This window comes from Streptomyces sp. NPDC018045 (assembly GCF_044327445.1).
Classification (GTDB): domain Bacteria; phylum Actinomycetota; class Actinomycetes; order Streptomycetales; family Streptomycetaceae; genus Streptomyces.
Map to the genome: position 1 here is coordinate 1 of NZ_JBIRFL010000014.1, position 57,671 is coordinate 57,671.

Below are 57,671 nucleotides of genomic sequence, written 5' to 3' on the forward strand. Positions count from 1 at the left end.
GCAGGTTGAACGCCTGGAAGATGAAGCCGATCTTGTCGCGGCGGAGCTGGGTGAGCTTCTTGTCCTTCAGGCCGGTCAGCTCGGTGTCCCCGATCCGCGCGGAGCCGGACGATATGGAGTCCAGGCCCGCCATGCAGTGCATCAGTGTGGACTTGCCGGAACCGGACGGGCCCATGATGGCGGTGAAGCGGGCCCGGCCGAACTCGACGGACACCTGGTCCAGCGCGACCACACGGGTCTCGCCCTCGCCGTAGACCTTGCTCAGGTCCGTGGCACGGGCGGCGACGGCCGCGGTGGCTCGGGCGGGGGCGGGGAAAGCGGCCGCGTGGGACACGGGTGAACTCCTGAGATGGGGACGGACGGGGCCGCCGGGGCACCCGGGCCCCGGCGGGACACCGGTCAGCGCGGGGCCGCAAGAGCCCCGTGAGCCGGGTGTGTGGTGCTGTTCCATTCTCGGCCGTACGGGGGCCGCGGCGCCTCAGCCCGAAGTGGGGAAAGCCGTACCGGCCGGAAGTCCGACCCATGGTGGTTCCGTCATCCCGTGGAGGGACGGGCGTCCGACTTATGGCCGACGTAAGGGCCCGCGTCCGCGCTCCGGGCGGACGGACCCGCGAGCGGGCCCCGGTGTCCGGTCAGGGACCGAAGTCCGGTTCGGCGGGGGCCGGCCGGCGCAGTTCGTGGAAGCCCGGTACGGAAGCCATCTTCAGGGCACCGTCCCACAGCCGCCCGGCCGTCTCGCCCCGGGGCGCGGGCGAGACCACCGGCCCGAAGAAGGCGACGCCGCCCACCGCGACGACCGGCGTACCGACGTCCTCGCCGACCAGGGCGACGGCCCGCGCGTGCGAGGCCCGGATCACCGCGTCGTACTCCGTGGTCCACGCCGCCGCGGCCACCGCACGCGGCAGCCCCGCGTCGGACAGCGCGCCCTCGATGCCGTCCCACTCGCCCCGGTGGTGCAGCCGGACGCCGAGCGCCCGGTGGAAGCGGTCCAGCGCCTGGGGCCCGTACCGCTGTTCCACCGCGGCGCAGGCCCGCACCGGCGCCCACAGGTACGCGCCCCACGCACCGTCGGGGTCCTCGGGATCGGCCGCGCGGCCCTCGTTGAGCACCTGCAGACTCATCAGCCGCAGACGCACCCGGACCGGGCGGACCCGGGTCACTTCCCGGATCCACTGCGCGGCGATCCAGGTGTACGGGCAGACGGGGTCGCCCCAGAAGTCCGCCGTGACGCCGTGCCCGGCAGCCGCCGCGGGCGCCGTCCCGTCCATCCGTGCCTCCCCGCCGTCGAGGCCGGACGCGGTCAGCCGCCGCCGGCGCGCGCCCAGAACGTCTCCAGGATGCCATCGAGGAACGCCTGCCCGGCCCGCCCCGACTCGTCGGCGCTCCCGCCGCCGCCCCAGTTCAGCGAGGCGGTCATCAGCCCCTGGTAATCGCCGTGCAGCCCCTGGAGGGCGGCCTGTACGCGCGGTTTCGGCAGCGGCACCAGCTTGCCGACCGGCCGGACGTACGCCTGCCAGCGGGTGGTCGCGGCACCGCGCAGCAGCCCGGCCAGCTTCCCGTCCCGGCCGGTCAGCCGGACCAGCGCACGGCACGGCAGCCGCAGCGCCTCGGCCAGCGCGGCCGCCTGCCGGTCGGTGCCGGTCCAGGTCCCGGCCGCCTCCATCCGCGCGTACGCGGCGGGCTCCATCCCGATGCGCAGCGCCAGGCCGTCCGCCGTCAGGCCGCGTGCGAGCCGGTGTTCGCGCAAGGTCCGGGGCGCCGCGAGCAGTTCGCCCGGCGCGCACCACAGGGCTCCGGCCAGCGCGGTCAGCTCGTCCTCCGAAGGGGACGCCTCGCCCCGCTCCCAGGCGGCCACGGCCGCGGGCAGGACCCGGAGCCCGAACGCCGCCCGGATCCCGTACGCGACGTGTGCGTGCGTCATGCCGAGCGCCGCGCGCAGCCGCCGCGCCGCCGCGGCGTCGAACGGCGGTCCGGGCGGGCCGCCGGTGGGGTGCGTGGTCACCGGCACACGGTAGGGGTGGCGGTACCGGCGTACCCATGGTGCGGAGGTACAGGACGCGAAGTCGTAGGAAGCTACGGGAGCTTCCGGGTGGCCGGCCCGGTACATCCGGTAAGCCCGGTACGCCGGGGGCGCGGCGCGTGGCCACGCCGTACCCCCCCGTGCGCCCCCCGACGGCGCTGGAACCACGGCGGCGCGGCGCCGTGGAGTTGTCCGAAAGTGCGGCTCGTACGGGACCGGCAGGCCGGACAATGGGGAATCGGGCCGCGGGGGCGGCCCCGGCGCAGGGAAGAAGGTGGCGGGGATCGCAGGGGGAGGGCAGCACAAGCCCCGGCTGGGACGGCCCGAACGGCCGGTGGACCCGCAGGCCGGGCCGGTGGAGCGGCTGGCCTGGGAACTGCGGCAGTTGCGGCAGCGGGCCGGCACGCCGAGCTACCGCACGCTGGCCAAGACGGCGCACTATTCGGCCAGTACGCTCGCGGAGGCGGCCAAAGGGGAGCGGCTGGCGACGCTGGACGTCGTCCTGGCCTACGCCCAGGCGTGCGGCGGGGACCGTGCCGAGTGGGAGGCGCGGTGGCGGGCCGCCGCCGGGGCCGGCGACGACGCGCCGGTCACACCCCGGTGCCCGTACCCGGGGCTGGCCGCCTTCGAGGCGGCGAACGCCGCGGAGTACTTCGGCCGCGCGACCCTCACCAAGGAGCTGTCCGGGCGCGTCGAACAGCACCCGCTCACCGTCGTCTTCGGCGCCTCGGGAAGCGGCAAGTCCTCCCTGTTGCGGGCCGGGCTGCTGCCCCACCTCGGCGCGCCCTGGCGCCCGGTGCTGCTGACCCCCGGGGCACGCCCGCTCGGCGCCCTCGCGGAGGCGGTGGCCCGCCTGGTGGCGGAACCGGACCCGCCGGACGGCGGCACGCGGGTCCCCGACACGGTCCCGACGGCGGGGGAGCCGGCCACGGCCCCGGCAGCCGCGGACGAGGACCCGGGCACCACCGCCCCGGCCGGCCCCGCCTCCGAACCCCCGGCCCGCACCGAAGCCCGTACCGAACCCCGCACCCCCGAACCCCGCCCCCGCACCCCCGAAGACCACGCCGCCACCCTCCGCCGCCGTATGGACCAGGACCCCGCCGCCCTCGACCTCGCCCTGCGCACCTGGCTCGCCGCGCGGCCCGCCACCGCCCGCGTGCTGTTGGTCATCGACCAGTTCGAGGAGGCCTTCACCCTCTGCGCCGACGAGGCCGAACGCACCGCCTTCCTCGGCGCCGTGGCCGGCCTGGCCCGCTCCGACGACCGGCGGATCCGGCTGGCCGTCGGCATCCGGGCCGACTTCTACGCACGCTGCTTCGTCCACCCGGGGCTGGTCGCCGCCCTGCGTACGGCCGCCCAGCTTCCCGTCGGGCCGCCCAGCCGGGCCGAGTTGCGGGACATCATCGCCGAGCCCGCCGTCCGGGCCGGCGTCCAGGTGGACGCGGACCTGGTGGAGGCGGTGCTCGCCGAGGCGGCCGGCCAGCCGGGCGCGCTGCCGCTGGTCGGGCACGCGATGCGCGAGGCGTGGCACCGGCGCCGCGGCGACACCCTGCGGCTGGCCGACTACCGCGCCACCGGCGGGATGCGCGGCGCCGTGGCGCAGACCGCCGAGCGGATGTACGACGAGGCCGCGCCCCGGCAGCGGGACGTGATGCGGGCGGTGTTCCTGCGGCTGACCGCGCTCGGCGAGGGGACGGAGGACACCCGGCGCCGGCTGGCCCGTCGCGAGCTGGACGGCCTGGCCGGCCCGCAGGAGATCGACGGGCTGCTGCGCCAACTGGCCGCCGCCCGGCTGGTCGTGCTGTCCGAGGGCACGGTCGAGGTGGCCCACGAGGCCGTCATCCGGGCCTGGCCCCGGCTGCGGCACTGGCTCGACGAGGACCGGGAGGCGCTGCGCACCCACCGCAGGCTCACCGCCGCCGCCGAGGCGTGGCACGAACTGGACCGGGACGCGGGCGCGCTGTACCGGGGCGCGCAACTGGCCGGCGCGCAGACCTGGGCACGCCGGCACGGCTTCGCGCTCAACGCCCTGGAGCGCGACTTCCTGCGCAGCGCCACCGGCGCCGACCGGCGGCGGGGCCGCCGCGCGCGCTGGCTCACCGCGTCGCTCAGCGCCCTTCTCGTGCTCGCCCTGATCGCGGCGGGCGTCGCCTTCCAGCAGCGGGCCGATGCCGAGCGGCAGCGCCGGATCGCGGTGTCCCGCCAGTACGCGGCGGAGGCGGCCGAACTGCGCCGGGAGCAGCCCCAGGCGGCGGCGCTGACCGCGCTGTACGGCTACCGGCAGGCGGCGACGGTCGAGGCGCGGGGCAGTCTGCTCAGCGCCTACGCCGCCTACCGCGCCAACCAGTTCACCGGGCACACCGGCGTCGTGAACGCGGTGGCCTTCAGCCCGGACGGCCGTACCCTGGCCACCGGTTCGGTGGACCGCACGGTCAAGCTGTGGGACACCGCCACGGACCGCATGCTCGCCACCCTCATCGGCCACGTCGGCTCGGTGTACGCGCTCGCCTTCAGCCCGGACGGCCGGGTCCTGGCGACCGCCGGGGACGACGGCACCGTCCGTCTGTGGGACGTCGCCGGCCGCCGCCTGCTCGGCGTGCTGACCGGTCCCTCGGGCCGCGTGATGTCGCTGTCCTTCTCCCACGACGGCCGCACCCTCGCCTCCGGCAGCACCGGCAAGGCGGTCCGGCTGTGGGACGTGGCCTCGCGGCGTCCGGTCGCCGACCTCACCGGGCACACCGGCAACGTGTCGGCGGTGGCCTTCTCGCCGGACGGGAAGGTGCTGGCGTCGGCCGGTGACGACCGTACGGTCCGGCTGTGGGACGCGCGCACCCACCGGCCGCTGGCCGTGCTCACCGGCCACCTGCAGCAGGTGCTCGCGCTGGCCTTCAGCCGCGACGGCCGCACTCTCGCCAGCGGTGGCGGGGACCGCACGGTGCGGCTCTGGGACGTCGCCGGGCGCCGCGAGACCGGCCAGCTCGCCGGTACCGCCGACCGGATCACGGCCCTGGCCTGGTCGCCGGACCGCCGCACCCTGGCCGTGTCCAGCTACGACGGCATCGTCCGGCTGTGGGACGTCGAGGCCCGGCGCGCCCGCGAGAAGTTCACCGCCCGCGCGGAGTCGGCGAGCGCGCTGTCGTGGGCACGGGACGGCTCCGCCCTGGCCGCGCCCTCGGACGACGACACGGGGACGGTGCGGCTGTGGCGCGTCGCCGGCCAGGGCCCGGAACGGCTCGGCGGCCGGCAGAGCGCGATCACCGCGGTCGCGGTATCCCCGGACGGCCGGATCATCGCGGCGGCGGGCAGCGAACTGACGCTGTGGTCGGCCGACCGGCCGCGGCCGCTGCGGACGCTCGGCACGCCGCCCGGGGTGATCACGAGCCTGGTCTTCTCGCCGAGGAACGACGTGTTCGCCTCCGTGCACGCCGACCGCGCGGTCCGGCTGTGGGACGCGCGCACCGGCCGGCTGCTCGCCACGTTGCGCGGGCACACCAACACCGTCCGGCAGGTGGCCTTCTCGCCGGACGGCAGCAGCCTGGCCACCGTCGGGGACGACCGCAACCTGTTCCTGTGGGGCGTGGCCGGGCACCGCCGGACGGCCGCGCGCAAGCTGGCGGGCAGCGGGTCCGCCGTCGCCTTCGCGCCGGACGGCAGGACTCTGGCGATCACCGAGAACGCCGACAACCGGGGCACCGTACGGCTGCGGGACACGGCCACCCTCGACGAGACCGCCCGTTTCACCGGCCGTTCCTACCCCATCTTCGCCGCCGCCTTCGCGCCGGACGGCAGGACCCTGGCCACGTCCGGCACGGACCACGACATCCTGCTGTGGGACGTGCCGGGGCGCCGGCCGGCCGGCCGGCTGCGCGGCCATGCCAGCAGCATCGCCTCCCTGGCGTTCAGCCGGGACGGCCGCACGCTGGCCTCGGGCGGGGACGACGACACCGTACGCCTGTGGGACGTGGCCGCCCGCCGCACGTCGGCCGTGCTGTCCGGGCACACCGGCAGTGTGCTGTCCCTGTCGTTCTGGCCCGACGGTCAGGCCCTGATCAGCGGCAGCGCGGACGGCACGGTCCGCGAGTGGTACATCGTGGTGGCCGACGCGGCCGAGACGATCTGCCGGCTGAGCCGCGAGGGCCACTGGGCGCAGACGGCGCGGGGCGTGCCGTCCGACTGGAACTGCGCGTGAGCCCCGCGCCCGCGGTGGCGGGCGCGGGGCTGGTGCAGGGTCAGGCCGTACGCCTGGAGTGCCGGGACGACCGGTTGGAGGTACGTGGTGCCACCGGACGCGCAGGTGCCGCTGCCGCCCGTGACGAGGCCGAGCGCGGTGCTGCCGGAGACGGCGGGGCGGCCCGCCGCCGTACCCGGCTCGGCACAGGCCGACGTGCGGACGAGCCCGGACACCGTGCCCTCCGGGTAGGTCACGCTCACGTTCACCGCGTCCACCCGCCCGCAGTGCTGCCCGGCCGTGGGCCCGGCCAGGCACACCGACTGGCCGACGACGGGCCGGGCGGCGCCGGTGATGTCGAGGTACCGGCCGCCGAGGTCCACCTCGCCCGGGTAGGAGACGGCCGGGTTGGTGTAGCGGACGAGGGCGTGGTCCTCGCCGGGGAACCGTACGGCTTCGGTGACCCCGACGTGGACGGTACGGGCCGCGTCGGCGTACCAGTCCCGGGCGCCGCCCACACACCGGCCCGCCATGATCGCGTAATGGGTGTTCCCCTTGGTGGCGTTGAAGCCGACGGTGCAGCGGCCGGACGCGCTGTACAGGACGTCGCCCCCGCGGACCGCCGTCGCGGCGGCCGTACGGGACGGGCCGGTACCCGGGGCGGCGCCGGCCGGGAGCGCGGCGGCCAGGACCGCCGACGCGGCGGTGGCCAGGGCGGCCACGGTGCACGGTATCGCGGTGGGTCTCGGTCTCACGGTTCCTCCTCCGGGAGGGAACGGGTCAGCCCTTCACCGCGCCGCCCAGCGCGAACCCGCCGCCCAGCCGGCGCGAGATCAGCACGTACAGCAGGACGACCGGCGTCGAGTACAGGATCGAGAACGCGGCGAGCGGGCCGAAGGCGATGGCGCCGTAGTTGCCGAAGAAGGTGAAGATGCTGACCGAGGCGGGCAGTTGCTCGGGGGACAGGAGCAGCAGGAAGGGCACGAAGAAGTTGCCCCACATGATGGCGAAGGTGTAGATCGTCACGACCGTGACGCCCGGTCCCATCAGCGGCAGGATCACCCGCCACAGCGTCTGGAACCACGACGCGCCGTCCGTCCAGGCGGCCTCTTCGAGGACCCGGGGGATGCCGTCCATGAAGTTCTTCATCAGCCAGATGGCGAACGGGAGCTGGGAGGCCGCGAGGAACAGCGCGGTGCCGTACACCGTGTCGATCAGGTTGACCTGGACGTACAGCGCGTACACCGGGACCATGATCGCGGTGATGGGCAGACAGGTCGAGAACAGGATCGTCAGCAGGTACGGGCGGCTGAACCGGGAGCGGTGGCGGGACAGCGGGTAGGCCGCCAGCGCCGCGCAGGCGACCGTCAGGGCGGTGGCGCTGCCGCACAGCACCAGGCTGTTGAGCATCGGCGTGAAGGTGATCTCGTCCGTCAGGACCGCCGAGAAGTTGTCCAGCGAGGGCGCCCCGGGCACCCGCACCCGCAGTGTCGCCTCGGTGTCGAGCGAGGAGAGCACCAGCCAGGCGAGCGGTACGGCGAAGGCGACGGCCACGACGAGCAGCGCCGCGTCGGCGGCGAGGCGGCGCCGGGCGCGGCGGGTCAGCAGGGGCCTGGCGCGCGAGGCGGGCACCGCGTCACACCTCCTCGCGCAGCAGACGCAGGTAGACGGCGGAGAACAGGGCGCCCACCACCAGGAGCAGCAGGGCGACGGCGGTGCCGTACCCGATCAGCGACTTCAGGAACGCCTGGTCGTACATGAACACCGGCAGTGTCTGGCTCCGGTTGCCGGGACCGCCGCGGGTCATGACCCAGATCAGCCCGAAGACGGAGAGCGTCTGGAGGGTGTTGAGCATCAGGTTGGTGCCGATGGAGCGGCGGATCATCGGCAGCGTCACATGCCACAGCCGCTGCCGGCCGCTCGCCCCGTCCACCTCGGCGGACTCGGTGACCTCCTGGGGGATCCCGGAGAGCGCGGCCGAGTAGATCAGCATCGAGAAGGCCGTGCCGCGCCAGACGTTGGCGAACGACACGGCCAGGATCGGCAGCGTGAACAGCCAGTTCTGGGCCGGCAGGTGCAGCCACTCCAGGAGCGCGTTGAGCGTGCCGCGCCGCTCGAAGAACGTGTAGAGCAGAAAGCCCGCGACGATCTCCGGCAGGACCCAGGCGGTCAGGACGACCGCGCCGGTGACCGTGCGGACGGTCCTGGAGGCACGCCGCATCAGCGCGGCGAGCGCCAGGCCCAGGGTGTTCTGGCCCAGGACCGAGGAGATCAGGGTGAAGACCAGGGTCAGCACGACGGCGTTGCGGAAGGCCGGGTCGCCGAAGGCGTGCCGGAAGTTGTCCAGGCCCACGAAGGAGGTGGACTCCTGGCCGGTGAGCTGCATGTCGGTGAAGGCGAGGTAGCCGCAGTAGCCGATGGGACCGGCGAGGAAGAGCAGCAGCAGGACGGTCGCGGGCGCGAGCGGTGACCAGCGCAGCAGGTCCCGGCGGCGGGACCGGGCACCGCGGCCCGCCGTACCGTACGCGGTGCCCGTCGGGGCGGCGCGGCTCATGGCTTGGCGACGACCTGTCCGTCCACGATGGACCCGAGCTGCTCGTCGTAGGCCGCCGCGGCCTCCGCCGGCGTCGCGGCACCGGAGGTGACCGCCTCCATCGCCTCGCCGATCGCCGCCGACACCTTGGGGTAGACGGGCAGCGCCGGCCGGTATCGGGCGATCTCCACCAGGCCGGTGAAGAAGTCGATACCGGGCAGCGACTTCAGGTACGCGGGGTCGGCCGCCACGTCCTTGCGTACCGCGATCTGCGCGCCGCGTACGCACCACTCCACCGCGTTGCGCCGCGTCTGGAGCGTCTCGATCAGCTTCCAGGCGAGGTCGGGCCGCTGGGAGTGCCGCGGTACGGACCAGGTCCAGCCGCCCGCCAGGCTGACCCGGCCCGGCGCCGCGCCGTGCTGGGTGGGGAACGCCGCCCGGCCGAGCGTCGTCGGCCACTCGGGCCACGGGTTGCCGCCGCCCTTCGGCTGCCACTGCTGGCCCAGCCACGAGCCGTCGAGGTTGATGGCGAGCTTCTCCTCGGGCATCAGCTCGGTGGCGACGTTGGTCTGGATGGTGGGGCTGAGCGCGTCGGACACGTCGGGGCCCAGCTTCTCGCCGTAGACGGTGCGCAGGAACTCCAGGCTGTCCCGGAAGCCCTTGCTCCCGGTGACCCACTTCCCGGTCGCCGGGTCGTAGAGCGGGTCCTTGCCGGTGCCGTACAGCAGCATCTCGAAGCCCTGCATCACGGCGGCCTCGCCCGCGCCCTTGCCGGTGAAGACGTTCAGCGGGATGACGCCGGAGACCTCGCGCTTGATGGTGCGGGCCGCGTCCAGGACCTCGTCCCAGGTCCTCGGCTGCCAGTTCTGCGGCAGCCCCGCCTTCTTGAAGATCTTCTTGTTGAACCACAGGCCGCGGGTGTCCGTGCCGTCCGGTACGCCGTACGTCCTGCCGTCCCGCGCCCGCGCGGCGGCCTTCGCGGCCGGCTCGTACTGTTTCCAGTCCGCCCAGGTGGCGAGGTGATCGTCCAGCGGGCGCAGCAGTCCGGCGGTGATGTCCGAGTTGATCAGAAAGGTGTCCTCGTAGACCAGGTCGGGGGCGGTCTTCGGGGAGCGCATCATCTGCTGGATCTTGGCGTAGTAGTCGTTCTCGGACGCCTGGATGGGGATCAGCCGGACCTTCTTGCCGGGGTGGGCCTTCTCGAACGCGCGGGCCACCATCTCGATGTAGTCGTCCCGGACCGTCACCTTGTTGTTGGTGTCCTTGATGAACGCGACCTTCACAGTGTTCTTGTCACCCGCTGAACCGCCGCCGCAGGCGGCGAGCGTGCCGGCGGCCAGCACGGCGGCGGTGAGCAGAGCCATCGGAGCGGTGCGGCGCACGGCATACCTCCAACCAGCCACGGCAGGCTGCCCGGTGACCGTAAGTCAGGGATAAGGGGAGGTCAATGCCCCGACCAGCGGTAGCGCAATTCGGGGCGGCCCACCTGACCGTACTGCGGGGCGCGGGCCGCGCGTCCCGTGTCGACGAGGTGTTCGAGGTAACGGCGGGCCGTGATGCGGGAGATGCCGATCTCCTCGGCGGCCGCGGTGGCGCCGAGTCCGCCGGGGGCGGCACGCAGCGCGTCGGTCACCGCTCGCAGGGTCGCCGCGGTCAGTCCCTTGGGCAGGGCCGCGGGCTGCGGCGAGCGCAGGGCCGCGAGCGCCCGGTCCACCTCCTCCTGCCCGTCGGCCTCGCCGGCGGCCGCGCGGAAGGCGGCGTACCGCAGCAGGCGGTCGCGCAGGGTGGCGAAGGTGAACGGCTTCAGCACGTACTGCACGACCCCGAGCGAGACACCCTCCCGGACGACGGCCAGGTCGCGGGCGGAGGTGACGGCGATGACGTCGGCGCCGTGCCCGGCCGCCCGCAGCGACCGGACGAACACCAGGCCGTGCCCGTCCGGCAGGAACAGGTCCAGCAGGATCAGATCGACGCCGTGCCGGTCCAGGTGCCGCCGGGCGCCGGCGGCCGAACGCACCGTGCCCGACACGGTGAAGCCCGGCACCCGGCCCACGTACAGGGCGTGGGCGTCCGCCGCCACCGGGTCGTCCTCGACGACGAGCACCCGCAGCGGCGGCGTCCCGGCGTCGGTGTGCGACGCGCTCATCCCGCCCCGCCCGCTCCGGCCGCGCCTGCTCCGGCCTCGCGCGCTCCGGCCGCGGTGCCCTCCGTCGCCGTGTCCCCGGCCGCGATGCCACCGGCCCGCAGCGGCAGGCGCACCGTGAACTCGGCGCCGCCCTCGGCCGCCTCGCCCACCCGTACGCTCCCGCCGTGCCGGCGCACGGCCTGCCGTACGAGCGCCAGCCCGAGCCCGCGGCCCGCGCCGCCCTTCGTGCTCCACCCCCACCGGAACACGTCCTCGGCGTCCGCCACGCCCCGGACACCACCGCCGCTGTCCGCCACCCGCAGCAGCAGTTCCCCGCCGTCGGCCAGCGCGGTGACCCGCACCCGCGCGCCCTCGGGCGCCGCCTCGATCGCGTTGTCCAGCAGGTTGCCGAGCACCGTGACCAGGTCACGCGGCGGCAGGGACACGGGCAGCACGCCGTCGTCGATGCGGCTGTCGGGGGTGAGGACGAGTTCGACGCCGTGTTCGTTGGCCTGGGCCGCCTTGCCGAGGAGGAGGGCGGCGAGCACGGGTTCGGCGACCGCGCCGACGACCTGGTCGGTGAGGGCCTGGGCCAGCTCCAGCTCGGCGGTGGCGAAGTCCACGGCCTCGTCGGTGCGGCCCAGTTCGACGAGGGAGACGACGGTGTGCAGCCGGTTGGCGGCCTCGTGCGCCTGCGAGCGCAGCGCCCGGGTGGCCCCGCGTACCGAGTCCAGTTCGCCCAGGAGCGCCTGGAGTTCGGTGTGGTCGCGGAGGGTCACGACGGTGCCGCGCCGTTCGCCGCCGGAGACCGGGGAGGTGTTGACGATCAGCACCCGGTCGTCGGTGAGGTGGAGTTCGTCCGTGTGCGGAGCGGGGGAGCGGAGGGCCCCGGTGAGGCCGGCCGGCAGGCCCAGTTCGGCGACCGGCCGGCCGACCGGATCGCCGCGCAGGCCGAGCAGCTCGCGCGCTCCGTCGTTGAGGAGCGCCACCCGCCGCTCCCCGTCCAGCATCAGCAGCCCCTCGCGCACCGCGTGCAGCGCCGCCTCGTGGTAGTCGTGCAGACGGCTCAGTTCGGCGGCGTTCATGCCGTGGGTGTGCCGGCGCAGTCGCGCGTTGACGAGGTACGTACCGAGCCCGCCCAGCGCCAGCACCCCGGCCGCGACGGCGGCCGGGGCCATGGCCTCCCGGCGCAGCCCGTCGCCGATCGTCGCGACGGTGATGCCGGAGCTGACCAGGGCGACGACGCGTCCGCCGCGCTCCTGGTCCCGGACCGGCGTGATGACCCGTACGGACGGGCCGAGCCTGCCCCGGTACGTCTCGGTGTGGGTGCGGCCGGCCCGGGCCTGGGCGGTCCGGCCGAGGTAGGTACGGCCGATGGCGGACGGTTCGGGGTGCGTCCATCGCTTGCCTGTCGTGTCCATGATCACGATGAAGTCGACCCCGGCGTCCCGCCGCAGCCGCTCGGTGTACGGCTGGAGCTCCGCCGTGGGATCGGCCGAGCGCACCGCCCGCGCCACCGCCGGCGCGTCCGCGACCGCGGCCGCCACCGCCGTCGTCTGCCGCCGTGCGGTCTCCTCCGCCTGCCGCCCGGCACTGACGTACGCGAAACCGGCGTACCCCGCCACCACCACGCCGACCAGCACCACCTGCACGGCGAAAAGCTGCCCGGCCAGGCTGCGCGGCCACCGGACGCGCGGCCGGGGCGCGGGGGACGCGCCACGGGCGGGCTGTGCGGGACGCGGCGGATCCCCCTGTTGGGAACGTGGCATGGGCGACAGTCTGCCCGTTCCTTCAGCCGTGAACGAAACGCACGCAAGGGTGACGGGCGCCACGGCCGCCGTGCATAGTCACCGGGACCGTCCTGCGTACGGGCCGCGTACCGGCACGACACGGGCCGCGTACGGGTTGCAGAGCCGCAGACCGGCGCAGGACCACATACCGAGGAGTCAGCCGTGGCCGCACAGACCCCACCGCCCGGGGGGACGACCGAGCAGACCGCACCGCAGCGCACGCGGGACCGGACGCATTACCTCTACATCGCCGTGATCGTCGCCGTGCTCGCCGGCATCGCCGTGGGTTTCGCGGCCCCCGGTTTCGCCGTCGGGCTGAAGCCGCTGGGCACCGGCTTCGTGAACCTGATCAAGATGATGATCTCGCCGGTGATCTTCTGCACGATCGTGCTGGGCGTCGGCTCGGTCCGCAAGGCTGCCAAGGTCGGCGCGGTCGGCGGCCTGGCGCTCGGCTACTTCATGGTGATGTCCACGGTCGCGCTGGGCATCGGCCTGGTGGTGGGCAACGTCCTCGAACCGGGCTCCGGCCTGCACCTGACCGAGTCGCTGCGGCACGCGGGGCAGGCGCAGACGAAGGGCGGCGCCGAGTCGACCGCGGACTTCCTGCTCGGCATCATCCCGGACACGCTGGTCTCCGCGCTCACCCACGGCGAGGTGCTCCAGACACTGCTGGTGGCGCTGCTCGTCGGCTTCGGCCTCCAGGCGATGGGCGCCTCCGGCGAGCCGGTGCTGCGCGGTATCGGGCACCTCCAGCGCCTGGTCTTCCGCGTGCTCTCCATGATCATGTGGGCCGCGCCGGTGGGCGCGTTCGGCGCGATGGCCGCGGTGGTCGGCGCGACCGGCGTGGACGCGCTGAAATCGCTCGCCGTCATCATGGTCGGCTTCTACCTGACCTGCCTGCTGTTCGTCCTGGTCGTGCTCGGCGCGCTGCTGCGTCTGATCGCCGGGGTGAACATCTTCTCCCTCCTGAAGTACCTGGGCCGGGAGTTCCTGCTGATCCTGTCCACCTCCTCCTCCGAATCCGCGCTGCCGCGGCTGATCGCGAAGATGGAGCACCTGGGCGTCAGCAAGCCGGTCGTCGGCATCACCGTGCCGACCGGCTACAGCTTCAACCTCGACGGCACCGCCATCTACCTGACGATGTCCTCGCTGTTCATCGCGGAGGCGATGGGCAGTCCGCTGACCATCGGCCAGCAGGTCTCGCTGCTCGTCTTCATGATCATCGCGTCCAAGGGCGCGGCGGGCGTGACCGGCGCCGGTCTGGCGACGCTGGCCGGCGGCCTCCAGTCGCACCGCCCCGAACTGGTCGACGGTGTCGGTCTGATCGTCGGCATCGACCGCTTCATGAGCGAGGCCCGCGCGCTCACCAACTTCGCGGGCAACGCGGTGGCCACCGTCCTCGTCGGCACCTGGACCAAGGAGATCGACAAGGCCCGGGCGGGCGAGGTGCTCGCCGGCAAGCTGCCGTTCGACGAGCGCACCCTCAGCCCGGACGGCCACACCGCGGACTCCGACGCGGCGCCGGACGGCGCACCGGAGCCGCACGCGGCCGGGCCGAAGGCGCCGGCGAAGGTCTGAACCATCTGCCGCGCCTTGCGGGTTCGGGGTGGTTCGCGGCCGGTACGGGGCCGATGCGGGGTCGGCATGGGGCCGGTACGGGGCCGGCGCGGGGCCGGTTTGCGGCGGCGCCGCGCCGGTCGCCCCCGTCAGCCGGCCGCTCCGCCGGCCGGCCGGTCGCTCCCGCCGTCACCCCTGCGGCCCGGCCGCCCGGCCGTCCGGCGTCTCCGGCGCCGCCCCCGTCTCCCGCGCCGCCCCCGTCACCGGTGACGCCTCCGCCTCCCGTACCGCTTCCGCAACCCGCTCGGCCGGTACGCCCGCTGCCGCCAGCACCGTCTCCGCCGCCGCGGGCCCGGCCGCCACGGCGCTCAGGTCGCCGTCGTTGACCGCCTGCATCAGCCCGAACAGCATGTGTTCGTGTACGTGGGCGAGTGCGCGCGGAGTGAGCGGTGAGCGGAACAGCCCCGCCCCCAGGCCGCGCGTCAGGATGGTCGTGGCGCGGCGCCGTACGGGCTCCAGGCGGGCCCGGATGCCCGCGTCGGTGACGTTGCTCTGGGCGAGCGAGACCAGCAGCCGGTAGCGGTCGGCGCACTCCCACGCGGCGAGCGTGGCCCGGGCCAGCGCCACGTCGGCGGGTTCGGACGGGTCGGCCGTGCCGTCGGCGAAGGCGGTCGTCACATCGTCGACGGCGGCGTCCGTCAGTGCGGTGATCAGCGCCTCCCGGCTCGGGAAGTGCCCGTAGACGGTGCGCCGCACCACGCCGGCGGCGCGGGCGATCTGGTCCATGGTCGCGTCCGGGTGCCGGAGCAGTTCGGTCAGCGCGATGTCCATGATCCGGCGGCGGTTGGCGTGGGCGCGGCTGGTGAGTGCGGTCATGGCGCGGCGGCTCCTCGGTCGGCGGACGCGTGCGGTCACGGTCCCGCTCCCGTCTCATTTTGCACATGGCTGTGCAGCGACGTAAATTGCACACCGCTGTGTAATTGCACAGCGGTGTGCAAGATCGTGCACGCACTGTGCTCGACCACGAGAACGTTCGAGGAGTCAGGGGTGAATCGGGTGCCTCCGAAGGAGACCCGGCCGGTCCACGAGACGGACCGGCCCTATGCGAAGCGCTGGTGGGCCCTGGGCGTACTGTGCCTGAGCCTGCTGATCATCGTGATGGCGAACACCTCGCTCACCGTCGCGGCCCCCGACATGACCGCCGACCTGGGCCTGAGCAGCTCCGACCTGCAGTGGGTCATCGACGCCTACACCGTCCCGTACGCCGCGCTGATGCTGATGCTCGGCGCCGTCGGCGACAAGTACAGCCGCCGCGGGGCCCTCGTCCTCGGCCTGCTGGTCTTCGCCGGCGGTTCGGTCGCGGGCGCCCTGGTGGACAGCTCCGGCGGCGTGATCACGGCACGTGCCGTGATGGGCGTGGGCGCGGCCATGATCATGCCCGCGACGCTGTCCCTGCTGGCCGCCGCCTTCCCGCGCGGCGAACGCGCACTGGCCATCACCATCTGGACCGCGACCGCCGGACTGGCCATCGCCGTCGGCCCGCTGGTGGCCGGCGCGCTCCTGGAGAACCACGGCTGGGCCTCGTCCTTCCTGATCAACGTGCCGGTCGCCGCGCTCGGCATCGTGGGCGCGCTGCTGGTCGTTCCGGCGTCCAAGGCGGGCCACAGCGACCGGCTCGACTACGTCGGCGGCCTGCTGTCCGTCGTCTGGGTCGGCTCGCTGATCTACATGCTCATCCAGGGACCGCACTTCGGCTGGGACGCCCGCGCCGTCGGCGCCGCGGTGGCCGCCGGTGTCGGCCTGGTGCTGTTCGTCGTCTGGGAGCTGCGCCACCCGCGCCCGGTGCTGAACGTACGCCGCTTCGTCCACCGCGGCTTCGCCGGCGCCAACCTCGCCGTGGCCCTCTTCTTCCTCGCGGTCTTCGGCGCGTTCTACTACCTCACCCAGCACCTCCAGTTCGTCCTGGGCTACTCCCCGCTGGACACCGGCATACGGATGCTGCCGCTGGCCGGCGCGGTCTTCGTGGGCGCCGCGCTGACCGGCTTCCTGACGCCGCGGCTGGGCATGAAGGTCACCGTCACCACCGGCATGGTCGGCGGCACGGTCGCCCTGGCCCTGCTCACCCGCGTGGACGCCGGTTCCTCGTACGGGGACTTCCTCGCCCCGCTCATCGTCCTGGGCCTGGCCATCGGCCTGTCCCTGTCACCGTGCACCGACGCCATCATGGGCGCCTTCCCCGAGGACCAGCTCGGTGTCGGCGGCGCGGTCAACGACACCTCCATCGAGCTGGGCGGCTCGCTCGGCATCGCCATCCTGGGCTCCGTCCTGGCGAGCACCTACTCCACCAAGCTGTCCGACGCGGCGGCCTCGGCGGCGGCGCACGGCGGCCCGAAGCTGCCCGGCGACGCCCTGTCCACCGCGCAGGATTCGGTGGGCGCCGGGCTGGCGGTGGCCAAGGAGGTCGGCAAGCAGGTCGCGAGCGGCGCCGCGCCGAAGGTCGGCCCGGAGCAGGCCCAGGCGCTCGGCCTCCAGCAGGCCCAGGCGGTCGCGGACGCGGTGCGCGGGGCGTTCTCCGACGCGGTGGCGCACACCAGCCTGATCGGCGCGGTCGTCCTCGGGGCGGGGACGGTGCTGGTCGCCGTACTGCTGCCCCGTCGCCGCCGTACGCAGGAGCCGGACGCCGGGCCGGAGGCCGCCCGGGAGCCGGTCGCGGCGGGCAGCGGCAGCGCGGCGCCGCGCGCCTGAGCCGGATCCGCGCGATCCCGCACTCCACCGCGGGGGCGATTGTCAGTGGCAGGTGCCACGATGCAATCGGCCCGGTGGTGGAGTGCGGGCGTTTCGGGGTGGGAGCGAGTGAGGGGTGCAAGCCGATGGGGACCTGGGGCATGGGGCCGTTCGACCACGACGCGGCGGCGGATCTGCTGGACGACCTGGCCGCCATGCCGGCGGACCGGCGGCTCGGCGCGATACGGGGCGTGCTCTCCACCGCCGCCGCCGAACGGGACTACCTCGAAGCACCGGAAGGCGCCATGGCCGTGGCCGCCGCGGCTCTGACGGCCGCCGCCCGCGCCGCGAGCGCCTCCCCGCCCGGCTCCGCGTACGCCCCGGACCTCACGATCCCCGCGCCGCCGCCCCAGCTCGCCGTGCTCGCGGTGCACGCCCTGGACCGGGTGTGCGCGCCGGACTCGGAGCTGGCCGAGCTGTGGGACGCGGCGGACGGCGGCAGGGAGTGGCGGGCGGGTATGGCCCGGCTGCGCGCGGAACTGACGGCCCGGCCCGACTGACCAGCCCGCAGGCCGCTGCCCGCAGTCCGTCGAACGCCGCCTGCCGCCCACAGCCTGCCACCCGCCGTCTGTGCCTTCCGCCCGCTGCCACGCCCGGCCACGCTCGGCCCCGCCCGGCCACCGGCCCGCGGCGGACCGCCGCGAGGGCACCCCCACGCCCGCCCCCGCCGCCCTGCGAGGGACCGCCGTCAGGCCGGCCGCAGCCAGACCGTGGCCAGCGGCGGCAGCACGGGAGTGACGGACGCCGGCCGCCCGTGCCACGGCACGGCCGCGTCGGGCACCAGCGGCTCGGGGTTGGCCACCCCGCTCCCGCCGTACCGCGCCTCGTCCGTGTTCAGGACCTCCCGCCATGCCGTCACGTCCTCCGGCACCCCGAGCGGGTACGCGTGCCGTACCACCGGCGAGAAGTTGGAGACCGCCAGCAGCGGGGTGCCGTCCCTGCCGTAGCGCAGGAACGCGAAGACGTTGTCCTCACCGGCGTCGCCGACGACCCAGGAGAAGCCCTCCGGCACGGTGTCCCGCTCCCACAGCGCGGGCGTGTCCGTGTAGCGGCGGTTCAGGTCGCGCACCAGGTCCCGTACGCCCCGGTGGTCGGGCTCGGCCGAGTACGACGGGTCCAGCAGCCACCAGTCGGGGCCGTGCCCCTCGGCCCACTCCGCCCCCTGCGCGAACTCCTGCCCCATGAACAGGAGCTGCTTGCCCGGGTGCGCCCACATGAACCCCAGGTACGCCCGCTGCGTGGCCCGCTGCTGCCACCAGTCACCGGGCATCTTGGAGACCAGCGACCGCTTGCCGTGCACCACCTCGTCGTGCGAGATCGGCAGCACGTAGTTCTCCGAGTACGCGTACACCATCGAGAACGTCATCTCGTTGTGGTGGTACTTGCGGTGCACCGGTTCCTTGCTGACGTAGCCCAGCGAATCGTGCATCCAGCCCATGTTCCACTTCAGCCCGAAGCCCAGCCCGCCGAAGCCGCCGGGCCCCACGTGGTGGGTGGCGCGGGTGACGCCGTCCCAGGCGGTGGACTCCTCGGCGACGGTGACGACACCGGGGCAGCGCCGGTAGACGGTGGCGTTCATCTCCTGGAGGAAGGCCACCGCGTCCAGGTTCTCCCGCCCGCCGTGCGCGTTGGGCGTCCACTCGCCGCTCTCCCGGGAGTAGTCGAGGTAGAGCATCGAGGCGACCGCGTCCACCCGCAGCCCGTCGATGTGGAACTCCTCGCACCAGTACACCGCGTTGGCCACCAGGAAGTTGCGTACCTCGGCGCGGCCGTAGTCGAACTCCAGGGTGCCCCAGTCGGGGTGCGCGGCCCGCGCCGGGTCCTCGTGCTCGTACAGCGTCCGCCCGTCGAACTCCGCCAGCGCCCAGGCGTCGCGCGGGAAGTGCGCCGGCACCCAGTCCATCAGCACCCCGATCCCGGCCCGGTGCAACGCGTCGACCAGGTACTTGAAGTCGTCGGGGGTGCCCATCCGGGCGGTCGGCGCGTAGAAGCCGGTGACCTGGTAGCCCCACGAGCCGCCGAAGGGGTGCTCGGCGACCGGCATCAGCTCGACGTGGGTGAAGCCCAGGTCCTTGACGTAGGCGGGCAACTGCTGGGCGAGCTGCCGGTACGTGAGCCCGGGGCGCCAGGACGCCAGGTGGACCTCGTAGACGGAGAACGGCGCCTCGTGCACCGGGCGCTCGGCACGCCGCTCCATCCAGGCGGCATCCTGCCACCGGTGGTGCGAGGCGTGCACGACGGAGGCGTTGGCGGGCGGGCACTCCGTACGGCGGGCCATCGGGTCGGCGCGCAGCGTCTTCGAGCCGTCCGGCCGGGTGATCTCGAACTTGTACAGCTCGCCCTCGCCCACCCCGGGCAGGAACAGCTCCCAGACACCGGACGAGCCGAGCGAGCGCATCGGGAACCCGGTGCCGTCCCAGTAGTTGAAGTCGCCGACCACGCGCACACCCCGGGCGTTCGGCGCCCAGACGGTGAAGCGGGTGCCGGTCACCCCCTGGTGCACCATCGGCCACGCGCCCATCGCCCGCCACAGCTCCTCGTGGCGGCCCTCACCGAACAGGTGCAGATCCAGCTCACCGACGGCGGGCAGGAAGCGGTACGGGTCGTGCACGCTCACGTCGTTGTCCTCGTACGAGACCAGCAGCTCGTACTCGGGGACCGCGGACAGCGGCAGGACACCGCCGAACAGCCCGTCGCCCTCGTCGTGCAGATCGGCGCGCAGGCCCTTGGCGAGGACGGTGACGGCCTTCGCGTACGGGCGCAGCACCCGGAAGAGCACACCGCCGCGCACCGGGTGGGCGCCGAGCAGACCGTGCGGGTCGTGGTGCGCGCCGGACAGCAGCCGGTCACGGTCCCCGGGGTCGGGCGGCGGTGCGGTCCGCACTCCGTGGCTCCCGCCGCTGGGCTCCGGCGCGGCCTCGGCCGCGCCGCCGTCGGGCCGGGCGCGTCCGGGCCGCTCCGGCAGCGGCTCGCCGTGGTCCCGCTGGTGCGGCGGCCGCTCCGCGGACGACGGGGCGTCGGCGGGGGCGGACGCGGAGGGCGTGGAGGGAGCGGTGGGCGAGGCGGCCCCGCCGGGCCCGGCAGGCTCATCACGCCCCGGCAGGAAGGTCGCCGGGACACCGGGCCGGCCGGCGGCCGCCTCCGGGGACGCGCCCCGGACGGCCGGGCCGCGGGCGGACGCGGGTTCTTGCGATGGGCGGCGGGACGACGAACGGGCGGTCACGAGAGGAGCCTCCTCGGCCAGATGTCAGGGTTGTCTGAGGTACTGGGGTCTGGTACGTGCCGGGCGCGGCGCGGGCGCGGCCGGGGCCCGCGGCGCGGTGCCCGCCGCGCGGGCCGCGGTGACGGCCACGGGCCCCGGACGCCCGGCTCCGGCGAGCCGCGCCCGGCCCGGTGCTCCGTACCGCTGCGGGTGGCCCGCTCCCGCCGTTTCATGCACGCCCATCGGCCCCGCCCGGGTCCGGTCCGGCACAGGGGTCGGAGCCCGCGGCGCCCCGGGACGTCTGCGCCCCGGCCAGCCGCCGCACCGCGGCCATCGGTACGGGCAGCCAGTTCGGCCGGTGGCGGGCCTCGTACAGCACCTCGTAGACGGCCTTGTCGGTCTCGTAGGCCCGCATCAGCTCGGGCGCCGAGCGCGGGTCGAGCCCGCCGGCCTCCGCGTAGCCGAGGCAGTAGGCGGCCCGGGTGCGCCGGGCCCACTCCAGCGACCACGGGTCGCCGCCCGAAGGGCCGCTGCGCGCCGCGTAGTCGAATGAGCGCAGCATGGCCGCCACGTCGCGCACCGCCGGCTGCGGACGCCGCCGCTCGGCCAGCGGCCGGGACGGCTCGCCCTCGAAGTCGATCAGTGACCAGCGGCCCTCGTCGGCGGTCCGCAGCGTCTGGCCCAGGTGCAGGTCGCCGTGGATGCGCTGCGCGGACCAGGCGCGGCCGTCGTGCCCGAGCGCCGCGAGGTCGTCGAAGGCGGTGCGCAGCCGCGCGCAGTACGGCCGCAGCGCGGGCACCACGCGCGCGGTGGCCACCAGCCGCTCGTTCATCTGCGCGGCGACCGCGTCCAGTTGGGGGCGGCGCAGCTCGGTGGTGGGCAGTGTCTCGGCCAGCGCGGTGTGCACCTCGGCGGTGGCGTGCCCGAGCGCCCGCGCCGAGCTGGTGAAGTCGGCCTGTACGGCGAGCGCGTTGAGGGCGAGCTGCCACCCGTCGGCGGAGCCGCTCAGATACGGCTGGAGCACCCCGAGCGTGACCGGCTCGCCCTCGCCCGCCTCCGGGTCGGTCTCGAACCACGCGGCGGGCGCCGGGACCCGTCCGCACTTGGCGCGGGCCAGCGCCAGCGGCAGTTCCAGGTCCGGGTTGAGGCCGGGCGCGGTACGCCGGAACACCTTGAGGATGTACGCATCGCCGTAGACCACCGAGGAGTTGGTCTGCTCGGCGGTGACCGGGCGGGCGGGCATCCCGGAGGAGATGGTGCTGTCGGCCACCCGGCGGAACCGCAGCCCGCCGAGCCGCCCCGGCACCCGCAGCCGCTCCAGCAGGAGCGCGCACAGCCGGTTGTCCAGCAGGGCGTCGTAGACCGTGCGCCCGTGCAGCGGGCCGCCGGCGGGGCGGCCGATCACGGCGGGGGCGAGCTGCGGCGGCAGGGCGCTGTGCACGCCGAGCAGGAGCTGGTAGCAGTCCGCGCTCGCCGCCGGGCCCCCGGGGTGCGCGGCGGCCTGACCGGCCGGGCTCCCCGGTGGGGCCGGATGCGGGGCCCCGGGAGGAGCCGCCGACTGCTGCGCCCGTACGAGCAGATGCAGCAGCCCCGGTGTGGCGCCACCCGCCGCGCACGGCAGCAACTCGGTCGCCGACACCAGCGTGAATCCCGTGATCGGCCGCCCTTTGCCGGCGAACCACCGCTGTCGCGGCAGCCATTCGCTCAGCAGGGGGACGAGGGAGGACAACAGCGCGGGCGCGGTGGTCGAGAGGCGGTCATGCGAACTGCGGATGGCACGGGTCGAGGCGGTCTCCGACATGGCGTCGCGTCCTTTCCCCGGGCACACGACAGGTAGGGCAGAGTGTCCCGGAATGCGGCCTTGACTGTGCGGCGGTGCGGGACGTGTCGGGTGAGGATCGTCCGTACGGCAGCGGCGTCCGTGGGCATTACCCCTGACGCCGGGGTTTCGGCGCTGGCTCACCCGGCCCGTGCGGTAGTAGGGAGACTGCCCGTGGGGGCGGTCGGAAAACGCCCGCACCCGCCTCGCGGGCGGATACGGGCGGCGGTTTTCCGCCGCCCCGGCCGGACGCCGGTGGGGCCCCTAGACCGCCCCCCTCCGCAGCCGGAACCAATAGAAGCCGTGGCCCGCCAGGGTCAGCAGATAGGGCCATTCGCCGATGGGCGGGAAACGGACGCCGCCGATCAGCTCGACCGGATGCCGCCCGTTGAATGTGCGCAGATCCAGTTCGGTGGGCTGCGCGAAACGCGAGAAATTGTGCACGCACAGCACCAGGTCGTCCTGGTATTCACGCAGGAAGGCCAGTACCGCGGGGTTGGACGAGGGCAGTTCGGTGTAGGTGCCGAGGCCGAAGGCCGGGTTCTGCTTACGGATCTCGATCATGCGCCGGGTCCAGTGGAGCAGCGACGACGGCGAGGACATCGACGCCTCGACGTTGGTGACCTGATAGCCGTAGACCGGGTCCATGATGGTCGGCAGGAAGAGCCGGCCGGGGTCGCAGGAGGAGAAACCCGCGTTCCGGTCGGGCGTCCACTGCATCGGCGTGCGGACCGCGTCCCGGTCGCCGAGCCAGATGTTGTCGCCCATGCCGATCTCGTCGCCGTAATACAGGATCGGCGAGCCCGGCAGCGACAGCAGCAGCGCGGTGAACAGCTCGATCTGGTTGCGGTCGTTGTCGAGCAGCGAGGCCAGTCGGCGGCGGATGCCGATATTGGCCCGCATGCGCGGGTCCTTGGCATATTCCGCGTACATATAGTCGCGCTCTTCGTCCGTGACCATTTCGAGTGTCAGCTCGTCGTGGTTGCGCAGGAAGATGCCCCACTGGCAGTTGGCCGGAATCGCCGGGGTCTTGGCCAGAATTTCCGAGACCGGGTAGCGCGATTCCCTGCGGACCGCCATGAAGATACGCGGCATGACCGGGAAATGGAACGCCATGTGGCATTCGTCCCCGCCCTTGGAGTAGTCGCCGAAATAGTCGACGACGTCCTCCGGCCACTGGTTGGCCTCGGCCAGCAGCACCGTGTCCGGGTAATGCGCGTCGATCTCCGCCCGTACGTGCTTGAGGAAGGCGTGCGAGGCGGGCAGGTTCTCGCAGTTGGTGCCCTCCTCGGCGTACAGGTACGGGACCGCGTCCAGCCGGAATCCGTCGATGCCCAGGTCGAGCCAGAAGCGCAGGGCGGAGATCATCTCCTCCTGGACGGCCGGGTTCTCGTAGTTCAGGTCCGGCTGGTGGGAGAAGAAGCGGTGCCAGAAGTACTGCTTGCGCACCGGGTCGAAGGTCCAGTTCGACGCCTCGGTGTCGACGAAGATGATCCGCGCGTCCTGGTACTGCTTGTCGTCGTCGGCCCAGACGTAGTAATCACCGTACGGGCCGTCCGGGTCGGTGCGGGACTCCTGGAACCACGGGTGCTGGTCGCTGGTGTGGTTCATGACGAAGTCGATGATCACCCGCATCCCGCGCTGGTGCGCGGCGTCCACGAACTCCACGAAGTCGGCCAGGTCGCCGAATTCCGGGAGTACGGCCGTGTAGTCCGACACGTCGTAACCGCCGTCCCGCAGCGGCGACTTGAAGAACGGGGGCAGCCACAGGCAGTCCACGCCCAGCCACTGGAGATAGTCCAGTTTGGCCGTGATGCCCTTGAGGTCGCCGATGCCGTCACCGTTGCTGTCCTGGAAGGAGCGCACCAGGACCTCGTAGAAGACGGCCCGTTTGAACCAGTCGGGGTCGCGGTCCTTGGCCGGCGTGTCCTCGAACTTGTCCGGGACGGGCTCGTTGACGATCAATTGGGTGACCCTCCGATCGGTGAGGACGGTCGCAGGGAGAACAGGTGCGCGGGCGCCGGTGAACGGCCCGGTTCGAGGCGTACATAGTTGTCCCTGCCCCAGTGGTAGGTCTCGCCGGTGAGCTCGTCGCGCACCGGGACGGAATCATGCCAATCGAGGCCGAGTTCCGGCATGTCCAACGACACCGTCGCCTCGTGGGTGTGGTGCGGGTCGAGGTTGACGACGGTGAGCACCGTGTCGGCCCCGGCGCCGTTTCCGGCCCGTTTGGAATAGGCGAGGACGGCGTCGTCGTCGACGGTGTGGAAATGGAGGTCGCGTAGCTGTTGGAGTGCCGGGTGGCGGCGCCGCAAGCGGTTCAGCGTGGTGATGAGAGGAGCGATCGTACGTCCCTGGCGCGCCGCTGTCTCCCAGTCCCGGGGCCTGAGTTGGTACTTCTCGGAATCCAGGTACTCCTCGCTGCCACTTCGTACCGGTGTCGACTCGCACAGCTCGAATCCGGCGTAGACGCCCCACGTCGGGGAGAGGGTGGCGGCCAGTACGGCCCGCACCTCGAACGCGGGCCGCCCGCCGTGCTGCAGATAGGCGTGGAGGATGTCCGGCGTATTGACGAAGAAATTCGGCCGCATGTACGGGGCCGATTGGCGCGACAGCTCGGTGAGGTACTCGGTGAGTTCGTGCTTGGAGTTGCGCCAGGTGAAATAGGTGTACGACTGCTGGAACCCGATCTGTGCCAGCGTGCGCATCATGGCCGGCCGGGTGAACGCCTCGGCCAGGAAGATGACGTCCGGATCCGTGCGGTTGACGTCCGCGATGACCTTCTCCCAGAAGAGCACCGGCTTGGTGTGCGGGTTGTCCACCCGGAAGATGCGCACCCCGCGCTCCATCCAGAAGCGCAGCAGCCGTTCCGTCTCCCGCACCAGCCCGCCCAGGTCCGCGTCGAACGCGATCGGGTGGATGTCCTGGTACTTCTTCGGCGGGTTCTCGGCGTAGGCGATGGAGCCGTCCGCCCGGTGGTGGAACCACTCGGGGTGCTCGGTGATCCAGGGGTGGTCCGGCGAGCACTGGAGGGCGAAGTCCAGCGCCACCTCCATGCGCAGGTCGCGGGCCGTGCGGACGAAGTGCTCGAAGTCCTCGAAGGTGCCGAGGTCCGGGTGCAGGGCGTCGTGCCCGCCCTCGGGCGAGCCGATGGCCCACGGCGACCCCACGTCGCCCGGCGCCGCGGACAGCGCGTTGTTGCGGCCCTTGCGGTAGGAGGTGCCGATGGGGTGCACGGGCGGCAGATAGACCACGTCGAACCCCATGGCCGCGACCGCCGGCAGCCGCTCGGCAGCCGTCCGGAACGTGCCGCTGACCGGCGCCTCGCCCTTCCGGACGACCGCGCCCTCCGAGCGCGGGAACAGCTCGTACCACGACCCGAACAGGGCGCGGCGGCGCTCGACCAGCAGCGGCACCGTCCGTGAGGCGGTGACCAGTTCGCGCAGCGGGTGCCGGGCGAGCGCGCCGGTGACCTCGGGGGTGAGCGCGGCGGCGAGCCGGGTCGCGGCGGGCAGCTTCGGATCGCGCAGGGCGTCCGCCGCGGCCAGCACCGCTTCCCGGCCGTCCCTCTTGGGCACCCCCTCGGCGGCGCGTTCGTGCAGCGCGGCACCCTCGGCGAGGACCATGTCGGTGTCGATACCGGCCGGGATCTTGATACCGGCCTGGTGACGCCAGGTGCCGACCGGATCCGACCAGCCCTCGACGCCGTACGTCCACCGGCCCTCCACGTCCGGGGTGACCTCGGCGCCCCACCGGTCCGTGCCGGGCGCCAGTTCGCGCATGGGGGTCCAGGGGCCGGGGCGGCCCAGCGGGTCGCGCAGGACGACGTTGGCGGCGACCGCGTCGTGCCCCTCGCGGAAGACCGTGGCCGAGATCTCGAAGGTCTCTCCGACCACCGCTTTCGCCGGGCGACGGCCGCAGTCGATCAGCGGGTGGAGGTCGAGCACGGGAATGCGGCCGATCATGGGGTCACCTGACACTCGGGACGTGCTACCGGATTCTGTCCTTTCTATCGTTTTTGTGACGGGTGGGCGGGCTGCGGGCATGGGCTCTCCTGTCCGCTTTCACTCGGTTGGCGGATGGGGGTGGCGCGGAAGCCGTGCGGCGCGCCGGGGCGCAAGAGCGGTACCGCACAAGCCTTCCCGTGGCGCGGGGGCGGGCAATCCGGCCGTCCGCGCACTACCGGTACGTAACCGCGGAACGGAATATGACCCGGGCTCCGGCCAGGCCGACCGGTGGTACGGACGCCCCCGGCGCACGGCCCCCGCCCCGCCCGCACGCGGTACGGGGGCGGACCGTCCGGTGTGCACCAGCGGGAGCTGACCTGCGACAACGTGGTCGGCGAGCCGGTGCCCGCCGCCTTGTTCCGATGCGTGGCCGCCGCGGCGGCCAGCGCGTTCCGCACCTCCTTCGGATCGGCCCGCCGGTGGGACGACAGATGGAGCGCAGCCGCGCCGGCTGCGTGCGGAGCGGCCATGGACGTACCGGAGAGGGTCCGCTCCGCAGTGTCCCCCGAGTTCCACGCCGACGTGATGTCCACACCCGGTGCGAACAGGCCGAGTTGCGCATCCCGATCGGGGAACGCCGCGCGCAGGACCGCGGACGTCGCCCGCCCCGGACGTGACCGCCTCCCGGCCCCGCCCCAACTCGGGCGGACGCCGCCGGGATCGCGGGGGAGGCCCGGCTGCCGCACCCGGCCCGGGGGCGCCACACGGCGTCCGTCCGGCGCGATGCCGAGCAGGCGTGCACGAGGGTGGGGAACCGGCCGTACCGGCCGCGAGAGGCGGCGGGGGTGCGGGGGAGGGGGGCCCGGATCCCGCCGTCGTGGTGGGGCGCGGCATGCCTTCGGACGGCTGGAAGACGCCCTTCGGGTGACCGGCTCGGCCGAACGGGTGACGGGCCAAGGGCCCTACCGATCATGGCAGTTGACGTCCGGATGCGACCGGATTCCGGGGTACCGGGCGAATCGGGCGGCGGTGCGCCGCTACCGTCGTAGCGTGAAGGCCATTCGTCGGTTCACCGTGCGCCCCGTCCTCCCGGAACCCCTGCGACCGCTCAGCGACCTGGCGCGTAATCTGCGCTGGTCCTGGCACGCCGAGACCCGCGAACTGTTCCACGCCATAGCCCCCGCCGGTCGCCGCCGGGCGGGCCTGGACCCCGTACGGCTGCTGAGCACCGTCTCCGCCGAGCGGCTCGCGGAGCTGGCCGGGGACCGCAGATTCCTGCGCCGGCTCGGCGCGGCCGCCGACGACCTGCAGGACTACCTCTCCGGGCAGCGCTGGTACCAGAGCGCCCAGCAGAGCGGCCGGGACGGCCGGCTGCCCGAGGCCGTCGCCTACTTCTCGCCCGAGTTCGGCATCACCGCCGCGCTGCCCCAGTACTCGGGCGGTCTCGGCATCCTCGCCGGCGACCACCTCAAGGCGGCCAGCGACCTCGGCGTACCGCTCATCGGGGTCGGCCTGCTCTACCGGCACGGCTACTTCCGCCAGTCGCTGTCCCGCGAGGGCTGGCAGCAGGAGCACTACCCGGTGCTCGACCCCAACGAACTGCCGCTCGACCTGCTGCGGGAGGCCGACGGGTCGCCCGCCCAGGTGGCCCTCGCGCTGCCCGGCGGGCGGCGGCTGCGGTCGTCCGTCTGGGTGGCCAGGGTCGGGCGGGTACCGCTGCTGCTCCTGGACTCCGACGTGGAGGAGAACGGCCCGGGCGAACGGGACGTGACGGACCGGCTCTACGGCGGGGGCAGCGAGCACCGCCTGTTGCAGGAGATGCTGCTGGGGATCGGCGGGGTGCGGGCCGTCCGGACGTACTGCCGGCTGACCGGCCACGCCGTACCCGAGGTGTTCCACACGAACGAGGGGCACGCGGGCTTCCTCGGCCTGGAACGCATCCGCGAGCTGGCGGACGCCGGCCGCGAGGGCGGCCCCGGCGGGACGGGCGGGCCCGTCGGCCTCGACTTCGACGGCGCCCTGGAGACCGTGCGCGCCGGGACGGTCTTCACCACCCACACCCCCGTCCCCGCCGGCATCGACCGCTTCGACCGCGAACTGGTCGCCCGGCACTTCGGTGAAGCGGCGGAGCTGCCCGGCATCGACGTCGAACGGATCCTCGCGCTCGGCCTGGAGACCTACCCCGGCGGCGAGCCCAACTGCTTCAACATGGCGGTGATGGGCCTGCGGCTGGCCCAGCGGGCCAACGGCGTCTCCACCCTGCACGGCCGCGTCAGCCGGGAGATGTTCGCCGGGCTGTGGCCAGGCTTCGACCCGGAGGACGTACCGATCACGTCGGTGACCAACGGGGTCCACGCGCCCACCTGGGTGGCGCCCGAGGTCTTCCGGCTCGGCGCACGCCAGATCGGCGCGGGCCGCACCGAGGACGCGCTCTCCGTCGGCGACTCGCGACGCTGGTCGGCGGTGGCCGACATCCCGGACGCGGACGTCTGGGACCTGCGCCGGGTGCTGCGCGAACAGCTCGTCGAGGAGGTACGGCGCCGGCTGCACGTCTCCTGGCGGCAGCGCGGCGCCGGGGCCGCCGAACTGGGCTGGATCGACGGCGTACTGGACCCGGAGGTGCTCACCATCGGGTTCGCCCGCCGGGTGCCGTCCTACAAGCGGCTCACCCTGATGCTGCGCGACCGCGACCGCCTGATGGAGCTGCTGCTGCACCGCGAGCGGCCGATCCAGATCGTGGTGGCGGGCAAGGCCCACCCGGCCGACGACGGCGGCAAGCGCCTCGTGCAGGAACTGGTCCGCTTCGCCGACGACCCGCGGGTACGGCAGCGGCTGGTCTTCCTGCCCGACTACGGCATGGCCATGGCGCAGAAGCTCTACCCCGGCTGCGACGTCTGGCTGAACAACCCGCTGCGTCCGCTGGAGGCATGCGGCACCTCCGGTATGAAGGCGGCGCTCAACGGCTGTCTGAACCTGTCCGTCCTGGACGGCTGGTGGGACGAGTGGTACGAGCCGGACTTCGGCTGGTCCATCCCGACCGCCGACGGCCACGCCACCGACGAGGACCGGCGCGACGAACTGGAGGCCAACGCCCTGTACGAGCTGCTGGAGCAGCGGGTCGCGCCGCGCTTCTACGACCGCGACGAGGCCGGCGTCCCGCAGCGCTGGGTCGAGATGGTCCGGCAGACCCTGGTCAATCTGGGGCCGAAGGTGCTGGCGGGGCGCATGGTGCGGGAGTACGTGGAGCGTCTGTACGCGCCCGCCGCCCGCTCCCAGCGAGCCCTGACCCCGCAGGCCGCGACCGAACTGGCGGCCTGGAAGACCCGGGTACGGGCCGCGTGGCCGCAGGTCGCGGTGGACCACGTGGAGACCGGGGCCCTGGTGGTGGACCGTGCGGAGCACGCCGGCGTGCCGGGCGCCCCGCCCAACGGCAGCGCCGAACTGGGCGCCACCCTGGCGCTGCGGGTCCGCGTCGCGCTCGGCGAGCTGGCCCCGGACGATGTCGAGGTCCAGGTCGTCTCGGGCCGGGTGGACGAGTCCGACCGGATCACGGACGCCACGACCGTGCCGCTCAAACCGACCGGCGGTCCGGACCTGGAGGGCCGCTGGCTCTACGAAGGCCCGCTCGCCCTGGACCGCACCGGCTCCTTCGGCTATACGGTCCGCGTCCTGCCGGCCCACCGGCTGCTGGTCTCCGCGGCCGAGATGGGCCTGCTGGCGGTGCCCTCGGAGACGACGGGCGAGGAGGCCGGGGTGCTGATGCGCTGACGGGCGGCCGCTGTCCGTACGGGCCGGGGCGCCGCGCTAGGGCGTGCGGTGCCCCGGTGGGCGTTCCAGGGGTGTTCCGGGTGTTCTGCGGGCATTCCGGGGGAGTTCCGGGGTGTTCTGCGGGCGTTCCGCGGGGCCGTGGACGCGCGGTGGGTGTTCCGTGGGCGTCACGGGCGGGCCGCGGGTCAGCGACCGGCGGCCACCGGCTCCGGCTCCGCCCCTGCCGCCGGCCCCGGCTCCGGACCTGCCCCCGTCGCCCGGCCGGGAGCCCGGAACGTGCGCCGGTACACCTGCGGTGAGACACCGATCGCGGCGTGCAGATGCTGGCGCAGGGACGCGCCGCCGGCGAAGCCGACCTGCCCGGCGACCAGGTCCACCGGCAGGTCGCTGGTCTCCAGGAGCTGGCGGGCGCGCAGCAGCCGCTGCTGGATGAGCCACCGCCCGGGGCTCAGGCCGGTCTCGTCGCGGAAGCGGCGGTTGAAGGTGCGCAGACTCATCCCGGCGTGCCGGGCCAGCCGGGTCAGCGTCAGCGGCTCGTCCAGGTGCTCCAGGGCCCATTGCTGGGTGGCGGCCGTGCCGGTCGCGGTCGGCGCGGGCACCGGCTGTTCGACGTACTGGGCCTGGCCGCCGTCGCGGAACGGCGGCACGACACACTTCCGGGCCACGTGATTGGCCAGCGCGCCGCCGTGGTCCGCGCGCACCACGTGCAGGCACACGTCGATGCCGGAGGCGGCGCCGGAGGAGGTCAGTACGTCACCGTCGTCGACGAAGAGCACGTCGGGGGTGAGCCGGACCTGCGGGAAGCACCGCCGGAAGTCGTCGGTGAGCTGCCAGTGCGTGGTGGCCGGGCGGCCGTCCAGCAGCCCGGCGGCGGCCAGGACGTAGGCGCCGGTGCAGATCGACACGATGCGGGTACCGGGCCGGATCATCGCCAGTGCGGCGGTCACCGCGCCGGGCAGCTCGGTACGGACGTGGTCCGGGGCGATGGACGGGACGACCACGGTGTCGGCGGTGCGCAGGATCCCGGGGCCGTGCTCGACGGTGATCGAGAAGTCGGCTCCGCAGCGCACCGGGCGCCCGTCGGCCGAGCAGGTCAGCACCTCGTAGTGGCCGTCGGCGGCACCGAAGACCCGCCCCGGGATGCCGAGTTCGAACGGATAGACGCCCTCCAGGGCCAGGACCACCACACGGTGCGTACGTCGCATGGCACGATTCTATCGGAAGGTGGCCATCGTGCCATTGTCGCGGCTTCCGGGGCCGGTGATGCTGGACGGCATGAGCGAACACACCATGCGTGCCATCAGCCAGGACGTCACGGGCGGCCCCGACGTACTGAAGGAGACCGAACTCCCGCGGCCCGAGCCGGGCCCCGGCCGGATACTGATCGCGGTCCGGGCCGCCGGCGTGAACCCCACCGACTGGAAGCACCGCGCGGCCGGCCTCTTCGTCAAGACGCTGCCCCGCGTCCTGGGCTGGGACGTCTCCGGCGTCGTCGAGGCGGTGGGCCTCGGCGTGACGGTGTTCGCACCGGGTGACGAGGTCTTCGGGATGGTCCCCTACCCGTACGGTGTCGGCACCCACGCCGAGTACGTCGTCGGCCCCGCGCGGGCGTTCGCGCGCAAGCCCGCCGCTCTCGACCACGTCCAGGCGGGCGCCCTGCCGCTGGCCGCGCTCACCGCCCACCAGGCCCTGGTGGACACCGCGGACGTACGGCCCGGACAGCGCGTCCTGATCCACGCGGCCGCCGGCGGCGTCGGCCACCTCGCCGTACAGATCGCCAAGGCCAAGGGCGCTCACGTGATCGGTACGGCGAGCGCCGCCAAGCACGACTTCCTGCGCTCGCTCGGGGCCGACGAGGTGATCGACTACCGGGAGACCGACTTCGCCGAGGCCGTCGGCCCGGTCGACGTCGTGCTGGACACCATCGGCGGCGACACCCTCACCCGCTCCCTGGACGTGGTGCGCGAGGGCGGCACGGTCGTCTCGATCCTCGTCGGCAGCACTCCGGAGGACGAGGCGAAGGCCGCCGCGCGCGGGGTCCGCCTGGCCCTGCTGATCGTGGAGGCCGACCACGCGGGCATGCGCGAGATCGCCGCCCTCGCCGAGTCCGGCGCGCTGCGCGCGCACATCGCCGCGACCTTCCCCCTGGAGGAGGCCGCGAAGGCGCACGAGATGGGCGAGACCGGCCGTACGCAGGGGAAGATCGTCCTTGAGGTGAAGTGACGGAGCGGTGCTTCGGCCGCCGCTGCGTCGGCCGGTGCCGAGGGACGGTGTCCTTCGGCACCGGCCGGCCGTGCCGCCGCCTCGTGGCCGCCCTGCGGCGCCGGCCCGGCGGCATGGGAAGGGCGGTGTCCGAAGGGAGGTTGGGAGCCTCCGGACACCGCCCGGTCGTGGGGACGCGCTGCCCCGGGAGGCCGGCCCTCAGGGGCCGGCCGGTACCGCGCTCACTTCACCGCGACGCCCGTCCACGCCGCCTCGACGCCCTTGACCTCGGCGCTGTCCGCGCCGTACAGGTCGGTGGCCGCCTTGACGGTCGCCTCACGGGCGGCCTTGTAGTCGGTGTTGGAGGTCATGTACGTGGTCAGGGCCTTGAACCAGATCTTCTCGGCCTTGTCCCGGCCGATGCCCTCGACCTTCTTGCCGTCCGCGGTCGGGCTGTCGTACTTGACGCCGCCGATCTCCTTGGCGCCGCTGCCCTCGGCCAGCAGGTAGAAGAAGTGGTTGGCGATGCCGGAGGAGTAGTGCACGTCGACGTTGCCGGCGTCCGGGCTCCAACTGTCCAGGGACTGGCCGTCCTTGGAGGGCTTGTCCATGTAGCGCAGCGGCTTGCCGTCACCGGCGATGTCGACCTTCTCGCCGATGAGGTAGTCGCCGGCGTCCTCCTTGTTCTTGGCGAAGAACTCCACGGAGGTGCCGAAGATGTCCGAGGTGGCCTCGTTCAGGCCGCCCGACTCGCCGCTGTAGGTGAGGTTGGCGGTGGCCGAGGTGACGCCGTGGCTCATCTCGTGCGCCGCGACGTCGATCGAGGTCAGCGGCTTCTTGTTGCCCTCACCGTCGCCGTAGGTCATGCAGAAGCAACTGTCGTCCCAGAACGCGTTGGAGTAGTTCTGGCCGTAGTGGACACGGGAGGTCGCGCCCTTGCCGTCGCCCTTGATGCCGGCGCGGCCGTGCACGGTCTTGTAGTAGTCCCAGGTGAGCTGGGCGCCGTAGGCGGCGTCGACGGCGGCGGTCTGCGGGTCGTCGGCCTTGCCGTTGCCCCACTTGTCGTCCTCGTCGGTGAACAGCTTGCCCTCGCCGCTCTGACTGCCGCTCAGGTTGAACGTCGAGTGGCCGCCGCGCGCGTCGTCGGTCAGCTCGAAGCCGCTGCCGCCCTTCTTCGAGCCGATCTCGACCGAGCCGCTGTAGGCGCTGGTGCCCGCGCCGTTCTCGATGCCCTGGTACTGGAAGATCTTCTTTCCGGTGCCGGCGTCGGTGATGACGTGGAGCTGGTTGGGCGTGCCGTCCTTCTGGAAGCCGCCGACCACGGTGTCGTACGCGAGGACCGGCTTGCCGGACGCGGCCCAGACGACCTTCTTGGGCGTCACGGCGGCGGCCTGCTTGGCGCCGAACGACTTCGCGGTGCCCTGGGCGGCCTGTGCCGCGGCCTTCGGGGCGATCTTCGGGGTGGTCGAGGCGATGGCTATCTTCGCGGTGTTGGCCTGGGTCGTGCTCTTGACCGCGCCGCCCTTGGCCCGGTGCACGATCAGGTCGCCGCCGAGGACGGGCAGTCCGGCGAAGGTGCGGTCGTAGCGGGTGTGGGTGGTGCCGTCGGCGTCCTTGACGACGTCCTTGACGACGAGCTTCTCCTGGGCGCCCAGGCCCAGTTCCCGCGCTGCCCGCTCCTTGGTGGCGCTCGCGTCACGCAGCAGTTCGGCGCGGTGCGAGGCGGTCATCTGGACGGGCGAGGCCGCGGTGGCTCTGGCGGTGTCGGGGCCTGTGGGGGAGGCGCCCGCGGTGCCGGCGGTGACGGCTGCGGCGACCAGGGCGCCGGCCGCTGCCAGCGTGGTGCCGGTGATACGTGCCTTACGGGAAATGTGGGGGGACACGCGTGCTCCTTCGACTTTGCCGGGGGTGGGGGTGCAAAGCGATGCGGGTGTGACTTGAGGGGGAAGACTGCCATTCGAACGCGTGCATGTCAGGAGGAGGTCCCGAAGTTGGCGCGAAATCGTCCGTAGAGCGAACATCACTGTTCGTATGCCGGAGCCGCACACAAAGAAACGGGCGTCGCCCCAGGTGAGGAGCGACGCCCGGTCGAACGGAAGGCTGGAACTGCCCGGCCGGCCGCGGCGGTTGGCCCGCGCGCGGCCCGCCGTCACCTCAGAAGGTCAGCTTCCAACTGTTGATGTAGCCGGTGTCCTGCTGGTAGACGTCCCGGACCCGCAGGTTCCAGGTGCCTTCCGCGGCCTCCGAGGAGGCGTTGACGGTGTACGTCGTCTTGACGTTCGCCGCCGAGTCGGCCGCGTCGGAGTTCTTCAGCCGGTACGCCGTGCCGTCCGGGGCCACCAGGTCGATCACCAGGTCACCGCGGTAGGTGTGGACGATGTCCACATCCACCTTCAGGGCGCTCGGCGCGTTGCCGGCCCGGGCGACCTTGACCGGTGAGTTGACCGCGGTGCCCGCGTCCGGGATCTGTACGTCGTCGAGGTTCTCGAAGACGTCACCGCCGCTGGCCGGCTTCACGGTCCAGGTGAAGCTGGTGGTCCCGGTCTTGTTGGCGGAGTCGGTGACGGTGACCGTCACATTGCCGGTGCCCGCGGTGGCCGGGGTGCCCGAGATCAGCCCGGAGTCCTGGTTGATGGTCAGCCCGGCCGGCAGTCCGGTGGCCGCGTACTTCAGCGCGCCCGCGTTGCTGCTGCTGGCCTTGATCTGCAGGCTGGCGGGCTGGCCGACGGTGCTGGTCTGGTTGCCCGGGTTGGTCACGCTGACCCCGGCGTCCGGGACGCGCTGGCCGACGTTGACCGCCGCCCAGGTGTTGGCGACCGTGTTGTACGTGGCGCTGCCCTGGCCGAACAGCTCGGCGGCCGCGGCCAGTGTCGCGGTGCGGGCGCCGGCGTAGTTGGTGTTCGCGTTCATGTGCTTGGTCAGCGCCGCGAACCAGATCTTCTCGGCGTTGGCCCGGCCGATGCCGGGTACCGGCTGGTTGTCGTAGGTCGGGCTGTCGTAGTGGACGCCGTTGATGTCCTTGGGCCCGCTGCCCTCGGCGAGCAGATAGAAGAAGTGGTTGGCGACGCCGGAGGAGTAGTGGACGTCGATGCCGCCGATGCCGGAGTACCAGTAGTCCTTGGAACGGCCGTCCTTGCTGGGCTTGTCCATGTAGCGCAGCGGCGTGCCGTTGCCGTTGATGTCGATTTCCTCGCCGATGAGGTAGTCACCGACGTCGCTGGGGTTGTTGGCGTTGAACTCGACGGCGGTGGCGAAGATGTCCGAGGTGCCCTCGTTCAGGCCGCCGGGCTCGCCGCTGTAGGTGAGGTTGGCGGTGGCCGCGGTGACGCCGTGGGTCATCTCGTGCGCCGCCACGTCGATGGAGGTCAGCGGCTTGACGTTGCCGCTGCCGTCGCCGTACGTCATGCAGAAGCAACTGTCCTGCCAGAACGCGTTGACGTAGTTGTTGCCGTAGTGCACCCGGCTGTACGCGCCGACCCCGTCGCCCCTGATGCCGCTGCGGCCGTGCACGTTCTTGTAGTAGTCCCAGGTCAGCGCCGCGCCGTAGTGCGCGTCGACGCCGGCCGTCTGGGCGTTCTGCGGGGTGCCGTCACCCCAGACGTCGTCCGCGTCGGTGAACAGCGTGCCGGTGCCGGAGGTGCCGCGGTTGAGGTTGTAGGTCTTGTGGTTGCCGCGGGTGGTGTCCGTCAGCGTGTACGAGGGCGCGGTGCCGAGCGGGACCTGGCCGCTGTACATGCTGTTGCCGGTGCCCTCCTGGACAGCCTGCCACTCGGTCAGCTTCTCGCCGGTGGTCGCGTTCGTGACGACGTGCAGCTCGTTGGGCGTGGTGCCGTCCTCCTGGACGCCGCCGACGACCGTCTCGTACGCCAGGACCGGCTTGCCGTCGGCGACCCAGACGACCTTGCGCGGCTCCTGGGCCTCGGACTTCTTGGCTCCCTGCGCCTGCGACGCCTTGAGCGCCTTCTGCTCCGCGGCGGCCGGGGCGAGCTTCGGGGTGGTGGTCGGCACGTCGAGCTGCGAGCGCACCGCCTTGGTGACGCCGCGTACCTTCCCGTCGGGCGTCTCGTGGACGACCAGCCCGCCGCCGAGTACCGGCAGCCCGGCGTAGGTGCGCTCGTAGCGGGTGTGCACGCTGCCGTTGACGTCCTTGACGACGTCCTTGACGACCAGCTTCTCCTTGGGGCCGAGCTGGAGCTGCCGCGCCGTCCCGGCGGTGGTGGCCCTGGCCTCCCGCAGCAGTTCCGCACGCTGTGCCGGGGTCAACTTGGCGGGCAGCGCGCCCGCGTCGGGCCGTGCGTGGGCCTGGCCGGGCCGGGGAGCGGCGGCCGTGCCGGCGCCTGCCTGCACGGTCACGGTCAGCATCGCGGCCAGGGCGACCACGGCGCCGGTCGCGACGGCGCGCCTATGGGGGGTGCGTCTCACACTGACTCCTTCTGCGGTGGCCGCGACCGGTGGGTGGGCGGCCGAGGGGGACCGGGCGGCGGAGTGGCCGTCCGGGCAGAGCGAGGCAGAACACGTGGAACGTGTGGGGGGAGGCACCAGGTGCGGGTGGTCCGGGCTTGCGGGCGTGGAGCGGCGAGCGGGCCGTGGGTGCGGAGTGGTGCACTGTGGGGCTCCGCGGAACGGATGCGGGGAAGAGTGCCACCTGAGAAGGGCGATTGTCAGTGGGCGGTCAATAGTTGGCCGGAAAACGTCCGTAGAGCGGGGGCCCGGGTCCGTATACAGGACGTGACGGTACGCCCGACCCCCCCGGGCCCCCGGGCGGCCTCCGACACCACGGCGCCGTGACACGTACGCACCCACCGGGCACATACACGCTCAGCACACCGATCGTTCTCCGGCGCGGCGCCGAACCGCGCTCTTCGGCCACCCGCGTTCACCGCAGGCCCGCCCGCCGTGGCCGGAACGGGGAAGCGGCGGGGCGACCGCGCCCGGCACGACCGGCCGGTCCGCCGCTCTACCAGGGGACGGGCTCGCCGAACCGGTCCAGGAATCGCAGGCCGGGGGCGCCGGCCTGGGCTTCGAGGACGTCGACGACGGCCGGGACGCTCTCCTGGGGGCTGAGTGGCGCGTCGGGCCCGCCGAGCCGGGTGCGGTTGTGGCCGGGGTCGAGGAGCAGCTTGGTGTGTCCGTCGTCGGCATGCCGGGTGGCGTAACTGCGCATCAACTGGTTGAGCGCCGCCTTGCTGGCCTTGTACAGCTCGTAGCCGTCCTCGGTGTTGCGCGAGACGCTGCCCTGGTCGGAGGACATCACCGCGACGGTCCCACCGGGCGCGACCAGTGCGCGGAGGGCCTCCAGGGCACGCAGCGGGCTCAGCGCGTTGGTGGTCATCACCTCGGTGAACATCTCCGTCGAAACCTTGTCGATCGGCAGATCGCCCCGGTCGATCGCGGCGTTGACGAAGAGCAGGTCGAGGGGGAGGCCGTCGAGGCGCCGGCGCAGCGCGGCCAGTTGCTCCGGGCTGGTCATCTCCAGCGTCTCGACCCGCAGTTGCCCGTTCGAGGCGGCGGCACGCGCGTGCAGCTCGCCGCCGTCCCGGCGCGCCGTGGCGATGACGTGCCAGTCGCGCCGGACGAGTTCGCCGGCGAGGACGAGCCCCAGCCCTCGGGAGGCTCCGATGACGAGGGCTCGGCGGGGGGTTGTCGCGGACACCTTGACTCCTTCGTAGCAGGAACCCCTGAGATTAGACGCAACGTCGCGTCTAGACAATGGGGTGACGGCCGCCGCGGGTAGGGTGTCGCGTATGCCCGCCGCCGACTCCCCGCCCCGCAGGCCGCGCTCCGGCAACCGACGCGACGAAGCCGCCCGCCTGGCCGTGCTGCACGCCGCGGACGATCTGCTCGTCGAGCACGGCTTCGGCGGCCTGACCGTCGAGGCGATCGCCCGCCGGGCCGGCGTCGCCAAGCAGACGATCTACCGCTGGTGGCCCTCGAAGGTCGAGATCCTCCTCGACACGCTCATCGAGGACAGCGACAAACACCTCCCCGTACCGACGGAGCGGCCCACGGCGGCGAGCATCCGCGGCTACCTCCGCGACTTCGCGCGCTTCCTCACCCGCGACACCGCCGGCCAGGTCCTGCTCGCGCTCCTCGCCGAGGCGCAGCACCACCCCGACACCGCGCGGAGTTTCCACGACCGCTACCTCGGCCCACGCCGTGACCTGGAACGCGACATGCTCGCGCGCGCGATCGAAGCCGGCGAGATCTCGCCCGGCCTCAGCCCCGCCGCCGCGATCGACGCCCTGGTCGGCCCGATCGTCTACTGCGCCCTGACGGGGACGGGCGTCCCGCGCGGCCTGGTGGACACCCTGGTCGAGGACCTCCTCAAGCCCCGCTCGGACTGAACCGCCGCCCGGCTCCCCGCCCGGCTTTTCGCCCGGTTCCCCGTCTGGCTCCCCGCCCGGCTTTTCGCCGGCCCCGTCGGTCCGGTCAGCCCCGTCGGCCCGGTCGGGACCTCGGCCGCCGCGGCCGGGCGCCCCACCGGCTGATGCGCGCGGTACCCGTGATGTGAGCATTCCGCCCCACCGCCCGGGCCGTCGGCCCGAACCTCCCGTAATCGGCTGGCGCCGCGCCCTGCCGCGGCGGGACGATGCCCAGTGCCCGGGCCGACGCGGTCCTCCGCGACCGCCCTCACGTCTGACGGAGCCCGCCGCCCTGATCGGCGAAGAGCCCTCCCCGGAGGCGGAGTCCCTGTCGGCCCGGATGCGCGCCGCCTGGACCACGTTCGCCACCCACGGCGACCCCGGCTGGCCCGCCTACGACACCACCCGCCACCCGCCCCAGCTCTTCGACATCCGCCCGACCGTCACCCCGTACCCGGATCAGGACTCCCGCCCGATCTGGCAGGATCACGTCTTTCCCGCATTGACGCTGATGGGAAGGTGACGTCCGTTCGAGTCAGTCGGCGTACTCCCGCAGCAGCGCGATCATGTGGCGGATCTTCTGCACGGCGTCTGCCGGGATCGGATCCGGATTGAAGTGCATCAGGTCATTGCGAATCTCGCGCAGCTCGTCGATCCGCTTCACAAAGACTTTCCGGTCCAGCGGCCAGCCCAGGGCTTCCCATGAATCCTTGTTCTGGAGAATGCGCTGGTAGTCCCCGATGGACAGATCATCGAAAGAACTGATGTCGCGATCTCCGTCCGGCGAGCACAGTGCGGCGGCGTGTTCCACGTCGAAGACATCGGAGAGGATTCTCCGCAGCCTTTGATCGAGTTCGCCGATCAGGAAGAACGGCGTGGCCATCGCCCCGTAAGCCGCGGCCACGTCGTTGGCCGTGACGATGCCGGAAACCGCGTTCGCCTGGTCTCTGACCAGGACAAAGTCGAAGTCAGCGAGCAAGGGCAGGACGTCGACCAGATGTTGGTCGTACGTGACGTCGCGCGCTTTGATGATCGCCCTGGAAAATGGGGCGTTCGGGTCCGCGTGCCGCGCCCGGGCAATCGATTCCCAGGTGACGGCGCCGCGGAGGTTGCGAGTTCCGGCCAGAACCGCGAGTTGTGAATAGCCGTTGACCGCCATCTCTGTGATGGCTTCCTCGAACGTCGCCGACGGGGAGACCGAGACGACGCCGGCCATCGCCGACGGCAGGTTGCCGACCGTCAGGCCGAGGCTGTGGTCACCCTCACCTTCGGGGGCGGGTTGTGTTGTCGCGGCGCTCTGCTCCGGTTCTCGCCCGCCCCCCACGCCCGTCGGGGCGATCACCAGATCCACCTGGGCGTCGAGGTGCACCGCCGTGAAATCGGGCAGCGTCGCCAGGCTGTGGTTGTCCAGTTCGGCGACGACCTGCTGACTGATCAGGTAGTCACGCCTTTCGGCACCCCACCAGCTCAGGAGATCCCGAACCGTGAGGCTGACCGGGCGCCCGGCTTCCGCCCCCTCCCTGGCCTTCTTCAGCTTTTCGTGGCGGACGGTGGAGGTCTGCACCGTGACTTCGTCCGATGCCTGCGCGGCCACCGAGTCGAGGAGCCGCTGACGCAGCGCGTCCAGTGTCGTGCCGTCGTCCAGGGCCCAGGCATGCCAGCCGTCGAAGGAGCCGCTGCCCACCGCCGCTATGGCCGCACTGGACGGAGACTTGAATTGCTGCCCGTCGACCAGCTCGATCAAGTGATCCTTCGATACACGTGCAGCGTGTGTCTCGCCGATGCGAGGCCGCTCAAAGGTGAGCTGTGCACCGGTCTCCAGAAGACCGGCTGCCACGAGATCGGAGATGCTGACGCGCCGCCCCGCCAGCAGATAAGAAGCTCTTCCCTCGGCGTCACTCGTATCGGAAACGCCCGAAATGCCTGTCATGCGCTTCTCTCCCCAGGCTCGTCCCGCGCTTGTGGTCGGCCCACGGGCTCGGTGCTTCCTGAGGCGTGAGCCCCCAGCGCGACAGTCGAACCGATTATCGCGGGATTTCGAAGAAGCGCTCAAGGATCGGAAGACTTGCTCCTTCAGCCCCGAGGGCCCGGCTGAGGGCACACCACGTCCCAGGAGCGGCGTGACATCGTTGCGTAGTCGCGAACCCGGAGGCGGCCGAGCGCGTCACCCCACGCTTTCCCGCCAAGCCTCGTGCAGGGCCGCGTAGTGGCCTCGGGCCGCTGTCAGTTCGGTGGGGGTGCCGTCCTCGATGATGCGGCCGTCGGACATCACCAGGACCCGGTCGGCGGTCTCGACCGTGGACAGGCGGTGGGCGATGACCACGGCCGTGCGGCCGCGCAGGACCGTGTCCATGGCGTGCTGGACCGCGCGTTCGCCGGGGATGTCGAGGGAGCTGGTGGCCTCGTCGAGGATCAGCACGGCCGGGTCGGCGAGCAGGGCGCGGGCGAAGGCGACGAGCTGGCGCTGGCCGGCGGAGATCCGGCCGCCGCGCTTGCGTACGTCGGTGTCGTACCCGTCGGGCAGGGCCGCGATGAAGTCGTGCGCGCCGATGGCCCGCGCGGCCCGTTCGACCTCCTCGCGGGTGGCGTCGGGGCGGCCGATGGAGATGTTCTCCGCGACCGTTCCGGAGAACAGGAACGCTTCCTGGGTGACCATGACCACCGAGCGGCGCAGCTCGACGGCGGACAGGTCGCGCAGGTCGACGCCGTCCACCCGGACGCTGCCGGCGCTCGGGTCGTAGAACCGGGCCAGCAGCTTGGCCAGGGTGGACTTGCCGGCGCCCGTGGAGCCGACCACGGCGACCGTACGGCCCGCGGCGAGAGTGAGGTCGAAGCGCGGCAGCACCTCGCCGCCGGTGCGGTAGGCGAACCGGACACCGTCGAAGGTGACCTCGCGGCCCGGCCGGGAACCCGGCCGGGCCGGCAGCGGCAGCGGATCGGCGGGCTCCGGGACGCTCGGGCGCTGGGCGAGCAGCCCGGCGATCTTCTCCAGCGAAGCGGCGGCGGCCTGGTAGGAGTTGAGGAACATGCCGAGGCGGTCGATCGGGTCGTACAGCCGGCGCAGGTAGAGGACCGCCGCCGCCAGCACGCCCAGGGCCAGGCTGCCCGCGGCCACCCGGTACGCGCCCCACAGGACCAGCGCGGCCACCGCGACGTTGGCCACCAGGCGTGAGGAGATGACATACCGGGCCATCTCCAATATCGCGTCACCGTTGGTGCGTTCGTGGCGGCTGTTCAGGCGGGCGAACGCCGCGTCGTTGGGTCGCTCGCGCCGGAACGCCTGCACCGGGCGGATGCCGTTGATGGTCTCCGCGAACTTCACGATGACGGCGGCCATCGCCGACGACTTCACGCTGTAGACGCGCCGGGACCGGCGTCGGAAGGAGCGTACGAGCAGGTAGAGCGGCCCGGCGGTGGCGACGGCGGCGGCCCCCAGGCCCCAGTCGAGGTAGAGCAGCGTCACCGTGATGTAGACCGTGGCCAGGACGATGGAGATCAGCTCCTGGAGGCCCTCGTTCAGCAGCTCGCGCAGCGCCTCCACGTCGGTGGTGGCGCGGGATATCAGCCGTCCCGAGGTGTAGCGCTCGTGGAAGTCCAGGCTCAGCGCCTGACCGTGCCGGAAGATCCGGCCCCGCAGGTCGAGCAGGACGTCCTGGCTGATGCGCGCGGAGAGCCGGACGAAGACGTACTGGAGCCCGCCGCCGGCCGTCGCGCACAGCAGGTAGGCCGCCGCCACGGCGATCAGCGGGCCGTGGTGGCCCGCGCGCAGCGCCGGGACGGCGTGGTCGATGGCGAAGGCGACCAGCAGCGGTCCGGCCTGTACGGCGGCCTGCTGGAGCATGAGGAGGACGGCCGCCGCCCAGGCGGCGCGCGTGTGCGGACGCAGCAACGAGCCCAGCAGGCCGCGGGAGGCGCCTTTGGCGGTGGGCAGGAGGTCCTGCGCGAAGACGTCGGGGGCGGGAGGGCCGGAAGGGCCGGAAGGGTTGGAGCGGTCGGAAGGGGCGGAACGGTCGGCCGGCGGTGGGGAAGGCGGCTGGGGCCGGTTGTCGCCGTCCGGCGCGTCACCCGTGGCCGTACCGGCACCTGTGCTCGTGGTCATCGCACGCTCTCCCCTTCGCGCCGGGCGGTGCTCCGGTCGTCCGCGGCGCCGGACATCAGCGCCGCGTACTCGGCGTTCTCGCGCAGCAGTTGGTGGTGGCTGCCGACCGCCGCGATCCGGCCGCCGGACAGCAGCGCCACCCGGTCGGCGAGCAGGACCGTGGACGGGCGGTGGGCGACGACCAGGGCGGTGGTGGTCGCCAGCACCTGCCGCAGCGCCGCCTCGACCAGCGCCTCCGTATGGACGTCCAGGGCCGACAGCGGGTCGTCCAGGACCAGGAAGCGGGGCCGGCCGACCACCGCGCGGGCCAGTGCGAGCCGCTGCCGCTGCCCGCCGGACAGGCTCAGCCCCTGTTCGCCGACCTCGGTGTCGGTGCCGTCGGGGAGCGCGTCCACGAATCCGTCGGCCTGGGCGACGCGCAGGGCCCGCCGGAGGTCGTCGGGACCGGCGCCCTCTCCGCCCATCAGGACGTTCTCCGCGGCGGTCGCCGAGAACAGGGTCGGCTCCTCGAAGGCCACCGCGACCCGGGCCCGCAGCTCGTCGCGGGACAGCGCCGTGATGTCCGTGCCGTCCAGGGTGATCCGGCCGCCGGTCGCGTCGTAGAGCCGGGGGACGAGCGCGGTGAGCGTGGTCTTGCCGCTGCCGGTCGCACCGACCAGTGCCATCGTCTCGCCGGGACGGATGTGCAGGTCGATCCCCCGGAGGGTGGGCGGGGCGCCGGCGGGGGCGTCCGGGTAGCGGAAGGTGACGGCGTGGAAGGCGAGGCCCGCGGATTCGGGGGTGGTGTCGGCCGCGAGGTCGGCGGTTCGGGGGGTGGGGCCGGTTGTGTGGTCCGTCGTTCCGGAGCCGGTGTCGGTGTCGGCTGTGTGGTCCGTCGCTCCGGGGCCGGTGTCGGCTGTGGGGGCGGCCCCGTCCGTCCGTCCCGTCGCCTTCCAAGTGTCGTCCCGGTCCGCGACCGGCTCGTCCAGGACTTCGAAGTACCGGTCGGTGGCCGCGGCCGCGTCGTTGCTCATCGCCAGCAGGAAGCCGATCGACTCCACCGGCCACATCAGGGCCAGCGCCGTGGACAGGAACGCCACGAGGGTGCCGGCCGACAGGTCGCCGTCGGCCACCTGGACCGTACCGAGTACGAGGGCCGCTCCGACGGCCAGCTCGGGCAGCGCCATGATGAAGGACCACAGGAAGGCCAGCAGCCGCGCCTTGCGCAGCTCGGTCGTGCGCAGCCGCGCCGTCAGGGTCCGGAAGGCGCGGGCCTGGCTGCGGTGCCGGCCGAACCCCTTGATGATCCGGATGCCGAGGACCGACTCCTCCACGACCGTGGTCACGTCGCCGACCTGGTCCTGGGCCCGGCGCGCGGCCACCGCGTACTTCGCCTCGAAGACCGAGCACAGCGCGATCAGCGGCACGATCGGCGCCAGCAGCACCAGCCCCAGCGACCACCGCTGCACCAGCAGGATCGCGCAGCCCACCAGGATCGTGGTGGCGTTGACGAGCAGGAACGTCAGCGGGAACGCCAGGAACAGGCGCAGGAGCTGAAGGTCCGTGGTGCCCCGGGACAGCAGTTGGCCGGAGGCCCAGCGGTCGTGGAAGGCGACCGGCAGCCGCTGCACGTGCCGGTACAGACTGTCGCGCATCGTGGCCTCGACGCGCGCCAGCGGCCGCGCCACCAGCCAGCGCCGCAGCCCGAACAGGCCCGCCTCGGCGAGGCCGAGCAGGAGCAGGTACCCGCCGCCCAGCCAGGCCCCGCCCGGGTCCCGGTCGGCGATCGGCCCGTCCACGAGCCATTTGAGGACCAGGGGGATGACCAGCCCGATGCAGGACGCGAGCACCGCCACGAACGCCGCCGTGAACAGCCGCGCCCGCACCGGCCGTACGAACGGCCACAGGCGCAGCAGGGAGCGCACGGCGGAGCGTCGGGCCGCCGTACGCCGCCCGTCGGCGGGGGCGGCGGCGGGTCTGTCGGGCTGCTGCTGTCTCGTCACCTTCGGTGTCTCGGCCATCAGCACCGAGAGTACGGCTCACCACTGACATCGCTCATCGGCTTTTCGCCGCGTCCCGAGCGGCGGTTGGGCAGCGGTGAGGCCAGCCCGCCACCACGCGCAACAACAGCACCGTCCGCTCGGGAACGGTGAGCCGGGCCCCGGCGCGCAGTACGGTGCCGGGCGGCTCGTCCTGGTCCTCGCGGTAGGTGTCGACGACCAGCTCGTACGCGTCGGCCCAGGGCGGCCCCGGGAGGGTGCAGGCGACCGGGCGGTGGCCGGTGTGCAGGACGGCGAGGAAGCTGTCGTCGACGACCGGGCGGCCTTCGGGGTCGCGCTGCGGGATGTCGGTTCCGGAGAGGTACATGCCGAGCGTGGAGGTGGGCGCGTACCAGTCCTGTTCGGTCATCTCCGTGCCGCGCGGGGTGAACCAGGCCAGGTCGCGCAGGCCGTCCGGGCGCTGCGGGCGGCCGGAGAAGAACGCCCGGCGGCGCAGTACGGGGTGGTCGCGGCGCAGCGCCATCAGCCGGGACGCGAGGGTGGCGAGGGCCCGCCATCCTGGGTCGTCCAGGAGCGACCAGTCGACCCAACTGGTCGCGTTGTCCTGACAGTAGGCGTTGTTGTTCCCGCCCTGCGTACGGCCCATCTCGTCGCCCGCGACGAGCATCGGCACCCCGGTGGACAGCAGCAGCGTGGTGATCATGTTGCGCAACTGGCGGCGGCGCAGCGCCTGTACGGCGGGGTCGCCGGTCTCGCCCTCCGCGCCGTGGTTCCAGGAGCGGTTGCCGTCCGTGCCGTCCCGGTTGCCCTCGCCGTTGGCCGCGTTGTGCTTGTGCCCGTAGGAGACCAGGTCGCGGAGGGTGAAGCCGTCGTGCGAGGTGATGAAGTTGACCGAGGCGTACGGGCGGCGGCCGCCCCACGCGTACAGGTCGCTCGACCCGGAGAGCCGGTAGCCGAGGTCGCGTACGTCGGAGTGGGCGCCGCGCCAGAAGTCGCGCACGGTGTCGCGGTAGCGGTCGTTCCACTCCGTCCACAGTGGCGGGAAGGCGCCGACCTGGTAGCCGCCGGTGCCCACGTCCCAGGGTTCGGCGATGAGTTTGACCCGGCGCAGCACCGGGTCCTGGGCGATCACCGCCAGGAACGGCGAGAGCATGTCCACGTCGTGCATGGAGCGGGCCAGCGCCGCCGCGAGGTCGAAGCGGAAGCCGTCCACGCCCATCTCGGTGACCCAGTAGCGCAGCGAATCGGTGATCAGGCGCAGCACGTTGGGCTGCACGACGTGCAGGGTGTTGCCGCAGCCCGAGTAGTCGGCGTAGCGGCGGCTGCCGTCCGCCAGCCGGTAGTAGCCGCGGTTGTCGATGCCCCGGAAGGACAGGGTGGGGCCCAGCTCGCTCGCCTCGGCGGTGTGGTTGTAGACCACGTCGAGGACGACCTCGATGCCGGCGTCGTGCAGGGCCCGCACCATCCGCTTGAACTCGCCGACCTGCTGGCCGCGGGTCCCGGAGGCGGCGTAGGCGGCGTGCGGCGCGAAGTAGCCGATGGAGTTGTAGCCCCAGTAGTTGCGCAGGCCGCGGCGGAGCAGGTGGTCCTCATGGGCGAACTGGTGCACCGGCATCAGCTCGACGGCGGTCACGCCGAGGCGGGTGAGGTGGGATATCGCGGCCGGGTGCGCGAGGCCGGCGTACGTGCCGCGCAGCTCCTCGGGGATGCCAGGGTGGAGCATGGTGAAGCCGCGGACGTGCGTCTCGTACAGGACGGTGTCGGACCAGGGCGTCTTGGGCCGCCGGTCGTCCATCCACTCGTCGCCGCCGTCCTCCGGGTCCTCGTCGGCGACGACGACGCCCTTGGGGACGTACGGTGCCGAGTCGCGGTCGTCGCGCACGGTGTCGGCGACGTGCTGGTGCGGCCAGTCACGGACGTGTCCGTACACCTGGGCGGGGAGGGTGAACTCGCCGTCCACGGCGCGTGCGTACGGGTCCAGGAGCAGCTTGGCCGGGTTCCAGCGGGCGCCGGTCCACGGGTCCCAGCGGCCGTGCACCCGGTAGCCGTAGCGCCGGCCGGGCCGGACGCCGGGCAGGAAGCCGTGCCAGATCTCGTGTGTCAGCTCGGTGAGCGGGTGGCGGGTCTCGCGGTCCTCGTCGTCGAAGAGGCACACCTCGACGGAGTCCGCGCCGCCCGCCCACAGGGCGAAGTTGGTGCCCGCCACGCCGTCGGGGCCCGTACGGTAGCGGGCCCCGAGCGGCTGCGGGCTGCCGGGCCGTACCGGCACGGGAAGCGGAACGTCCCGGTCCGCCGGGTCCCGCGCGGTGGCGGGGCCGGGCTGCCGGGCGGGGGGTACGCGGACCCGGTGGCCGTTGACGGGCGCGGCGCCGTTCCCGGGCTCCGCGCCGTTCGCGGCGTCCGGTGTGCGCGCGGGCCCGGGCTCCGTGCCCCCGGGCGGCCTCGTACGTCCGGGCTCGGCGCCGTCCCGCTGTCCGCTCCGCAGGCCGTCCTCGCCCCGCACGTCCTGTACCGACTCCTGCTCGGGTGCGCTCGACACAGGCCAGCCTCCCGCGGCTCATGGCTCGGTCGGACGGGGCCGCGCGGCGCCCCGGCCGCGCGCCGGCCCGTCCTCCCCTGTGTTCTTCCCGCAACGGGCCGCCGCCTCACGTTTCCTCGGCGCCGGGGGCCTCGTTGGTCTGACCGTGACCTATCGCGGCGTGACATATCAGGACATGGAGCGGCCGGTCCTCGTACGGCGGGCTCCCGGGCGGGCCGCCTCCGTACCGGCGCCCCCCACGCGGCGGCCCCCGGTGGGGAGCCGTCCGGCACGGCCGCCCCACCGGGGCCGGGGGCCGTCCTCCGTGACGGCCGCCACCGTCGCCGTCCTCACGGCCGTCGTGGCGCTGGCGGGCTGCGGGTTCCCCGAGGCGGTGACCGGGGGCAAACCGCGGTCGCCGAAGGAAGCGATCAGGGTGACTCCGCAGGACGGCGCGAAGGACGTACGGCCCGGGGACCGCATCGCCGTACGGGTGCCGGACGGGCGGCTGGAGCGGGTCGCGGTCAGCCGGATCGAGGACGACGGGAGTACGCCGGTGCCGGGCCGGATCACCCCGGACGGGCTGAGCTGGCGCCCCTTCGGGACGGCCCGCCTCGCCCCGGCCGCCCGCTACACCGTGGACGCGGTGGCGCTGGACGGGCACGGCCGCCGGTCCGCCCGCCACACCACCTTCACCACCTACGTACCGCCGCACCGCCTCGTCGGCTTCTTCACGCCCGAGCACGGCGCCACCGTCGGCACCGGCATGATCGTCTCGCTGGAGTTCAACCGGCCGGTCGCCGACCGGGCGGCCGTCGAGCGCGCCGTCTCCGTCACCGCCCGGCCCGCCACCGAGGTCGCCGCCCACTGGTTCGGCGCCCGCCGCCTGGACTTCCGGCCGCGCACCCGCTGGCGGCCCGGTACACAGGTGACCATGGACCTGCGGCTGCGGGGCGTCCGGGCCGCTCCCGGGGTGCTCGGGACGCAGCGCAAGCAGGTCCGGTTCAGGATCGGCCGGGATCAGACCAGCCGGGTTGACGCGGCGGCGCACACGATGACGGTGTGGCGCGGCGCCCGGCGGCTGGCCACCCTCCCGGTGACCGCCGGCAGCCTCACCAGCCCCACCTACAACGGCAAGATGGTGATCCTGGAGCGGCACCCGGTGACCCGCATGGACGGGGACACGGTGGGCTTCGGCGGCGAGTACGACATCCCGGACGTGCCGCACGCGCTGCGCCTGACCACGTCGGGAACGTTTCTGCACGGCAACTACTGGGCGCCTCAGCGGACCTTCGGCGGCGCCAACACGAGCCACGGCTGCATCGGGCTGCGGGACACCCAGGGCGGCGGCCCGGACACCCCGGCCGGCTGGTTCTACGACCGGTCGCTGGTCGGTGACGTCGTGGAGGTCGTGAACTCCCGGGACCGGATGGTCGCGCCCGACAACGGCCTCGGTGGCTGGAACATGCCGTGGCAGATGTGGCGCGCGGGCTCCGCGCTGCGGTGAGAGGCACCGCGACGCGAAGACGTTTCCGGCCGACTTCGGGGCGAACCGGACTCCCTTTCGTGCGATCCCGCCCCACGCATATCACTTGAGGCCGAACGGTGACATCGCCGGGTGAAGCCACTGTCAGTGGGGTGTGGTTACCTATCGGCTGAGCGTGCGTGGGTAGATATGCGCGTACGGGGGATTGCGGGCCGGGCGAGGGAGCAAAGGGGCCAGTCGTGAACGTGCAGCAGGGGCAGCCGGTGCCGGGGGAGCGGCGGGCAGGACCGTCGAGGAGCGGCGGGATGCTCGCCCTGCTGCTGTCGGCGCTGCTGATACTGGCCACCGCCTGCGGAGGCGGTGGCGACCACGAGCGCGGCGGCACCGACGCGGACAAGCAGCCCTCGCAGGCCGTTGTGACCATCACGCCCAAGGACGGCGCGAAGGATGTGGCCACCGACGGCGCCCTGAAGGTCAGCTCCTGGCGGGGTCGGCTGACGTCGGTCAAGGTCCAGGACGACAAGGGCAATCCGGTCGCGGGCAAGCTGACCGGCGGCTCGGTCTGGCAGCCCACCGGCAAGCTGCGGGCCGCCACGACGTACAAGGTCGACGCCGTCGCCGTCGACGACCAACTGCGCGAGTCCGCCCGGCACGCGACGTTCACCACCCTGGTGCCGGAGAACACCTTCGTCGGCCGGTACACCCCGGAGGACGGCCAGACCGTCGGCGTCGGCATGCCGGTCTCCCTCAACTTCACCCGGGGGATCACCGACCCCGAGAGCGTCGAGAAGGGCATCAAGGTCACGGCCGAGCCCTCGGTGCCGATCGTGGGCCGCTGGTTCGGCAACGACCGCCTGGACTTCCGCCCCGAGAAGTACTGGGCCCCCGGCACGAAGGTCACGCTCGACATCGACCTCAAGGGCGTCGAGGGCCGGCCGGGCGTCTACGGCACGCAGTCCAAGCGCATATCCTTCACGATCGGCCGCAGCCAGGTGAGCACGGTCGATGTGCAGGCGAAGGAGATGTCCGTCGTCCGCGACGGCAAGAAGATCAAGACGATCCCCGTCACCGCGGGCGGGCCGGGCACCGAGACGTACAACGGCCAGATGGTGATCAGCGAGAAGCACGAGGTCACCCGGATGAACGGGGAGACCGTCGGCTTCGGTGGCGAGTACGACATCGCGGACGTGCCGCACGCCATGCGGCTGAGCACCTCCGGCACGTTCATCCACGGCAACTACTGGTCCGGCAGGTCGACGTTCGGCTCCCGCAACGCCAGCCACGGCTGCATAGGCCTCTTCGACCAGCGCGGCGGCGGTGACAGTTCGACCCCGGCCGCCTGGTTCTACGCCAACTCGCTGATCGGCGACGTGGTCACGGTCAAGAACTCCCACGACGAGACGATCGCGCCCGACAACGGCCTCAACGTGTGGAACATGTCCTGGGAGAAGTGGCGGTCCGGCCGGTAGTCCGCGGTCCCGCTCCAGGTGCCCGCCGCCGGCGCCCCGGCTGTTGACCGAAGGGCGCCGGTCCGTGCCGCGTTAACGCGGACTAACCTGCCCTCATGACTGTGAACTTCGAGGTCGCCGAGGGCGTCGGCACCATCCGCCTGGACCGCCCGCCGATGAACGCACTGGACGTCGCCACCCAGGACCGGCTGCGCGAGCTGGCCGAGGAGGCCACCCGCCGTGACGACGTGCGCGCCGTCGTCATCTGGGGCGGCGAGAAGGTGTTCGCGGCCGGCGCGGACATCAAGGAGATGCAGGTCATGGACCACCCGGCCATGATCCAGCGGGCCAAGGCCCTGCAGGACTCCTTCACCGCCGTGGCGCGCATCCCCAAGCCCGTGGTCGCCGCCGTCACCGGGTACGCGCTCGGCGGCGGCTGCGAGCTGGCGCTGTGCGCCGACTTCCGGATCGCCGCCGACAACGCCAAGCTGGGTCAGCCGGAGATCCTGCTCGGCCTGATCCCGGGCGCCGGCGGCACCCAGCGCCTGGCCCGGCTCGTCGGCCCCTCCAAGGCCAAGGACCTGATCTTCACGGGCCGCCAGGTCCGGGCCGAGGAGGCGCTCTCACTCGGGCTGGTGGACCGGGTCGTGCCCGCCGCCGAGGTCTACGAGCAGGCGCACGCCTGGGCGGCCCGGCTCGCGGCCGGTCCCGCCATCGCGCTGCGGGCCGCCAAGGAGGCCGTCGACGCGGGCCTGGAGACCGACATCGACACCGGTCTGACGATCGAGCGCACCTGGTTCGCGGGCCTCTTCGCCACCGAGGACCGCGAGACCGGTATGCGCAGCTTCGTGGAGGAAGGCCCGGGTAAGGCCAAGTTCCGCTGAGGCAGGGGTGGTTGGCGGTGCTGTTGGTCTCCGGTCGACGGCCGGTGCCTCGTGTGGGGGAATCGGGGAAATCGTCGGGACACCCCGGGGGGTCTCCGTTCGCCGGGCCCGATGATCGGGTAGGCGCATGAAGACACCGCAGGTCAGCAGGGATTCGGCCGGGTTCGCCCTGCCGTCGGCATATGCCGCGGCAGGGTGCCGGAACGGGGCGTTCCGGGCAGGGTATTCCCACGGTTCCGCCCCCGTGACCGCGCGGCAGCGGCCATGATGGGGGGCATGGCGGGCCTCGAAGGAATGGAGCAGCCGCGGCCGCGGAGCGGCACGGCCGCCGCACGCTGGGGACTTCCCAAAGGTCTCCCCCGTGCGGGCGCGGAGAGCGGCCCGTCCGACGACGATCCCGCCGCCCGGGCGCTGGAGTTGGTGGGCGACCCGACGCTGGACGAGGTGCGTCTGCCCTCCCGCCCCGAGTCCGCCCTCACCGCCCGTCGGCTGACCCAGTCCGTGCTCCTCAAGCAGTGGAACGTCTCCCATCAACTGACCGAGCACGCCGTGCTGTTGGTCTCCGAACTGGTCGGCAACGCCGTCCGGCACACCGGTGCGCGCACCTTCGGACTGCGGATGCTCCGCCGCCGTGGCTGGATCCGTATAGAGGTCCGCGACCCGTCCCGGGGCCTGCCCTGCCTGATGCCGGTCCATGAGCTGGACATCAGCGGCCGCGGCCTCTTCCTCGTCGACAAGCTCTCCGACCGCTGGGGCGTGGACCTGCTGCCGCGCGGCAAGACGACCTGGTTCGAGATGCGGGTCATCGACCGCTGAGACGACCGCGCGCCGGCCGGTGGCCGGGCCCGTGAACGCGACTGGGGCCCGCCCGCGCGGTACGCGGGTGAGGCCCCAGTGTCGACCGCCGGCGGGCGAAAGGGGTGTACCCGCGGGGTCTGGACGACCTTGGCCCGGGTCAATGGGGGGTCGCTGGCACCGACTATGGCAGGCCGGTCGCGGCCTTGCCAAAGCGTCAATTGCGGACAGAACGTATCGAACGTCGATCAAATGCCGCTCGATCAAAGGTGAGCTACGACACCAGCCTTGCATTTAGTGGTTAGGTAATCGATTCCTTCCATGGTTATGCGATCACAAGCGTGTGTCATGCAGGTAACTCGACGGCGGGAGGGGCCGGTCGTCCGGGAACAACGGGCCCGCGGTCCGTAGGATGGGCGGCTCACACCGAGAACGCCGCCGCTACGCCGGACGCCACCGGTACACCGGCGGAATCCGGCGCGGCTCCGGGAGACGGAGACGGAAGGAGATCAGGGCATGGAACGCGTACGCCGCTCGGCCGCCGCGACCCTGCTGCTCCTGCTCGCCGTCGCCTTCGCGCCGCTGCTGTGCCGGGTGGGCGGCGTTCAGCCGGCATCGGCGCCGCCCGTCGCCGCGGCGCAGGCCGCGGTGCAGGCGGCCGACGCCACCGCGACCGCCCCGGCCGGGCACCACGCCGTGGCCCAGGCGCCGAAGAAGTGCTCCGGGCAGCACGCCCCCGGCCCGAACGAGTCGGTCCCCGTCCCCACCCCGAACCGCGGCGAGCCGCTGGCGCCCGCCGCCACCGCGCCCGCCCCGTTCGCCGCCGCACCCGGCTGCTTCGCGCTCGCCCGCCCGCCCACCGGGACGGCGCCCGCCACCGATCACACCGCGCTCCTGCCCGTACTACGGATTTAGGCCGCTGCCCCACGCACGGCCCAACCCTCTCCCCACCCGAGTACGTCTGGAGCATCCCCATGCCCACTTCCTCGTCATCCGCCTCACCCACCCGCAAGATCGCCGCCATCGGCGCCGTCCTCGCCCTGGTGGTGGCACTCGTCGCCATCGGCATCGCCGTCGGCAAGGCCGTCGAAGGCGGCTCGGACAGCGACACGGACACCCCCGGCGCCGCCGCCTCCGTCTCTCCCCAGGAGGACGACGGCCAGCAGCGGCTGTACGACCAGCTCGCGCAGCAGACCAGCCGGCGCACGGACGGCGATCCGCTCGCCGTCGGCAAGAAGGACGCCCCGGTCGTCCTCGTCGAGTACGCCGACTACCAGTGCTCCTTCTGCGGGCGCTTCACCCGTGAGACCCAGCCCGAGCTGATCAAGAAGTTCGTGGACGACGGCACCCTGCGCATCGAGTTCCGCAACTTCACCATCTACGGCGCCGACTCCGAGCGGGCCGCCCGCGCCTCCTGGGCCGCCGGGCAGCAGGGCAAGTTCTGGCAGATGCACGACGAGCTGTACGCCAAGACCAACAAGGGCAGCGCGCTGGCCGAGGACAAGCTCGTCGAGATGGCCCGCAAGAGCGGCGTGGCCGACCTGGACAGGTTCCGTACCGACCTGAAGAGCGACGCCGCCGCGGCCGCCCTGAAGAAGGACCAGAACGAGGGCTACGGGATCGGGGTGCAGTCCACGCCGTCCTTCCTCGTCAACGGCCGCCCCATCGCGGGCGCCCAGCCCACCGAGGTCTTCGAGCAGACGATCAGCCAGGCCGCCGAGCAGGCGAAGAAGGCCGGGAAGTCCGGCGGCGCGGCGAAGGGCCAGGGCTCCGGCGACGCGGAGGAGCCGGCGAAGTGATGGACATCGGCTACCTCGCCGCCTTCCTGGGCGGCGCCCTCGCCCTGCTCAGCCCGTGCAGCGCGCTGCTGCTGCCCGCCTTCTTCGCCTACTCCCTCTCCCACCCCGGCCGGCTGCTGGCCCGTACCGGTGTGTTCTACCTGGGCCTCGCCACCACGCTCGTCCCGCTCGGCGCGGCGAGCACGGCCGCCAGCCGGCTGTTCAACGGCCACCGGGACCTGCTCGTCGCCATCGGCGGCTGGGTCGTGATCGCGATGGGCCTCGCCCAGATCCTCGGCCTGGGCTTCGCCTTCAAGCGCGCGCAGCAGGCGGCGTCCCGGATCACTCCGCGCTCGGCCGTGTCCACGTTCCTGCTGGGCTGCGTCTACGGCCTTGCGGGGTTCTGCGCCGGGCCGATCCTGGGCGCGGTGCTGACGGTCACGGCGGTCAGCGGATCGCCGGTCCACGGCGCGTCCATGCTCGCCGTGTACGCGCTCGGCATGGCCCTTCCGCTGTTCGTGCTCGCCCTGCTCTGGGACCGCTTCTCGCTGGGCAGCCGGGGCTGGCTCCGCGGCCGGGAGTTCAGCGTCGGCAAGCTGCGGCTGCACACCACCTCCCTGGTGTCGGGCCTGTTCTTCATCGGGATCGGCGTGCTGTTCCTCACCTTCAACGGCACCAGCGCGCTGCCCGGGATCCTGGACGCGGACGCGGAGGTCCGGGTCGAGCAGTGGGCCACCCGGATCGGGAACTCCGTGCCGGATTTCGTCCTCGTCGCCCTGGTCGCGCTCGTCGTCGCGGGCGTACTCGGCCGTATCGCGCTGCGCCCGGAGAAGAAGCGGCAGGACTGAGCGGCCCGGCCACCGGCCGGTCGGGTGACCGGCCGGTGGCACGGCGCGGCGCGAGGGACCGTCCGCCTCACGGGCGGTCCGGCACCCCCGCACACCGCGGGATGCCGGGCCGCCCGGCAGACGCAGTCGCCTAGGCGCTGCGGCGCAGGGAGTGATCCTGACGGTCCCAGTGGTACGGCTGGTGGGGGCCGGCGTCCGCACGGCGGCGGCGGTCGTTGCACAGCAGGCACTTGCCGTACCCCGGAGGCAGCGGGTCCTCCGGATCGCCGTACAGCGGATCGACCGCGCCGTGCGGATGTATGGCGCAGCCGGTCGGGCCGGTCAGCGTGCTGAGCGAGCTGGCGGCGGTCAGCGCCTGCCGCAGGACGTCGACGAGCTGGTCGGCGTCCCGCCGGGTGGGCGCCGCCTGGAGGGAGGTGGCGATGTCGGATGCGGTCGTCAGCGCGGTCTGGAGTTCGCGCAGGTCTGCGTAACCCATGCTCCGGAGCGTAGAGCCCCCCACTGACAGTCGATCTTCCGATCGCGTTTCACGGCGTCGCATGCCCCATCCATGCCCGCCGCGGGCCACGATTGCGCACACCGAAGATGACCATCCCCTAGCCGGAGCATGACAGGCGTTACGGGGGCCGGACGTGAAGGGGGCGCCGCCCGGTGGGGGCCGGGGCCCGGCCCCCACCGCGAAGCCGCTCGGAGAGCCGCTCAGGGAGCGGTCGGCAGCTCCCGCTTGTGGGCCGTGGCGTGGTAGCGGCGGACGATCGCCTCGTACGCCTCCGCGGCGACCGCCTTGCCCTCCAGGAAGTCGTCGATGACGTCGTACGTGACACCGAGGGCGTCCTCGTCCGGCTTGCCCGGGTCCAGCGTCTCCAGGTCGGCGGTCGGTACCTTGCGGACCAGCTCGGCCGGGGCGCCCAGCGCGTCGGCGACGGCCCGTACCCGGCGCTTGGTCAGGCCGGTGAGCGGCACCACGTCCGCCGCGCCGTCGCCGTACTTGGTGAAGAAGCCGGAGACCGCCTCGGCGGCGTGGTCGGTGCCCACGACCAGGCCGTCCTGGGCGCCCGCGACCGCGTACTGCGCGATCATCCGCTGCCGGGCCTTGATGTTGCCCTGGACGAAGTCCTGGTGCCGCTCGTCCCGGAAGGTGATCCCGCCGGCCAGTGCCGCCTCCAGGGCGGCGTCACTGGCCGGGCGGATGTCGACGGTCAGCAGCTCGTCGGCCTTGATGAAGTCCAGCGCCCGCTGCGCGTCGTGCTCGTCGGCCTGGACCCCGTACGGCAGTCGCATCGCGTAGAACGTCGCGTCGTGCCCCGCGTCCCGGGCCCGCTCCACCGCGAGCTGGCACAGCCGGCCGGCGGTGGTGGAGTCCACGCCGCCGCTGATGCCCAGGACGAGGGCGCGCAGGCCCGTGGTCGTCAGCCGTTCGGTGAGGAAGGCCACGCGGCGTTCGATCTCCGCCTGGACGTCGAACGACGCGGACACCTGGAGATCCCGGGCGATCTCCTGCTGCTGGGACGTGGACGCCGGGTCGGTCACGGCTGCTCCTTCGGACGAGGGGCCAGCGCGGTACGCAGGGTGCGTGGTGCTGGTACGGACAGGACACGACTCTATGACGGAGACGCCCATTCCTTCAGGGCGGCCCTGTTCGGGAAGTCGGCCACGTCCTTGTCCAGCGGCCGGTCCGTGTACTGGTGGAAGCGCCACGGCGCCTTGATACGGGGGTGCCCGGCCGAGACGTAGTCGGCGATCCACAGGCCGTCGCCGGCGTACGAGGTCGTGTCGTGGTTGAGCCAGAAGTCACGGTTGCAGTAGAGGATCACCCGGTGGGTGGGCCGCAGGCGTTTGACCTCCTTGAGGAACTGGTCCTTCTGGGTGTTGCTCGCGTAGGTGCCGCCGCCGGTGCGCTCCCAGTCCGCCGCCAGCAGGTCGCCCTCCACGGACGCGCACTTCTCGACGAAGTACTTCGCCTGCGCCGCGATGTTGCCCGGCCACAGGAAGTGGTAGAAGCCCACGACACAGCCGGCCTTGCGGGCCTTGGCCGCCTGCGCGCTCTGGTGCGGGTTGATGTACGAACGGCCCTCCGTCGCCTTGACGATGACGAAGTCCAGACCGGTCGCCGAGTACGAGGGGTTGTGGGAACTGACGTCGACGCCATGCAGCATGTACGGCCTCCTGCCGACCGAAAACGATCGATTACGATGCGTCACCTGGTGTTATCAGCAGTTCAACATGTCCACGCCGTCTCGCGCCAGAGTCCGGCAGTGAACTTCCGCTGATCAACGCGTTGTTGGCGGGCGTGCGGACGCGGGTGACGTTCTCCGACCGGGAATGATCGACTTCCGTTTCGGTAGCGATACGTAGAGGATCGGGTTCCGGCTGCGGGGGCGGGGCGCGCGGATTGGCCACGGGAGGGCGCGCGTCGGCCAGAGAACCGCCGGAGTTCGGCCAGACCGGGCGCCCCCGTGTTTCGGCCGCCCGCCGACGCGCGCGGCGCGACCGGACGGAGCGCCCTGCGGGGGCCCGTACCACCGCCCGCGAAGCTGCCCCGGGCACATTCGTCCGGCACGAACCATCTCTGACCTCGGCAGACTTACCGGACGCCGCGCGCCGCACGCCGCCCCGGGAGCGACCGCCAACTCAAGCCCTTCAGCCCCAGCCGCCCGCCGCGCCCCTCCCACCCCTGCCGAAGACTCCATCCCACCGTCCGAAACCCACCTGCGACGGCCGCGACCACCGGACCCCGCACGCCCCCGGCCCGCTCCCCACCACCCCGCCGCACGTCCTGCTCCTCGCCGCCGCCGACGCACCGCTCGCCGCCCACGGCCGGTCTCCGCTCGTTCGGGCCGACCGGACCGGCCGGGCCACCGGCCACTTCTCCTGGCTTCGGCACTCCGGCCGGGCGTGCGTGGCGGAAGCGTTGTCAGTGGCGGGTCGTAGTGTGCGGGTATGACGACGAACGGGGGAGCGGACGCCGGTGACGGCACCGCACGGCGGCGGACCGCCGGGGACGGCACGGGCGTCCGGCCGTACTACGCACGGGCCGCGGGCGCGCTGTCCGAGCGGTACGAGAGCGTCCGCTTCGAGGACGTGCACCGGGACTTCCTGCCCCTGCTGCCCGCCGCCCCGGCCCGTGTGGCCGACATCGGCGCGGGCACCGGACGGGACGCCGCCGCCCTGGCCGCCCGGGGCCACGACGTCCTGGCCGTCGAACCCGTCGCCGAACTGCGCGCCGTGGCCCGGCGGCTGCACCCTTCCCCGGCGGTCCGCTGGCTGGCGGACTCCTTGCCCGCGCTGGCCCGACTCGCCGGCGAGAGCGGGAGCTTCGACGCGATCCTGCTCTCCGCCGTATGGATGCATCTGGAGGAACAGGACCGCCCGCCGGCCATGCGACGCCTCCACGACCTCCTGGCCCCCGGGGGCCGCCTCTTCCTCACCCTCCGGCACGGCCCGCCGCCCAGGGACCGCCGGATGTACGACATCCCCGCCCCCGAAACCGTGGCCCTCGCCCGGCAGCACGCCCTGCGCCTGCTCCACCTCGGCGACGACGGCGCCGACCAACTGGGCC

The 57,671-nt window shown here is 72.9% G+C and carries 41 protein-coding genes (1 of these 41 running past the window's edge); 16 read left to right on the plus strand and 25 right to left on the minus strand.

Features of this window, described 5'->3' with window-relative positions; translation table 11 throughout:
• From ACH4EB_RS26105 to ACH4EB_RS26115, 3 genes are all read right to left on the minus strand, one after another.
• The coding region (locus ACH4EB_RS26105) for an ATP-binding cassette domain-containing protein (RefSeq protein WP_398350148.1) at window positions 1-334 on the minus strand (334 nt) is incomplete at its 3' end.
• A 298-nt stretch (window positions 335-632) separates the two neighbouring features.
• Window positions 633-1,268, minus strand: a complete 636-nt coding sequence (locus ACH4EB_RS26110; protein ID WP_398350150.1) for a disulfide bond formation protein DsbA — start codon at window positions 1,266-1,268, stop codon at window positions 633-635.
• Between the two features lie 32 nt (window positions 1,269-1,300).
• Complete coding sequence (locus tag ACH4EB_RS26115) at window positions 1,301-2,008, minus strand: XRE family transcriptional regulator (RefSeq protein WP_398350152.1); 708 nt, start codon at window positions 2,006-2,008, stop codon at window positions 1,301-1,303.
• A 286-nt stretch (window positions 2,009-2,294) separates the two neighbouring features.
• Here ACH4EB_RS26115 and ACH4EB_RS26120 point away from each other — a divergent pair, with 286 nt between their 5' ends.
• A complete protein-coding gene (locus tag ACH4EB_RS26120; RefSeq protein WP_398350153.1) occupies window positions 2,295-6,209 on the plus strand; it encodes a hypothetical protein in 3,915 nt (1,304 codons plus the stop codon).
• Window positions 6,210-6,968: 759 nt separating this feature from the next.
• On the opposite strand, the gene ACH4EB_RS26125 is transcribed toward ACH4EB_RS26120, so the two are convergent.
• The 5 genes from ACH4EB_RS26125 to ACH4EB_RS26145 form a co-directional block, all read right to left on the minus strand.
• Entirely contained in the window at window positions 6,969-7,820 is an 852-nt protein-coding gene (locus tag ACH4EB_RS26125) for a carbohydrate ABC transporter permease (protein ID WP_398350155.1), read from the minus strand.
• A gap of 4 nt (window positions 7,821-7,824) precedes the next feature.
• Window positions 7,825-8,742, minus strand: a complete 918-nt coding sequence (locus ACH4EB_RS26130) for a carbohydrate ABC transporter permease (RefSeq protein WP_398350156.1) — start codon at window positions 8,740-8,742, stop codon at window positions 7,825-7,827.
• Window positions 8,739-10,103, minus strand: coding sequence for an extracellular solute-binding protein (locus ACH4EB_RS26135; RefSeq protein ID WP_398350158.1), 1,365 nt, complete (start codon window positions 10,101-10,103; stop codon window positions 8,739-8,741). Before ACH4EB_RS26135 ends, ACH4EB_RS26130 begins: the two co-directional genes overlap by 4 nt.
• Window positions 10,104-10,165: 62 nt before the next feature.
• The gene (locus ACH4EB_RS26140; protein WP_398350159.1) at window positions 10,166-10,867 is read right to left on the minus strand and encodes a response regulator; all 702 of its coding nucleotides are present in this window, start codon (window positions 10,865-10,867) and stop codon (window positions 10,166-10,168) included.
• Window positions 10,864-12,615, minus strand: coding sequence for an ATP-binding protein (locus tag ACH4EB_RS26145; protein ID WP_398350161.1), 1,752 nt, complete (start codon window positions 12,613-12,615; stop codon window positions 10,864-10,866). Before ACH4EB_RS26145 ends, ACH4EB_RS26140 begins: the two co-directional genes overlap by 4 nt.
• Before the next feature lie 183 nt (window positions 12,616-12,798).
• On the opposite strand from ACH4EB_RS26145, the gene ACH4EB_RS26150 reads away from it, so the two are divergent.
• Window positions 12,799-14,214 carry a cation:dicarboxylate symporter family transporter gene (locus ACH4EB_RS26150; RefSeq protein ID WP_398350163.1) on the plus strand — a complete coding sequence of 472 codons (1,416 nt, stop codon included), beginning with the start codon at window positions 12,799-12,801 and terminating at the stop codon, window positions 14,212-14,214.
• 168 nt (window positions 14,215-14,382) lie between these two features.
• Here ACH4EB_RS26150 and ACH4EB_RS26155 read toward each other — a convergent pair whose 3' ends face one another.
• Entirely contained in the window at window positions 14,383-15,069 is a 687-nt protein-coding gene (locus ACH4EB_RS26155; RefSeq protein WP_398350164.1) for a TetR/AcrR family transcriptional regulator, read from the minus strand.
• A 180-nt stretch (window positions 15,070-15,249) separates the two neighbouring features.
• Here ACH4EB_RS26155 and ACH4EB_RS26160 point away from each other — a divergent pair, with 180 nt between their 5' ends.
• A complete protein-coding gene (locus ACH4EB_RS26160) occupies window positions 15,250-16,938 on the plus strand; it encodes an MFS transporter (RefSeq protein ID WP_398350303.1) in 1,689 nt (562 codons plus the stop codon).
• A gap of 125 nt (window positions 16,939-17,063) precedes the next feature.
• Entirely contained in the window at window positions 17,064-17,477 is a 414-nt protein-coding gene (locus ACH4EB_RS26165) for a DUF4259 domain-containing protein (RefSeq protein ID WP_398350165.1), read from the plus strand.
• Between the two features lie 188 nt (window positions 17,478-17,665).
• Here the strand turns inward: ACH4EB_RS26165 and glgB are convergent, their stop codons facing one another.
• From glgB to ACH4EB_RS26190, 5 genes are all read right to left on the minus strand, one after another.
• On the minus strand, window positions 17,666-20,200 hold the full coding sequence (gene glgB / locus ACH4EB_RS26170; protein WP_398350167.1) for a 1,4-alpha-glucan branching enzyme: 2,535 nt from the start codon (window positions 20,198-20,200) through the stop codon (window positions 17,666-17,668).
• Window positions 20,201-20,408: 208 nt separating this feature from the next.
• A complete protein-coding gene (locus tag ACH4EB_RS26175; protein ID WP_398350169.1) occupies window positions 20,409-21,980 on the minus strand; it encodes a maltokinase in 1,572 nt (523 codons plus the stop codon).
• Window positions 21,981-22,262: 282 nt separating this feature from the next.
• Window positions 22,263-23,963: a maltose alpha-D-glucosyltransferase gene (gene treS, locus ACH4EB_RS26180; RefSeq protein ID WP_398350170.1), complete on the minus strand. Its 1,701-nt coding sequence runs from the start codon at window positions 23,961-23,963 to the stop codon at window positions 22,263-22,265.
• Window positions 23,960-25,963: a maltotransferase domain-containing protein gene (locus ACH4EB_RS26185; protein ID WP_398350172.1), complete on the minus strand. Its 2,004-nt coding sequence runs from the start codon at window positions 25,961-25,963 to the stop codon at window positions 23,960-23,962. Before ACH4EB_RS26185 ends, treS begins: the two co-directional genes overlap by 4 nt.
• Window positions 25,964-26,007: 44 nt before the next feature.
• Window positions 26,008-26,709 carry a S8 family serine peptidase gene (locus ACH4EB_RS26190; RefSeq protein WP_398350174.1) on the minus strand — a complete coding sequence of 234 codons (702 nt, stop codon included), beginning with the start codon at window positions 26,707-26,709 and terminating at the stop codon, window positions 26,008-26,010.
• A gap of 286 nt (window positions 26,710-26,995) precedes the next feature.
• On the opposite strand from ACH4EB_RS26190, the gene glgP reads away from it, so the two are divergent.
• On the plus strand, window positions 26,996-29,713 hold the full coding sequence (glgP, locus tag ACH4EB_RS26195) for an alpha-glucan family phosphorylase (RefSeq protein WP_398350176.1): 2,718 nt from the start codon (window positions 26,996-26,998) through the stop codon (window positions 29,711-29,713).
• A 185-nt stretch (window positions 29,714-29,898) separates the two neighbouring features.
• Here the strand turns inward: glgP and ACH4EB_RS26200 are convergent, their stop codons facing one another.
• The gene (locus ACH4EB_RS26200) at window positions 29,899-30,918 is read right to left on the minus strand and encodes a GlxA family transcriptional regulator (RefSeq protein ID WP_398350178.1); all 1,020 of its coding nucleotides are present in this window, start codon (window positions 30,916-30,918) and stop codon (window positions 29,899-29,901) included.
• Window positions 30,919-31,003: 85 nt separating this feature from the next.
• On the opposite strand from ACH4EB_RS26200, the gene ACH4EB_RS26205 reads away from it, so the two are divergent.
• Window positions 31,004-31,936 (plus strand): NADP-dependent oxidoreductase, encoded by a 933-nt coding sequence (locus ACH4EB_RS26205; protein ID WP_398350304.1) that lies wholly within the window; start codon window positions 31,004-31,006, stop codon window positions 31,934-31,936.
• Between the two features lie 221 nt (window positions 31,937-32,157).
• Here the strand turns inward: ACH4EB_RS26205 and ACH4EB_RS26210 are convergent, their stop codons facing one another.
• The 3 genes from ACH4EB_RS26210 to ACH4EB_RS26220 all read right to left on the minus strand — a co-directional run bounded on the left by ACH4EB_RS26210 (window position 32,158) and on the right by ACH4EB_RS26220 (window position 37,568).
• Window positions 32,158-33,798, minus strand: a complete 1,641-nt coding sequence (locus tag ACH4EB_RS26210; protein ID WP_398350180.1) for a M4 family metallopeptidase — start codon at window positions 33,796-33,798, stop codon at window positions 32,158-32,160.
• Between the two features lie 271 nt (window positions 33,799-34,069).
• Complete coding sequence (locus ACH4EB_RS26215; protein ID WP_398350182.1) at window positions 34,070-36,337, minus strand: M4 family metallopeptidase; 2,268 nt, start codon at window positions 36,335-36,337, stop codon at window positions 34,070-34,072.
• 535 nt (window positions 36,338-36,872) lie between these two features.
• Window positions 36,873-37,568, minus strand: coding sequence for an SDR family NAD(P)-dependent oxidoreductase (locus ACH4EB_RS26220; protein ID WP_398350184.1), 696 nt, complete (start codon window positions 37,566-37,568; stop codon window positions 36,873-36,875).
• 91 nt (window positions 37,569-37,659) lie between these two features.
• Here ACH4EB_RS26220 and ACH4EB_RS26225 point away from each other — a divergent pair, with 91 nt between their 5' ends.
• Together ACH4EB_RS26225 and ACH4EB_RS26230 are read left to right on the plus strand one after the other, a co-directional pair.
• On the plus strand, window positions 37,660-38,259 hold the full coding sequence (locus ACH4EB_RS26225) for a TetR/AcrR family transcriptional regulator (RefSeq protein WP_398350186.1): 600 nt from the start codon (window positions 37,660-37,662) through the stop codon (window positions 38,257-38,259).
• A 358-nt stretch (window positions 38,260-38,617) separates the two neighbouring features.
• Window positions 38,618-38,800 (plus strand): hypothetical protein, encoded by a 183-nt coding sequence (locus ACH4EB_RS26230; RefSeq protein WP_398350188.1) that lies wholly within the window; start codon window positions 38,618-38,620, stop codon window positions 38,798-38,800.
• 12 nt (window positions 38,801-38,812) lie between these two features.
• Here the strand turns inward: ACH4EB_RS26230 and ACH4EB_RS26235 are convergent, their stop codons facing one another.
• The 4 genes from ACH4EB_RS26235 to glgX form a co-directional block, all read right to left on the minus strand.
• The gene (locus ACH4EB_RS26235; protein ID WP_398350189.1) at window positions 38,813-40,207 is read right to left on the minus strand and encodes a CBS domain-containing protein; all 1,395 of its coding nucleotides are present in this window, start codon (window positions 40,205-40,207) and stop codon (window positions 38,813-38,815) included.
• A gap of 234 nt (window positions 40,208-40,441) precedes the next feature.
• On the minus strand, window positions 40,442-42,376 hold the full coding sequence (locus tag ACH4EB_RS26240) for an ABC transporter ATP-binding protein (protein WP_398350191.1): 1,935 nt from the start codon (window positions 42,374-42,376) through the stop codon (window positions 40,442-40,444).
• A complete protein-coding gene (locus ACH4EB_RS26245; protein ID WP_398350193.1) occupies window positions 42,373-44,376 on the minus strand; it encodes an ABC transporter ATP-binding protein in 2,004 nt (667 codons plus the stop codon). Before ACH4EB_RS26245 ends, ACH4EB_RS26240 begins: the two co-directional genes overlap by 4 nt.
• A 34-nt stretch (window positions 44,377-44,410) precedes the next feature.
• Window positions 44,411-46,624: a glycogen debranching protein GlgX gene (gene glgX, locus ACH4EB_RS26250; protein ID WP_398350306.1), complete on the minus strand. Its 2,214-nt coding sequence runs from the start codon at window positions 46,622-46,624 to the stop codon at window positions 44,411-44,413.
• 574 nt (window positions 46,625-47,198) lie between these two features.
• On the opposite strand from glgX, the gene ACH4EB_RS26255 reads away from it, so the two are divergent.
• From ACH4EB_RS26255 to ACH4EB_RS26285, 7 genes are all read left to right on the plus strand, one after another.
• Window positions 47,199-48,380: an Ig-like domain-containing protein gene (locus ACH4EB_RS26255; protein WP_398350195.1), complete on the plus strand. Its 1,182-nt coding sequence runs from the start codon at window positions 47,199-47,201 to the stop codon at window positions 48,378-48,380.
• A gap of 284 nt (window positions 48,381-48,664) precedes the next feature.
• Window positions 48,665-49,828, plus strand: a complete 1,164-nt coding sequence (locus ACH4EB_RS26260) for an Ig-like domain-containing protein (RefSeq protein ID WP_398350308.1) — start codon at window positions 48,665-48,667, stop codon at window positions 49,826-49,828.
• 95 nt (window positions 49,829-49,923) lie between these two features.
• Window positions 49,924-50,691, plus strand: a complete 768-nt coding sequence (locus ACH4EB_RS26265) for an enoyl-CoA hydratase/isomerase family protein (protein ID WP_398350197.1) — start codon at window positions 49,924-49,926, stop codon at window positions 50,689-50,691.
• Window positions 50,692-50,955: 264 nt separating this feature from the next.
• Window positions 50,956-51,507 carry an ATP-binding protein gene (locus ACH4EB_RS26270; protein ID WP_398350198.1) on the plus strand — a complete coding sequence of 184 codons (552 nt, stop codon included), beginning with the start codon at window positions 50,956-50,958 and terminating at the stop codon, window positions 51,505-51,507.
• A 495-nt stretch (window positions 51,508-52,002) separates the two neighbouring features.
• The gene (locus ACH4EB_RS26275) at window positions 52,003-52,401 is read left to right on the plus strand and encodes a hypothetical protein (RefSeq protein WP_398350199.1); all 399 of its coding nucleotides are present in this window, start codon (window positions 52,003-52,005) and stop codon (window positions 52,399-52,401) included.
• A 59-nt stretch (window positions 52,402-52,460) separates the two neighbouring features.
• Entirely contained in the window at window positions 52,461-53,285 is an 825-nt protein-coding gene (locus tag ACH4EB_RS26280; RefSeq protein ID WP_398350200.1) for a DsbA family protein, read from the plus strand.
• The gene (locus ACH4EB_RS26285; RefSeq protein WP_398350201.1) at window positions 53,285-54,112 is read left to right on the plus strand and encodes a cytochrome c biogenesis CcdA family protein; all 828 of its coding nucleotides are present in this window, start codon (window positions 53,285-53,287) and stop codon (window positions 54,110-54,112) included. Before ACH4EB_RS26280 ends, ACH4EB_RS26285 begins: the two co-directional genes overlap by 1 nt.
• A gap of 130 nt (window positions 54,113-54,242) precedes the next feature.
• On the opposite strand, the gene ACH4EB_RS26290 is transcribed toward ACH4EB_RS26285, so the two are convergent.
• From ACH4EB_RS26290 to ACH4EB_RS26300, 3 genes are all read right to left on the minus strand, one after another.
• Complete coding sequence (locus ACH4EB_RS26290; RefSeq protein ID WP_398350202.1) at window positions 54,243-54,590, minus strand: hypothetical protein; 348 nt, start codon at window positions 54,588-54,590, stop codon at window positions 54,243-54,245.
• 221 nt (window positions 54,591-54,811) lie between these two features.
• Window positions 54,812-55,642, minus strand: a complete 831-nt coding sequence (gene nadE, locus ACH4EB_RS26295) for an ammonia-dependent NAD(+) synthetase (protein WP_398350203.1) — start codon at window positions 55,640-55,642, stop codon at window positions 54,812-54,814.
• Window positions 55,643-55,713: 71 nt separating this feature from the next.
• Complete coding sequence (locus tag ACH4EB_RS26300; protein ID WP_398350204.1) at window positions 55,714-56,268, minus strand: GH25 family lysozyme; 555 nt, start codon at window positions 56,266-56,268, stop codon at window positions 55,714-55,716.
• A gap of 784 nt (window positions 56,269-57,052) precedes the next feature.
• Between ACH4EB_RS26300 and ACH4EB_RS26305 the strand changes: the two genes are divergently transcribed.
• Window positions 57,053-57,671 carry the 5' portion of a class I SAM-dependent methyltransferase gene (locus tag ACH4EB_RS26305; protein ID WP_398350205.1) on the plus strand. It continues 50 nt past the right edge of the window, so the window shows 619 of its 669 coding nt (coding positions 1-619); its start codon is at window positions 57,053-57,055; its stop codon lies beyond the right edge, outside the window.

Coding starts and splice junctions, on each gene's coding strand:
- ACH4EB_RS26110 (WP_398350150.1), bottom strand. CDS start 1,268: ATGGACGGGACGGCGCCCGCGGCGGCTGCCGGGCACGGCGTCACGGCG.
- ACH4EB_RS26130 (WP_398350156.1), bottom strand. CDS start 8,742: ATGAGCCGCGCCGCCCCGACGGGCACCGCGTACGGTACGGCGGGCCGC.
- ACH4EB_RS26140 (WP_398350159.1), bottom strand. CDS start 10,867: ATGAGCGCGTCGCACACCGACGCCGGGACGCCGCCGCTGCGGGTGCTC.
- ACH4EB_RS26145 (WP_398350161.1), bottom strand. CDS start 12,615: ATGCCACGTTCCCAACAGGGGGATCCGCCGCGTCCCGCACAGCCCGCC.
- ACH4EB_RS26155 (WP_398350164.1), bottom strand. CDS start 15,069: ATGACCGCACTCACCAGCCGCGCCCACGCCAACCGCCGCCGGATCATG.
- ACH4EB_RS26165 (WP_398350165.1), top strand. CDS start 17,064: ATGGGGACCTGGGGCATGGGGCCGTTCGACCACGACGCGGCGGCGGAT.
- ACH4EB_RS26175 (WP_398350169.1), bottom strand. CDS start 21,980: ATGTCGGAGACCGCCTCGACCCGTGCCATCCGCAGTTCGCATGACCGC.
- ACH4EB_RS26185 (WP_398350172.1), bottom strand. CDS start 25,963: ATGATCGGCCGCATTCCCGTGCTCGACCTCCACCCGCTGATCGACTGC.
- ACH4EB_RS26200 (WP_398350178.1), bottom strand. CDS start 30,918: ATGCGACGTACGCACCGTGTGGTGGTCCTGGCCCTGGAGGGCGTCTAT.
- ACH4EB_RS26205 (WP_398350304.1), top strand. CDS start 31,004: ATGCGTGCCATCAGCCAGGACGTCACGGGCGGCCCCGACGTACTGAAG.
- ACH4EB_RS26225 (WP_398350186.1), top strand. CDS start 37,660: ATGCCCGCCGCCGACTCCCCGCCCCGCAGGCCGCGCTCCGGCAACCGA.
- ACH4EB_RS26230 (WP_398350188.1), top strand. CDS start 38,618: ATGCGCGCCGCCTGGACCACGTTCGCCACCCACGGCGACCCCGGCTGG.
- ACH4EB_RS26235 (WP_398350189.1), bottom strand. CDS start 40,207: ATGACAGGCATTTCGGGCGTTTCCGATACGAGTGACGCCGAGGGAAGA.
- ACH4EB_RS26240 (WP_398350191.1), bottom strand. CDS start 42,376: ATGACCACGAGCACAGGTGCCGGTACGGCCACGGGTGACGCGCCGGAC.
- ACH4EB_RS26245 (WP_398350193.1), bottom strand. CDS start 44,376: ATGGCCGAGACACCGAAGGTGACGAGACAGCAGCAGCCCGACAGACCC.
- ACH4EB_RS26260 (WP_398350308.1), top strand. CDS start 48,665: ATGCTCGCCCTGCTGCTGTCGGCGCTGCTGATACTGGCCACCGCCTGC.
- ACH4EB_RS26265 (WP_398350197.1), top strand. CDS start 49,924: ATGACTGTGAACTTCGAGGTCGCCGAGGGCGTCGGCACCATCCGCCTG.
- ACH4EB_RS26270 (WP_398350198.1), top strand. CDS start 50,956: ATGATGGGGGGCATGGCGGGCCTCGAAGGAATGGAGCAGCCGCGGCCG.
- ACH4EB_RS26275 (WP_398350199.1), top strand. CDS start 52,003: ATGGAACGCGTACGCCGCTCGGCCGCCGCGACCCTGCTGCTCCTGCTC.
- ACH4EB_RS26280 (WP_398350200.1), top strand. CDS start 52,461: ATGCCCACTTCCTCGTCATCCGCCTCACCCACCCGCAAGATCGCCGCC.
- ACH4EB_RS26285 (WP_398350201.1), top strand. CDS start 53,285: ATGGACATCGGCTACCTCGCCGCCTTCCTGGGCGGCGCCCTCGCCCTG.
- ACH4EB_RS26290 (WP_398350202.1), bottom strand. CDS start 54,590: ATGGGTTACGCAGACCTGCGCGAACTCCAGACCGCGCTGACGACCGCA.
- ACH4EB_RS26300 (WP_398350204.1), bottom strand. CDS start 56,268: ATGCTGCATGGCGTCGACGTCAGTTCCCACAACCCCTCGTACTCGGCG.